At 65.1% G+C, this 55,353-nt stretch carries 57 protein-coding genes (1 of these 57 only partly in view); 28 read left to right on the top strand and 29 right to left on the bottom strand.

The window, feature by feature from the left end; genetic code table 11:
- Positions 1–827, bottom strand: the 5' portion of a protein-coding gene (gene proB / locus AC1DW9_RS07545; protein WP_441505624.1) for a glutamate 5-kinase. It extends 298 nt beyond the left edge of the window; only the first 827 of its 1,125 coding nucleotides appear in the window; it begins with the start codon at positions 825–827; its stop codon lies off the left edge, out of view.
- A 353-nt stretch (positions 828–1,180) separates the two neighbouring features.
- On the opposite strand from proB, the gene rpsU reads away from it, so the two are divergent.
- The 6 genes from rpsU to AC1DW9_RS07515 all read left to right on the top strand — a co-directional run bounded on the left by rpsU (position 1,181) and on the right by AC1DW9_RS07515 (position 6,394).
- Positions 1,181–1,444 carry a 30S ribosomal protein S21 gene (gene rpsU, locus AC1DW9_RS07540; RefSeq protein WP_069882405.1) on the top strand — a complete coding sequence of 88 codons (264 nt, stop codon included), beginning with the start codon at positions 1,181–1,183 and terminating at the stop codon, positions 1,442–1,444.
- Between the two features lie 83 nt (positions 1,445–1,527).
- Positions 1,528–1,905, top strand: a complete 378-nt coding sequence (locus AC1DW9_RS07535; protein WP_441477526.1) for a DUF6481 family protein — start codon at positions 1,528–1,530, stop codon at positions 1,903–1,905.
- 483 nt (positions 1,906–2,388) lie between these two features.
- Positions 2,389–3,504, top strand: coding sequence for a TRAP transporter substrate-binding protein (locus AC1DW9_RS07530; RefSeq protein ID WP_441492180.1), 1,116 nt, complete (start codon positions 2,389–2,391; stop codon positions 3,502–3,504).
- 90 nt (positions 3,505–3,594) lie between these two features.
- Positions 3,595–4,170, top strand: coding sequence for a TRAP transporter small permease subunit (locus AC1DW9_RS07525; protein ID WP_441492181.1), 576 nt, complete (start codon positions 3,595–3,597; stop codon positions 4,168–4,170).
- Positions 4,170–5,498 carry a TRAP transporter large permease gene (locus AC1DW9_RS07520; protein ID WP_476775274.1) on the top strand — a complete coding sequence of 443 codons (1,329 nt, stop codon included), beginning with the start codon at positions 4,170–4,172 and terminating at the stop codon, positions 5,496–5,498. Before AC1DW9_RS07525 ends, AC1DW9_RS07520 begins: the two co-directional genes overlap by 1 nt.
- Before the next feature lie 146 nt (positions 5,499–5,644).
- Positions 5,645–6,394 (top strand): GntR family transcriptional regulator, encoded by a 750-nt coding sequence (locus tag AC1DW9_RS07515; protein WP_441492183.1) that lies wholly within the window; start codon positions 5,645–5,647, stop codon positions 6,392–6,394.
- Positions 6,395–6,403: 9 nt separating this feature from the next.
- Here the strand turns inward: AC1DW9_RS07515 and AC1DW9_RS07510 are convergent, their stop codons facing one another.
- The 4 genes from AC1DW9_RS07510 to AC1DW9_RS07495 form a co-directional block, all read right to left on the bottom strand.
- The gene (locus AC1DW9_RS07510) at positions 6,404–7,183 is read right to left on the bottom strand and encodes an enoyl-CoA hydratase/isomerase family protein (RefSeq protein ID WP_476775273.1); all 780 of its coding nucleotides are present in this window, start codon (positions 7,181–7,183) and stop codon (positions 6,404–6,406) included.
- 15 nt (positions 7,184–7,198) lie between these two features.
- The gene (locus AC1DW9_RS07505) at positions 7,199–8,392 is read right to left on the bottom strand and encodes a CaiB/BaiF CoA transferase family protein (protein ID WP_476775272.1); all 1,194 of its coding nucleotides are present in this window, start codon (positions 8,390–8,392) and stop codon (positions 7,199–7,201) included.
- Positions 8,393–8,576: 184 nt separating this feature from the next.
- Entirely contained in the window at positions 8,577–8,768 is a 192-nt protein-coding gene (locus AC1DW9_RS07500; RefSeq protein WP_441492216.1) for a hypothetical protein, read from the bottom strand.
- 93 nt (positions 8,769–8,861) lie between these two features.
- The gene (locus tag AC1DW9_RS07495) at positions 8,862–9,461 is read right to left on the bottom strand and encodes a TetR/AcrR family transcriptional regulator (protein ID WP_476775271.1); all 600 of its coding nucleotides are present in this window, start codon (positions 9,459–9,461) and stop codon (positions 8,862–8,864) included.
- A gap of 206 nt (positions 9,462–9,667) precedes the next feature.
- Here AC1DW9_RS07495 and AC1DW9_RS07490 point away from each other — a divergent pair, with 206 nt between their 5' ends.
- On the top strand, positions 9,668–10,678 hold the full coding sequence (locus AC1DW9_RS07490) for an LLM class flavin-dependent oxidoreductase (RefSeq protein ID WP_441505628.1): 1,011 nt from the start codon (positions 9,668–9,670) through the stop codon (positions 10,676–10,678).
- A 3-nt stretch (positions 10,679–10,681) separates the two neighbouring features.
- Here the strand turns inward: AC1DW9_RS07490 and AC1DW9_RS07485 are convergent, their stop codons facing one another.
- The 4 genes from AC1DW9_RS07485 to AC1DW9_RS07470 are packed head-to-tail and all read right to left on the bottom strand — an operon-like array spanning position 10,682 to position 14,224.
- Positions 10,682–11,545, bottom strand: coding sequence for a metal ABC transporter permease (locus AC1DW9_RS07485; RefSeq protein ID WP_441505629.1), 864 nt, complete (start codon positions 11,543–11,545; stop codon positions 10,682–10,684).
- Positions 11,542–12,402, bottom strand: coding sequence for a metal ABC transporter permease (locus AC1DW9_RS07480; RefSeq protein ID WP_441505630.1), 861 nt, complete (start codon positions 12,400–12,402; stop codon positions 11,542–11,544). The genes AC1DW9_RS07485 and AC1DW9_RS07480 overlap by 4 nt, the downstream gene beginning before the upstream one ends.
- Positions 12,399–13,307 (bottom strand): manganese/iron ABC transporter ATP-binding protein, encoded by a 909-nt coding sequence (locus AC1DW9_RS07475; protein ID WP_441505631.1) that lies wholly within the window; start codon positions 13,305–13,307, stop codon positions 12,399–12,401. Before AC1DW9_RS07475 ends, AC1DW9_RS07480 begins: the two co-directional genes overlap by 4 nt.
- Positions 13,304–14,224, bottom strand: coding sequence for a metal ABC transporter substrate-binding protein (locus tag AC1DW9_RS07470; protein WP_441505632.1), 921 nt, complete (start codon positions 14,222–14,224; stop codon positions 13,304–13,306). The genes AC1DW9_RS07475 and AC1DW9_RS07470 overlap by 4 nt, the downstream gene beginning before the upstream one ends.
- A 129-nt stretch (positions 14,225–14,353) precedes the next feature.
- Here AC1DW9_RS07470 and AC1DW9_RS07465 point away from each other — a divergent pair, with 129 nt between their 5' ends.
- A complete protein-coding gene (locus AC1DW9_RS07465) occupies positions 14,354–14,815 on the top strand; it encodes a Fur family transcriptional regulator (RefSeq protein ID WP_176733307.1) in 462 nt (153 codons plus the stop codon).
- Positions 14,816–14,992: 177 nt separating this feature from the next.
- On the opposite strand, the gene acs is transcribed toward AC1DW9_RS07465, so the two are convergent.
- From acs to tsaD, 8 genes are all read right to left on the bottom strand, one after another.
- Complete coding sequence (gene acs, locus AC1DW9_RS07460; protein WP_476855061.1) at positions 14,993–16,939, bottom strand: acetate--CoA ligase; 1,947 nt, start codon at positions 16,937–16,939, stop codon at positions 14,993–14,995.
- 234 nt (positions 16,940–17,173) lie between these two features.
- The gene (locus AC1DW9_RS07455) at positions 17,174–18,337 is read right to left on the bottom strand and encodes a DUF418 domain-containing protein (RefSeq protein WP_441505633.1); all 1,164 of its coding nucleotides are present in this window, start codon (positions 18,335–18,337) and stop codon (positions 17,174–17,176) included.
- Positions 18,334–18,861, bottom strand: a complete 528-nt coding sequence (locus AC1DW9_RS07450; protein WP_441505634.1) for a TetR/AcrR family transcriptional regulator — start codon at positions 18,859–18,861, stop codon at positions 18,334–18,336. Before AC1DW9_RS07450 ends, AC1DW9_RS07455 begins: the two co-directional genes overlap by 4 nt.
- Positions 18,862–18,948: 87 nt before the next feature.
- On the bottom strand, positions 18,949–19,356 hold the full coding sequence (locus tag AC1DW9_RS07445) for an EVE domain-containing protein (RefSeq protein ID WP_069878907.1): 408 nt from the start codon (positions 19,354–19,356) through the stop codon (positions 18,949–18,951).
- Positions 19,356–19,685: a hypothetical protein gene (locus AC1DW9_RS07440; RefSeq protein ID WP_069878906.1), complete on the bottom strand. Its 330-nt coding sequence runs from the start codon at positions 19,683–19,685 to the stop codon at positions 19,356–19,358. Before AC1DW9_RS07440 ends, AC1DW9_RS07445 begins: the two co-directional genes overlap by 1 nt.
- A gap of 24 nt (positions 19,686–19,709) precedes the next feature.
- Complete coding sequence (locus AC1DW9_RS07435; protein ID WP_476768846.1) at positions 19,710–20,252, bottom strand: L,D-transpeptidase family protein; 543 nt, start codon at positions 20,250–20,252, stop codon at positions 19,710–19,712.
- Position 20,253: 1 nt separating this feature from the next.
- Entirely contained in the window at positions 20,254–21,246 is a 993-nt protein-coding gene (locus AC1DW9_RS07430) for an NAD(P)H-dependent glycerol-3-phosphate dehydrogenase (protein WP_441492195.1), read from the bottom strand.
- A 26-nt stretch (positions 21,247–21,272) separates the two neighbouring features.
- Entirely contained in the window at positions 21,273–22,316 is a 1,044-nt protein-coding gene (gene tsaD / locus AC1DW9_RS07425) for a tRNA (adenosine(37)-N6)-threonylcarbamoyltransferase complex transferase subunit TsaD (RefSeq protein ID WP_441505637.1), read from the bottom strand.
- Positions 22,317–22,490: 174 nt separating this feature from the next.
- On the opposite strand from tsaD, the gene hemC reads away from it, so the two are divergent.
- The 5 genes from hemC to rpoH all read left to right on the top strand — a co-directional run bounded on the left by hemC (position 22,491) and on the right by rpoH (position 29,399).
- Positions 22,491–23,441: a hydroxymethylbilane synthase gene (hemC, locus tag AC1DW9_RS07420; protein ID WP_476775270.1), complete on the top strand. Its 951-nt coding sequence runs from the start codon at positions 22,491–22,493 to the stop codon at positions 23,439–23,441.
- Between the two features lie 43 nt (positions 23,442–23,484).
- A complete protein-coding gene (locus AC1DW9_RS07415; RefSeq protein ID WP_476775269.1) occupies positions 23,485–25,437 on the top strand; it encodes a uroporphyrinogen-III synthase in 1,953 nt (650 codons plus the stop codon).
- Between the two features lie 16 nt (positions 25,438–25,453).
- A complete protein-coding gene (locus AC1DW9_RS07410; RefSeq protein WP_441505640.1) occupies positions 25,454–27,139 on the top strand; it encodes a heme biosynthesis protein HemY in 1,686 nt (561 codons plus the stop codon).
- A gap of 96 nt (positions 27,140–27,235) precedes the next feature.
- Positions 27,236–28,288, top strand: a complete 1,053-nt coding sequence (locus AC1DW9_RS07405; protein ID WP_476768843.1) for an RluA family pseudouridine synthase — start codon at positions 27,236–27,238, stop codon at positions 28,286–28,288.
- 214 nt (positions 28,289–28,502) lie between these two features.
- The gene (gene rpoH, locus AC1DW9_RS07400) at positions 28,503–29,399 is read left to right on the top strand and encodes an RNA polymerase sigma factor RpoH (protein WP_043233872.1); all 897 of its coding nucleotides are present in this window, start codon (positions 28,503–28,505) and stop codon (positions 29,397–29,399) included.
- A 58-nt stretch (positions 29,400–29,457) separates the two neighbouring features.
- Here the strand turns inward: rpoH and AC1DW9_RS07395 are convergent, their stop codons facing one another.
- Positions 29,458–30,498: a DUF2125 domain-containing protein gene (locus tag AC1DW9_RS07395; RefSeq protein ID WP_476775267.1), complete on the bottom strand. Its 1,041-nt coding sequence runs from the start codon at positions 30,496–30,498 to the stop codon at positions 29,458–29,460.
- A gap of 137 nt (positions 30,499–30,635) precedes the next feature.
- On the opposite strand from AC1DW9_RS07395, the gene AC1DW9_RS07390 reads away from it, so the two are divergent.
- Complete coding sequence (locus tag AC1DW9_RS07390; RefSeq protein WP_441492201.1) at positions 30,636–31,199, top strand: gamma-glutamylcyclotransferase; 564 nt, start codon at positions 30,636–30,638, stop codon at positions 31,197–31,199.
- 3 nt (positions 31,200–31,202) lie between these two features.
- On the opposite strand, the gene AC1DW9_RS07385 is transcribed toward AC1DW9_RS07390, so the two are convergent.
- The 5 genes from AC1DW9_RS07385 to ftsE all read right to left on the bottom strand — a co-directional run bounded on the left by AC1DW9_RS07385 (position 31,203) and on the right by ftsE (position 34,988).
- Positions 31,203–31,589: a hypothetical protein gene (locus AC1DW9_RS07385; RefSeq protein WP_441492202.1), complete on the bottom strand. Its 387-nt coding sequence runs from the start codon at positions 31,587–31,589 to the stop codon at positions 31,203–31,205.
- A gap of 94 nt (positions 31,590–31,683) precedes the next feature.
- Positions 31,684–32,439: a lysophospholipid acyltransferase family protein gene (locus AC1DW9_RS07380; RefSeq protein ID WP_476775376.1), complete on the bottom strand. Its 756-nt coding sequence runs from the start codon at positions 32,437–32,439 to the stop codon at positions 31,684–31,686.
- A gap of 31 nt (positions 32,440–32,470) precedes the next feature.
- Positions 32,471–33,217 (bottom strand): YdcF family protein, encoded by a 747-nt coding sequence (locus tag AC1DW9_RS07375; RefSeq protein WP_441492203.1) that lies wholly within the window; start codon positions 33,215–33,217, stop codon positions 32,471–32,473.
- Between the two features lie 135 nt (positions 33,218–33,352).
- Complete coding sequence (locus AC1DW9_RS07370) at positions 33,353–34,312, bottom strand: cell division protein FtsX (protein WP_441492204.1); 960 nt, start codon at positions 34,310–34,312, stop codon at positions 33,353–33,355.
- Positions 34,299–34,988, bottom strand: a complete 690-nt coding sequence (ftsE, locus tag AC1DW9_RS07365) for a cell division ATP-binding protein FtsE (RefSeq protein ID WP_043234053.1) — start codon at positions 34,986–34,988, stop codon at positions 34,299–34,301. Before ftsE ends, AC1DW9_RS07370 begins: the two co-directional genes overlap by 14 nt.
- Positions 34,989–35,237: 249 nt before the next feature.
- On the opposite strand from ftsE, the gene AC1DW9_RS07360 reads away from it, so the two are divergent.
- The 4 genes from AC1DW9_RS07360 to AC1DW9_RS07345 all read left to right on the top strand — a co-directional run bounded on the left by AC1DW9_RS07360 (position 35,238) and on the right by AC1DW9_RS07345 (position 38,678).
- Complete coding sequence (locus AC1DW9_RS07360) at positions 35,238–36,035, top strand: zinc-ribbon domain-containing protein (protein ID WP_476775266.1); 798 nt, start codon at positions 35,238–35,240, stop codon at positions 36,033–36,035.
- 153 nt (positions 36,036–36,188) lie between these two features.
- Positions 36,189–36,749 (top strand): hypoxanthine phosphoribosyltransferase, encoded by a 561-nt coding sequence (gene hpt / locus AC1DW9_RS07355; RefSeq protein WP_069882402.1) that lies wholly within the window; start codon positions 36,189–36,191, stop codon positions 36,747–36,749.
- Positions 36,750–36,752: 3 nt separating this feature from the next.
- A complete protein-coding gene (locus AC1DW9_RS07350; RefSeq protein ID WP_441505644.1) occupies positions 36,753–37,127 on the top strand; it encodes a response regulator in 375 nt (124 codons plus the stop codon).
- 183 nt (positions 37,128–37,310) lie between these two features.
- On the top strand, positions 37,311–38,678 hold the full coding sequence (locus tag AC1DW9_RS07345; protein ID WP_441492207.1) for an Nramp family divalent metal transporter: 1,368 nt from the start codon (positions 37,311–37,313) through the stop codon (positions 38,676–38,678).
- Positions 38,679–38,691: 13 nt separating this feature from the next.
- Here AC1DW9_RS07345 and AC1DW9_RS07340 read toward each other — a convergent pair whose 3' ends face one another.
- Positions 38,692–39,201, bottom strand: a complete 510-nt coding sequence (locus AC1DW9_RS07340; protein ID WP_476775265.1) for a TspO/MBR family protein — start codon at positions 39,199–39,201, stop codon at positions 38,692–38,694.
- Between the two features lie 115 nt (positions 39,202–39,316).
- Here AC1DW9_RS07340 and AC1DW9_RS07335 point away from each other — a divergent pair, with 115 nt between their 5' ends.
- A complete protein-coding gene (locus tag AC1DW9_RS07335; RefSeq protein ID WP_476775264.1) occupies positions 39,317–40,471 on the top strand; it encodes a trans-sulfuration enzyme family protein in 1,155 nt (384 codons plus the stop codon).
- A gap of 405 nt (positions 40,472–40,876) precedes the next feature.
- Positions 40,877–42,181, top strand: coding sequence for an aminotransferase class V-fold PLP-dependent enzyme (locus tag AC1DW9_RS07330; protein WP_476775263.1), 1,305 nt, complete (start codon positions 40,877–40,879; stop codon positions 42,179–42,181).
- 125 nt (positions 42,182–42,306) lie between these two features.
- Here the strand turns inward: AC1DW9_RS07330 and AC1DW9_RS07325 are convergent, their stop codons facing one another.
- The gene (locus tag AC1DW9_RS07325) at positions 42,307–43,929 is read right to left on the bottom strand and encodes a peptide chain release factor 3 (protein WP_441493229.1); all 1,623 of its coding nucleotides are present in this window, start codon (positions 43,927–43,929) and stop codon (positions 42,307–42,309) included.
- A gap of 174 nt (positions 43,930–44,103) precedes the next feature.
- Here AC1DW9_RS07325 and AC1DW9_RS07320 point away from each other — a divergent pair, with 174 nt between their 5' ends.
- A complete protein-coding gene (locus tag AC1DW9_RS07320; protein WP_476775262.1) occupies positions 44,104–45,786 on the top strand; it encodes a methyl-accepting chemotaxis protein in 1,683 nt (560 codons plus the stop codon).
- 7 nt (positions 45,787–45,793) lie between these two features.
- Here AC1DW9_RS07320 and AC1DW9_RS07315 read toward each other — a convergent pair whose 3' ends face one another.
- From AC1DW9_RS07315 to AC1DW9_RS07305, 3 genes are all read right to left on the bottom strand, one after another.
- The gene (locus AC1DW9_RS07315) at positions 45,794–46,555 is read right to left on the bottom strand and encodes an ABC transporter permease (RefSeq protein ID WP_069882401.1); all 762 of its coding nucleotides are present in this window, start codon (positions 46,553–46,555) and stop codon (positions 45,794–45,796) included.
- An 8-nt stretch (positions 46,556–46,563) separates the two neighbouring features.
- The gene (locus AC1DW9_RS07310) at positions 46,564–47,487 is read right to left on the bottom strand and encodes an ABC transporter ATP-binding protein (protein ID WP_476775375.1); all 924 of its coding nucleotides are present in this window, start codon (positions 47,485–47,487) and stop codon (positions 46,564–46,566) included.
- A gap of 326 nt (positions 47,488–47,813) precedes the next feature.
- A complete protein-coding gene (locus AC1DW9_RS07305; protein ID WP_476775261.1) occupies positions 47,814–48,440 on the bottom strand; it encodes a hypothetical protein in 627 nt (208 codons plus the stop codon).
- Positions 48,441–48,606: 166 nt separating this feature from the next.
- Here AC1DW9_RS07305 and AC1DW9_RS07300 point away from each other — a divergent pair, with 166 nt between their 5' ends.
- The 7 genes from AC1DW9_RS07300 to AC1DW9_RS07270 all read left to right on the top strand — a co-directional run bounded on the left by AC1DW9_RS07300 (position 48,607) and on the right by AC1DW9_RS07270 (position 54,327).
- Positions 48,607–49,896 (top strand): DUF3422 family protein, encoded by a 1,290-nt coding sequence (locus AC1DW9_RS07300; RefSeq protein ID WP_476775260.1) that lies wholly within the window; start codon positions 48,607–48,609, stop codon positions 49,894–49,896.
- 113 nt (positions 49,897–50,009) lie between these two features.
- Entirely contained in the window at positions 50,010–50,627 is a 618-nt protein-coding gene (locus AC1DW9_RS07295) for a glutathione S-transferase family protein (protein WP_441493225.1), read from the top strand.
- A gap of 217 nt (positions 50,628–50,844) precedes the next feature.
- Positions 50,845–51,213 (top strand): DMT family transporter, encoded by a 369-nt coding sequence (locus tag AC1DW9_RS07290; protein ID WP_441505650.1) that lies wholly within the window; start codon positions 50,845–50,847, stop codon positions 51,211–51,213.
- A gap of 3 nt (positions 51,214–51,216) precedes the next feature.
- A complete protein-coding gene (locus tag AC1DW9_RS07285; protein WP_441505651.1) occupies positions 51,217–51,357 on the top strand; it encodes a hypothetical protein in 141 nt (46 codons plus the stop codon).
- Positions 51,358–51,391: 34 nt separating this feature from the next.
- A complete protein-coding gene (locus tag AC1DW9_RS07280; protein WP_476775259.1) occupies positions 51,392–52,384 on the top strand; it encodes an NAD-dependent epimerase/dehydratase family protein in 993 nt (330 codons plus the stop codon).
- Positions 52,381–53,820, top strand: coding sequence for an aspartate aminotransferase family protein (locus AC1DW9_RS07275; RefSeq protein WP_476775258.1), 1,440 nt, complete (start codon positions 52,381–52,383; stop codon positions 53,818–53,820). Before AC1DW9_RS07280 ends, AC1DW9_RS07275 begins: the two co-directional genes overlap by 4 nt.
- A 126-nt stretch (positions 53,821–53,946) precedes the next feature.
- A complete protein-coding gene (locus AC1DW9_RS07270; RefSeq protein ID WP_476775257.1) occupies positions 53,947–54,327 on the top strand; it encodes a VOC family protein in 381 nt (126 codons plus the stop codon).
- Positions 54,328–54,334: 7 nt separating this feature from the next.
- On the opposite strand, the gene AC1DW9_RS07265 is transcribed toward AC1DW9_RS07270, so the two are convergent.
- The coding region (locus tag AC1DW9_RS07265) for an FAD-binding protein (protein WP_476775256.1) at positions 54,335–55,353 on the bottom strand (1,019 nt) is incomplete at its 5' end.

Below are 55,353 nucleotides of genomic sequence, written 5' to 3'. Positions count from 1 at the left end.
CCAGCAATCCAGGTCTTGCGCGCCGTCGCAGGCGTCGAAGCCGAGAGAAACCAGGTGCAGCGCCCGCCAGCCACGATCGCACTGAGCGGGTTCTTCGTCCGCCCATCGGCGATCAGCATATGAGTGCCGCCCGCCGCCGCGATCTTGCCCGCCTCGATCTTGGTGCGCATCCCGCCGCGGGAGAGTTCGGACGCTGCTCCGCCCGCCATGGCCTCGATCTCCGGCGTGATCAGCTCGACCAGCGGGATATGGCGCGCAGCCGGGTCCCGCGCCGGCGGCGCCGTGTAGAGCCCATCGATATCGGAGAACAGCACCAGCAGGTCGGCGCCCGCCATGGTCGCGACACGCGCGGCGAGGCGGTCATTGTCGCCATAGCGGATTTCGGTCGTCGCGACCGTATCATTCTCGTTGATCACCGGAATCGCGCGCAGATCGAGCAGGCGGCCAAGCGTGGCGCGCGCATTGAGATAGCGGCGGCGCTCTTCGGTATCCGCCAGCGTCAGCAGGATCTGTCCGGCGGTCAGCCCGTGATGTCCCAGCGCCTCGGACCATGTCCGCGCCAGCGCGATCTGCCCGACGGCCGCAGCCGCCTGGCTTTCTTCCAGTCGCAGCGGACCGCTCGGAAGTCTGAGCACGGTCCGGCCGAGCGCAATTGCCCCCGACGAGACGACAAGCACATCGGCGCCGCGCAAGTGCAGTTCGGCGAGATCCTCAGCGAGCGCGGCGAGCCAGGCCTGGCGCAGCCGGCCGCGCTCGCGGTCGACCAGCAGGGCCGAACCGACCTTGACCACGATGCGGCGGAACTGACTCAGCGACGGCGTGTTCACGGAGAAGACCAGGATCGAGTAACGGAAGCGAGGATTGCCTGTTGGCGAAAACCCGACACTTGTAAAGCGCGCCGCCGCCCGTTCGGCTATGCATGCCCATGCAAAAGCATGCCTGAACCCCGGCAATTGCATTGACATTCACTGTTCGAGAGGCCATATGGCGGCCGTCGATATTCGGCCGAACGCCGCGGTCCTGCGCATGTCAATGTGCCCGCCGACGACCTTCCCCGCTCAGATCGAACAACCGGCGCGCGGCCTTCTGGTGCGCTTCAACATGACGCTGCGAAGATTTCGCTGGATCTCGGGCCCGGGTTCAGCGCGATGTTTTCGCATTTCGAATGAAGGAAACCAGGATGCAGGTTCTCGTCCGCGACAATAACGTCGACCAGGCGCTGCGAGTGCTTAAGAAGAAATTGCAGCGCGAAGGCGTTTTTCGTGAGATGAAGCGCCGCTCAGCTTATGAGAAGCCATCCGAGCAGCGCGCCCGCGAAAAGGCCGATGCCGTTCGCCGTGCCCGCAAGGCCGCTCGCAAGCAGGCTCAGCGCGAAGGTCTCATCGCCGCGCCGAAGCCCAAGGCGAAGCCGACCCGCGCCGCAGGCGCAGCGCCTGCGCGCTGATTACAATACACATCCGGCCAGTTCTGGATTATTGCCCCCGCGGGCTCGCGAGTTAGAGCCCGTTCAACCCAAGAAGGTAGACCTTGAAGAACCCGAACGACCGCAGCTTCACTGATCGTCAGTCCAACTCCGCCAATGCCAAGAAGGCGCTGCTAGAGCGTTTCCAGGCACGGCCGAAGGCCGATGACCCGATCATGCAGCAGCGCCGCGCGGAGCGCCAGGCCATTGCCGATGCACGCGCTGTCCGCGACGCCGAAAAGGCCGCTGCCCGCGTCGAGGCTGAGCGCCTCGCGGCGATCGAACGCGCCGCCCAGGAGGAAGCCGAGCGTCAGGCCGAACTGGTGCGTGAGGCCGCCCGCAAGGCCGAACAGGCCAAGCGCGATGCCGAGCGCCCCCGCAAGGTTCTGCTCGAGGCCGTCCAGTACATGCAGATGCGCGCTGCCGGCAAAGGCCGCCGCTGAGCGACGCTCCGCCTTCCGGGGTCGAAAGACCTCGATCCCAAGACGACGATACGGGAATGAGCCGCGTGTAACGCGCGCCTCATTCTTTCTGTTTTCGCAATGCTCCTCCTTCGCAGCGACGAGCAATTGCACTTTGCCTCAAGGGCGCAAGCGCCCTCTTCCCGTCGCGCCCAGGCTCTTTCCTGGCCCTGCGCCACGGAGGAAAACTCCGGAAATCCGGCGTTTATCGCCGATTTTCGGCCTTGCTCAGTCGACCTGACATCAGGCTCCACTAACGCAACGGCACTCCCTTGCCTCTGAAGCGGCATAGCCTCTCCCGTTCTTGTGCAGTCGCGAAGGCAATCACGATCGAACTTCTAAGACTTTAGTATTACGCCTATCGCTTGCCACGGCAACTGAATACAGCAACTCTGGGATATCGCGGCCAGCAGGCCGCAATAACGACACGCCAGATACATGGCGGCACACCCAGGGAGGGAATCCATGACTACGGAGACCGCTAAACCTCGTTCGAATCGTCGCAACTTCCTCAAGGTCGCAACACTTGCGGGCGCTGGCGCCATTGCCATGCCCCAGGTCAGCCGCGCCCAAACGGTGACGTGGAAGTTCCAGTCCACCTGGCCGACCAAGGACATCTTCCATGAATTCGCCGGCGACTTCGCCAAGCGGGTCAATGACATGTCCGGCGGCCGGCTGAAGCTGGACGTGCTCGCCGCGGGCGCAGTCGTCCCGGCCTTCCAGATGCAGGATGCGGTCGCGGCCGGCATTCTCGATGGCGGGCATGGCGTCTGCGCCTATTGGTACGGCAAGAACAAAGCCTTCTCGCTCTTTGGCACACCTCCGTCACTCGGCTGGGACGCAACCAGCTTCCTGGGATGGATGAATCATGGCGGCGGCTATGAGCTCTATAACGAGCTGGTCGGCCAGACCCTGAAGCTCAATCTCGTAGGCTTCCTCAGCGGGCCGATGCCCTGCCAGCCGCTTGGCTGGTTCAAGAAAGAGCTCAAGACCCCCGACGACTTCAAGGGCCTGAAATACCGCACAGTCGGCCTCGCGGCCGATTTGATGAAGGAGATGGGAGCCGCAGTCACGATTCTGGCCGGTGGCGAGATCGTGCCGGCGCTCGAACGCGGCGTCATCGACGGCGCCGAGTTCAACAATCCCTCCTCCGACTCGATCCTTGGTTTCCAGGACGTCGCCAAGGTCTACATGCTGCAAAGTTACCATCAGGCAGCCGAGAGCTTCGAGCTCATCTTCAACAAGACGAAATTCGATGCGCTCGCCCCCGAGCAGAAGGCGATCATCAAATATGCGGCGGAAGCAGCCTCCTCCGACATGATCTGGAAGGCGCTCGACCGCTATTCCAAGGATCTCGACATGTTGCGCTCCAAGGGCGTCAACGTCGTCCCGACCCCGGAGGTGATCCTCAAGGCCCAGCTCGTCGCCTGGGACAAGGTGCTCGACAAGCTTTCTGCCGAAAACGCCTTCTTCAAGAGGGTGGTCGAGTCGCAGAAGGCCTGGGTCAAGCGCACCGTCGCCTATGAACGCGTCAACACGCCTTCGCGCGAACTGGCCTTCACCCACTTCTTCAAGGCCTGAGCCTCTGCCCGCATCCGGACGCCCGCCACCCGCAACCGGCCTGGCGGGCGTTTGCGCCGACGAGCTCTGCAACGTGCCGTGGAGACCCTGATGGGCATCGTGCTCGCGATCGACAAGTTCAATACCGCCATCGGGAAACTCGCCGGCTGGACGATTCTGATCCTGACCCTGGCGATCAGCTACGAGGTCTTCTCGCGATACGTCCTGCGTGCACCCACCGAATGGGCTTTCGACGTCAGCTACATTCTCTATGGCACTCTGTTCATGCTGGCCGGCCCTTACGCGCTCGCACGCAATGCCCATGTGCGCGGCGATTTCCTCTATCGCCAATGGGCCCCGCGCACGCAGGCCGGGCTCGATCTGGCGCTGTATTTTCTGTTCTTCTTCCCCGGAGTCATCGCGCTGGCCTGGGCCGGATACAAGTTCGCCGCCTTCTCCTGGATGATCGGGGAGCATTCCTCGAACTCTCCCAACGGGCCGCCGCTCTATCACTTCAAGTCGCTGATCCCGATCGTCGGGGTCCTGATGTTCGTCCAGGGGCTCGCCGAGGTGGCGCGTTGCGTCATCTGCCTGCGCACGGGCGAATGGCCCCCTCGCCTGCATGATGTCGAGGAGACCGAGAAGCTCATCCTCGAGGAAGCCGCAACCCGCGAGGGATCGATTTGATGTTCGGACTGGGCAATCCCGAACTGGGCGTGGTCATGCTCGTCCTGTTCATTCTCTTCATCATGCTCGGCTTCCCCATCGCCTTCACGCTGATGGCACTCGGCGTCGGCTTCGGTTACTGGGCGATGGGCGACAATGTATTCGCGCTGGTCGTGCAGCGAGCCTATTCGGTCATGGCCAGCGACGTGCTGGTCTCGATCCCGCTCTTCATCTTCATGGGCTACATCATCGAGCGGGCGAACATCCTCGACAGGCTGTTCCACTCGATCCAGATCGCGCTCGGCAATGTTCCCGGCTCGCTGGCCATCGCGACGCTCGCGACCTGCGCGATCTTCGCGACCGCAACCGGCATCGTCGGGGCGGTGGTGACGCTGATGGGGCTGCTCGCCTTTCCCGCCATGCTGCGTGCCGGCTACGACGTGAAGCTCTCGGCCGGCGTCGTCTGCGCCGGCGGCTGCCTCGGCATCCTGATACCGCCGAGCGTCATGCTGATCCTCTATGGCGCGACCGCGGGTGTCTCGGTCCCCAAGCTCTATGCGGGCGCGCTCTTCCCCGGGCTGCTGCTGGCGGGCCTCTACATGGTCTATGTCATCGTTCGCTGCACCCTCAACCCGGCGCTGGCGCCGAAACTGCCGAAGGAACAGACGGACGTTCCCTGGAGCAAGGTCCTCTGGGCGCTGATGACCAGCTTCTTCCCGCTGACCATCCTGATCATGTCCGTGCTCGGTGCGATCTTCTTCGGGCTCGCGACGCCGACCGAAGCGGCCGCGATCGGCTCGCTCGGCAGCCTGATCCTGGCCGCAGCCTATCGCTCGCTCTCGTTCGGCAAGGTCAGGGAATCGGTCATCCTGACGGCGCGCACCTCGGCGATGGTCTGCTGGCTCTTCGTCGGCTCCTATATCTTCTCGTCGATCTTCGCGATTCTCGGCGGGCACGAGCCGATCAAGGATCTGGTCACGGCGTTGAACCTGTCGCCGACCATGTTCCTGATCGTCGCGCAGCTGATCATCTTCGTGCTCGGCTGGCCGCTGGAATGGACCGAGATCATCGTGATCTTCGTGCCGATCTTCCTGCCTCTGCTGCAGTTCTTCAATATCGACCCACTGTTCTTCGGCATCCTGATCGCGCTGAATATCCAGACCTCGTTCCTCTCCCCGCCGGTAGCGATGGCACCCTTCTATCTGAAGGGCATCGCGCCACCGCACGTGACCATCAACCAGATCTTCTCCGGCGTGATGCCCTATCTGCTGATCGTGCTGTTCGCGATGGTGCTGATCTATGTCTTCCCCGGCATCGCGCTCTGGCTGCCGAAATACCTTTACGGCTGAACGCCGCCGAGCATCCTGCGAGCAGGACAGGAACCTGCCGCCCTTGCGGCCCCGCTTGTTCGGGGCCGCTGCCTTGCCTACAGATCAAGGGCCCTGCGAGACGTGCTGGGACGGAGGGCGAGGTTCCGCCCGTGACCCGAGGCCTCATGACCACGACGCCGACGCCTGTTCCCGAGACCGGCAGCCCTCAGCCTGGTCGCAAGGGGCGACTGCATGGCGCGACGGTCGCGACGCTGCGCCGGATGATCATCACCGGCGAATTGCCGGCGGGACAGAAGCTGCGGGAGCAGGAGATCTGCGAACAGCTCGGCGTCTCGCGCACGCCCCTGCGGGAGGCCCTGCGCACATTGGCAGCACAGGGATTGGTGAGACTGACGCAGAATCGCGGCGCCGAAGTCGCCTCGCTGACCCTCGACGATATCCTGGGGCTCTACGAAGTCGTCAGCACCCTGGAAGCCCTGGCGGCGCGGCTCGCCTGCAAGAACATCTCGGACGAGACCGTCGCCGAGATCGGCATGCTGCATTACCGGATGATGCGGCACCAGGCGCGCGCCGAGCAGCTGGAGTATTTCGCGCTCAACCAGCAGATTCATCGGGCACTTGTCGAGGCGGCGCGCAACGCGGCCCTGCTCGAAGCCTGGGAGGGATTGTCCGCACGCATCGAGCGCGCGAAATACCTTCCGAACCTTCAGCCCACGCGCTGGAAAGCGGCGATGCAGGAGCACGATGCCATGCTCGCCGCCCTTGTCGCCCGCGATGGCGAGGGCCTGGCGCGGCTCATCCAGATCCATTTTGCCAATAGCCTCGCCGCCATCCTCGCCGCCGCCAACCCGGGCGGGGAGCATGCGGCCGAGACCCCAACGCGGCAGGGCGATGACGAGCATGAGACGCCCTGACGGGCAGCTCTATCGCCCCTGCCAGTTGGGCGCGCGCTTGGCCAGGAAGGCTTCCATGCCCTCGCGGAAGTCAGCGCTCATGTAGCACATCAGGACGAGGTCCTCGTCGTCGGCATGGCCGCGTGCAGCGGCGATCCGGCGCAAGCCTTCCTTGGTGGCGCGCATTGTCAGCGGCGCATGACCCGCGATGGTCTGCGCCAACTCTCCGACCCGAGCGAGCAGAGCCGCATGATCGGCCACCAGCTCGCCGTAGAGGCCGGCGCGGTGGCCTTCCTCCGCCTCGATCAACCGAGCCGTGAAGACCATGTCCTTGACCCGCGCGGGCCCAAGCAGCGAGGCGAGCCGGGCGAGGTTGTTCATCGACAGGCAGTTGCCGAGCGTGCGCGCGATCGGGAAGCCGAAGCGGGCCGACTGCGTCGCGACCCTGAGATCGCAGGCACAGGCGATGGCGGCTCCGCCGCCGGTCACGGCGCCCGAGATCGCCGCGATTGTCGGAAGCGGACAGCTCTCGATCGTGGTGATGATCTCCTCGATCCGCGTCTCGTAGTTGAGGGCGTCCTCTGGCTGGTTGAACGCACGAAACTGCGAGATGTCGGTGCCTGCAGCGAAGGCTTTGTCACCTGCCCCGATCAGGACCAGCACCTTGGGTGAACCATGGCCCTCGATATCGCCGCAGATCGCGGCGATGCGGTCATACATCCCGAAGGTCAGCGCGTTGCGGGCCTGCGGACGGTTGAGGGTGATGGTGCCGACCCCGTCCTTCAGATCGTAAAGAATCTCGTCGTTCATCAGCCCGCTGCTCCTTCAGATCACCCCGGCCTCGCGCAACCGCGCGACCGCTCCAGAGCCATAGCCGAGTTCGGCCAGGATCTCGGCATTGTGCTCCCCTGCCTCCGGCGTCGGCGAGACGACGCCGGCGGGTGTCCGCGACAGGCCGACCGGCTCGCCCACCACCCTGAAATCCCCAAGGATCGGATGGCTGACCGGCTGTGCGATGCCGAGATGCTGCACCTGCGGGTCGTCGAACATCTCGTCGACGGCATAGATCGGTCCGGCCGGAACGGCATGGTCCTCGAAGGCCGCAAGCCAATGCGCCGAATCCCTCTGGGTCAGGATGCTCTCGATGATGACCCGCAGTTCCGAGCGCTTGTCGTAACGCTTTTCCATGCTGTCATAGACCGGGTTGTCGCCGAGTTGGGGATGACCGATCGCCTTGCAGAAGGAGCGCCAATGGCCCTCGGCGCCGACGCCGATATTGATATGGCCGTTCTTCGTCGCGTAGACGCCCATCGGCGTCGAATAGGGGTGATCGTTCCCGGCCTGCGGCGGCACCGTTCCCTCGACCAGGAAGCGCGCAGCCTGGAAATCCATCATCGCGATCTGGGCTTCGAGCAGGGAGGTCTGGACCCATTGACCGAGCCCCGACGTCTCGCGCTCGGTAATCGCCACCAGCGCCCCAAGCGCGCCATAGAGGCCCGCAGCCGAGTCTGCGACGGCGATTCCGGCGCGCACCGGCCCCTGCCCCGGCAGGCCGGTGACCGACATCATTCCACCCATCCCCTGGGCGATCTGGTCAAAGCCGGCGCGGGTCCGGTAGGGACCGCTCTGGCCGAATCCGGAGACCGAGACCAGGATCAGGCGCGGATTGAGCTTGTGCAGCGTGTCGAAATCGAGCCCGAGCCTGTCCTTCACGTCCGGGCGGAAATTCTCGATCAGCAGATCGGCGCTCTCGATCAGCTTGAGCAGGATCGCTTTGCCCTCGGCAGTCTTCAGGTTCAGCGTCAGCGAGCGCTTGTTGCGGTGCAGGTTCTGCATGTCATAGCCATGCCGCGCGCCGCTCATGTTCTCGTTCGGATCGAGCCCCGGCGGGCTTTCGACCTTGATCACGTCCGCACCAAAATCCGCAAAGACGCGTGCGCAGGTCGGCCCGGCCCGCACACGTGACAGATCGAGAACACGCAGTTTCGCAAGGGCGGAGGAAGGCGTCGGGCGGGGCATGGCTCGGCAGGCGTTGGCGACAAGGGCGCCGACTATGGGTGCACCCCGGCGGGGCGTCAACGCCTCTCACATCTTGCATGCAAAATCATGCGGATGCAGGCCCCTTCAGCTAAGGCATTCGAAGACAGCCCCAAATAACCAGGAAATATGTATGCAAACGATAGTCGAAGCTTGAGCCACCGGATCACGTCCGCTTCGCCGCTCCTGTTCTCGTCGGGCTTTCCAAGGCAACAGGATCGCTGGCCGGAAAGGTCGCCCGAAGAGCATCGTTCAGTTCGGCGTCCTTGCCCTTCCCGCGTTGCGCCTTCCTTTGCTCCGCCTGCTCCTTGCGCAGGCTTTGCGTGGCCGGATTGGCCTTCTTGACCGCGCTCGCCATGACATCCCCCGCTTCGGATCACTGATTGTCGCGATATACGCCGCGACATGAAACGAAACGCGAAGCCCGCCTCAGCGTTCCCTGAGCCGGGCGCTAGGCCCGCCTGGGACCATAGGCATGGTGCACGATACGGCTGAATGAGCGATAGAGTTGCTCGAGCCGATCGAAATTCCCGCCATCCTGCGTGATCGGCCCGGCGCTATTGGCGATGGCGACCAGTTGCAGCGCGATATCGCCGCGCGGGATGTCGTTGGAAAGCTCGCCCCGTGCCACGGCCTGATCAATTCCGGCGACCACGAGATTCTCGAGCGTCGCACCGAACTGAGCCAGCGCCTCGCGCGCTTTTGGGCCGATCACATCCTGCTCCAGCCGCATCCGGCCGATCAGGCTCCAGGGATTGGCGGTCGTGGCCGTTGGATTGTAGCGGAGATAGCGCTGACGGTTCGACTCCATCATGCCATGGATCTTCTCTTCAAAGCTCTTGTCGCTGCGCCAGTTCGCCTCCCAGTTGGCCAGCGTCTGCTCGACGTAGTCGACAATTACCTCCTCGGCGAGGTTGAGCTTGTTGCCGTAGTAGTAGTGGATGTTCGCGCGCGTCGTGTTGAGGACGTCTGCGACATCCCGGAAGCGGAAGCCCTGGTAGCCATTGCGGATCAGGAGCTCTGCCGAGATTTGCTTGATCTCCTGCTTCATATCTCACTCCGCCGCATCGATTGCGCCCTTCTGGAGCCGTTTCGAGCCGCCGTCCAGTGTGCCGCGTCGCGGATGGATCGTCTCGCCAGAACGCTTCTGCATTGGCGCCATGCCAGATCGCGAAGGGGCTGGACGCAAGCCGGCAGCACTCCCATCTGCCACCGGCGCGGCATGATGAGCCGGGCGTCGATACGCAGGAGCGCTGCATGGTTGATTTCTCGGTCCTCGACCTCTCCCCGGTGATCGAGGGGCAGGAGCCCGGCGACGCTCTGCGCAATTCGCTCGACCTTGCCCGCCACGCCGAGGCGCTCGGCTATCGCCGCTACTGGGTCGCCGAGCATCACAACATGGTCGGCATCGCCAGCGCCGCAACGGCGGTGGTGATCGGCTATCTTGCGGCTGGAACCAAGACCATCCGCCTTGGTGCCGGCGGCATCATGCTGCCCAACCACGCGCCTCTCGTCATTGCCGAGCAGTTCGGAACGCTGGAATCGCTCTATCCGGGCCGAATCGACCTCGGCCTCGGCCGCGCTCCGGGCACCGACCAGCGCACGGTCCGGGCCCTGCGACGCGACCCGATGGCCTCGGACAGCTTTCCTCAGGATGTGCTCGAGGTGCAGGCTTTCCTCGCGCCCGTGCAGCCCGGGCAGGTGGTGCAGGCCGTGCCAGGGGGAGGCACCGAGGTGCCGCTCTGGATCCTGGGTTCCAGCCTGTTTGGCGCGCAGCTCGCTGCAGAACTCGGCCTGCCCTACGCCTTCGCCTCGCATTTCGCACCGGACGCACTGATTCAGGCGCTTGCGATCTACCGCGAGCGCTTCAAGCCGTCAGAGCAGTTGGATCGGCCCTATGCGATGCCGGGCATCAACGTCATTGCCGCCGATACGGATGAGGAGGCTCGCTATCTCTTCACCTCAGTCCAGCAGCGCTTCATCGACATGATTCGCGGCACGCGCGGCAAGCTGCAGCCACCGATCGACGATATCGAAAGCTACTGGTCCCCGGCCGAGAAGGCGCATGTCTCGCAGATGCTGCGCTACGCCTTCGTCGGCTCGCCGGAAAGCCTGAAGCGCCAGCTCGATGCGTTCCTCGACGCGACGGGGGCCGACGAGGTGATGGTCACCGCACCGATCCACGATCACAGCGCTCGCAAGCGCTCCTACGAGATCCTCTCCGGCATCGTTCCGGGCCTGGCGAGAAACCAGACCAGGGCCGCGTGAGCGTCATTGCACCCATGACGCGCTGACGCTGAGACTGGCGCGTCGCGAGGCGCGCCAGAGATTGAGGGCAAGCGCCGCGAGGAAGAAGCCGGCCTGGACCACGACAATGCATGGGCCGGTCGCGGCATCGAGATGAAAGCTCAGGATCGTGCCGAGCACGCTTGAGACGGTCGCGACGCCGGCCGCCACGATGAGCATTCGGTCGAACTGGCGCGTCATCAGATAGCCGATGGCCCCCGGCGCGATCAGCATCGCAACGACCAGGATGATACCGACTGCCTTGAGTGCCGCGACGATCGTCAGCGCCAGCAGTATCAGCAAGCCGAAATGCAGCGCTGCGACCGGCAGGCCAATGGCACGCGCATGAGCCGGATCGAAGGAGACAAGCAGAAAATCGCGCCGCTTCGCCAGCATGATCGCGATGGTCGGCACCGCGATCAGCGCCGTCTCCCCGATATCGGCCCAACGCACGCCGAGCATGTTGCCGAACAGGATGTGCATCAGGTGCTGGTCGCTATCGACCTTGACGAAGAGCACCAGCCCCAGCGCAAACATGCCGGAGAAGACGATGCCCATCACCGTGTCCTCCTTCACCCGGCTGTTTTGCTTGAGGTAGCCGATACCGACGGAGCAGCCGAGCCCGGCAGCGAAGGCGCCAATCGCCAGCGGCAAGCTCAGGATATGGGCGAGCACGATACCGGGCAGCACCGCATGCGAGACCGCATCACCCATCAGCGACCAGCCCTTGAGCACGAGGAAGCAGGAAAGCACCGCGCAGACGAGGCCGACCAGCACCGCGACGATCAGCCCCCGCTGCATGAACTCATGCGCGAACGGCGAAAGGAACCAGGTTTCGATCAGGCTCATGCGGCTTGCTCCGGAAGGGCCCGGGCCGCCCGGCGCGCCGCAAGACGGCCGTGCTTAGGCGCGAAGATGAAGGCGAGCAGGAACAATACGGTCTGGAAGACCACGATCAGCCCGCCGGTCGAACCGTCGAGAAAGTAGCTGGCATAGGCGCCGATCGCGCTGGTCGTGACACCCATCGCAACCGCGATGATGATCAGGCGACCGAAACGGTCGGTAAGCAGGTAGGCGGTTGCGCCCGGCGTCACCACCATGGCGATCACGAGGCAGGCTCCGACCGTCTGCAGGGCTGCGACCGTGCAGGCGCTGAGGAGCACGAAGAAGAGAATCTTCAGGCGCGTCGGCGAGAGCCCGACGCTGCGTGCCTGGTTCTCGTCGAAGAAGACCAGCATCAGGTCCTTCCAGCGCACTATCAGGATCACCAGAGAGACGAAGGCGATGATCGCGACCTGGACGACGTCCTCGTCGGAGATACCCAGGATGTTGCCGAGCACGATCGATTGGACGTTCACCGAAGTCGGGTTGATCGAGACGATCAGCAGCCCGACAGCAAAGAACGTGGTGAAGACGATGCCGATCACCGCATCTTCCCGCAATTGCGTGCGCACCCGGACCAGGGACATGGCGAGCGCTGCCAGCAGGCCGGAGAGGAAGGCACCGGCGGCATAGGGCAGCTTCAGCAGATAGGCGAGCGCGACGCCCGGCACGATCGCATGCGCCAGTGCGTCGCCCATCAGCGACCAGCCCTTGAGCATCAGATAGCAGGACAGGAAGGCGCAGACGCCGCCAACCAGCGCCGAGACCCAGATGGCCTTGACCATGTACTGGTAGGCGAAGGGTTCGAGCAGGAGGTCGATCACCGGACCGCATCCCTGCTGGCGTCGACGACCACCTCGTGATCGCGCTCGCCATAGAGTACGAGCGGACGTTCGTCGTCGGTCAGGACGGTGACGCGCCGGTCGTCGGCATCGTCGTGGAGTTGCGCGCCCCCGAGCCGGAAATGCCGGAGTACGCCGCCGAAGGCCCGTTGCAGATTGGCTTCCGTGAAGGTGGTCGCGGTCGGGCCGGCCGCCAGCACGGTCTTGTTGAAGATCACGACCTGGTCGCAGAAATCCGGGATCGAGCCGAGATTATGGGTCGAAACCAGCATCAGGCGCCCTTCGGACCGCAATTCCCGCATCAGGCCGACGATCGCATCCTCGGTCTTGACGTCGACACCGGTGAAGGGCTCGTCCAGCAGGATGACCTGCCCGCCCTGCGCCAACGCCCGCGCGAGAAAGACGCGCTTGCGCTGGCCACCGCTGAGTTCCCCGATCTGGCGGCGTCGGAAATCCAGCATATTGACGCGCGCGAGCGCCTCCTCGACGGCCTCCTTGTCGGCGCGCCGGGCCATGCGCATCAGGCCCATATAGCCGTAGCGTCCCATCATCACGACATCGTCGACGAGAACCGGAAAGCTCCAGTCGACCTCCTCGGACTGCGGCACATAGGCGACGAGCCCGCGCTTCAACGCCTGCCGCACCTCCAATCCCGCGATCGCGACGCGGCCCTGAGCCGGCTTAAGAAAGCCCATGAGCGTCTTGAACAGGGTCGACTTGCCCGAGCCATTGATGCCGACCAGCGCGCAGATCGTGCCCGCGCCGAGGGCAAAGGAGGCATCGTTCACCGCTGTCACGCCATTGCTGTAGCGCACCGTCACGCCCTCGACCGTGATCGAGGGTGTCAGGCCAAGCGCGCCCGGTCGGCCAGTCACATGAATGTTCACTGCCCGAACCCCTTCGCGATCGTGTCGACGGTCACCTCCAGCAGCTTCAGATAGGTCGGTACCGGCCCGTTCTCGGCGGAAAGCGAGTCGACATAGAGGACGCCGCCATAGGCCGCTCCGGTTTCGCGGGCGACCTGCCTGGCAGCCTTGTCGGAGATCGTGCTCTCGCTGAAGACGGCGGGAATCGTGTTCTTGCGCACGAGATCGATCAGGCGACGCACCTGCTGCGGTGTGCCCTGTTCATCGGCATTGATCGGCCAGAGATAGGCCTCCCGCCAGCCGAAATCGCGCGTGAGATAGCTGAAGGCGCCTTCGCTGGAAACGAGCCAGCGGCGGCCTTCCGGCACCTTGTCGAGCCGGGCACGCAACGGCGCGTCGATCGCCCTGATCTGCTCGGAATAGGACTTCGCGTTCCTGGAATACGTCTCGGCATTCGCAGGGTCCGCAGCCGCCAGCGCCTTTCGAATGTTCTCGACATAGATCAGCGCGCTCGCCGTCGACATCCAGGCATGCGGATTGGGCTTGCCCTCATAGGGGCCCTCCTTGATGCCCATCGGCACGATGCCTTCGGTCACGACCGCGCTCTTCACATCCTTGACGTTCTCGAAGAAGCGCTCGAACCAGCGCTCGAGATTCAAGCCGTTCCAGAGCACGAGATCGGCCGATTGCGCCTTCACCACATCGAGCGGCGTCGGCTGGTAGTCATGGATCTCGGCACCGGGCTTGGTGATCGATTCCACGATCGCTGCAGTGCCAGCGACGTTCTGCGCGATGTCCTGGATCACCGTGAAGGTCGTGACGACGCGCAACGGCTTGGCCTGCCCCGCCTGAGCCAACACTCCCTGGCTCGTTGCTGCAAAACCGGCCGCGAAGGCGATGGCGGCGGCCAGAATCGTGAAGCGTCGACGCGAAGGCATGATCTCTCCTGCTACAGGCTCGATCCATTTACGCTAATGCAAATCACTTGCATCTGTCAACGCAATTGCAAATGATTTGCGATAAGCCTCAATTTTTGCGAATGCGTCTCAACATGCTATCCCGGTGGCATGAAGGGAATCGACAAACGGGTAGCCCTCTTCGAGGAGGAACTCAGGCGGGCGGGACTGCGGATGACGCAGCAGCGCCGGCTGATTCTGCGCGTGCTGGCCGAGGCCGACGACCACCCCGACGCCAAGGGCATCTTCACGCGCGCCTTCGCGCACGACCCGACCCTGTCGCTGTCGACGGTCTATCGGACGATGAAGCTGCTGGAGACTCAAGGCGCGATCGAACGCCACGCGTTCGAGGACGGCGTCTCGCGCTACGAGCACGCAGACCAGCATCACCATGATCATCTGATCGATGTCGAGACCGGTCAAGTCGTCGAATTCTCGTCGCCGGAGATCGAGGCGCTACAGGCCAAGATCGCTGCCGAACTCGGCTATGAGATCGTCCGTCACAGGCTCGAATTGTACGGACGGAAGATGCCCGGCACCAGCAAGCGCAAGAGTGCAGGGAAGACTGACTGAGCCGCCATGGTCGGGCAAAATCCCGACCATCACCGTCTCCCCGCAAATGCATCCTGAGACATCATGCGCGCCACAAGGTCGGGCACGATGTCGGAGCGATCAGATCATCTGACCTTCTTGTGTTTGCATCGGTGCGATAACCACTTTCCGCTCTTCGCACCGATGCTGTGGCCGGCCTCAGCCCGCCTTGCGCTTGTTCTGACGGTTTGAAATCAGATCGTCGACSACGGCSGGATCGGCCAGCGTCGACGTRTCGCCGAGSGCGCCRAAKTCGTCCTCGGCGATCTTGCGCAGGATRCGGCGCATGATCTTGCCCGACCGSGTCTTCGGCAGGCCGGGCGCGAACTGGATCAGATCCGGCGAGGCGATCGGGCCGATCTCCTTGCGCACATGGGCGACCAGTTCCTTGCGCAGCGCCTCGCTCGACGCCTCTCCCTGCATCAGCGTGACATAGGCGTAGATGCCCTGCCCCTTGATGTCATGGGGATAGCCGACCACCGCGGCCTCCGAGACCTTCGGATGCGCCACCAGTGCCGACTCGACCTCCGCCGTGCCCATGCGGTGGCCGGACACGTTGATCACGTCGTCGACGCGGCCGGTGATCCAGTAATAGCCGTCTGCGTCGCGCCGGCAGCCGTCACCGGTAAAGTACTTGTTTGGGTAGGTGGCGAAATAGGTTTCCTCGAAGCGCTTGTGGTCGCCATAGACCGTGCGCATCTGGCCGGGCCAGCTCTCGGCAATCACCAGATTGCCTTCGGTCGCCCCCTCCAGCACCTTGCCTTCGGCATCGACGATCTCCGGCTTGACGCCGAAGAAGGGCCTTGTTGCCGAGCCGGGCTTGAGCTTGGTCGCACCGGGCAGCGGCGTGATCAGGATTCCGCCCGTCTCGGTCTGCCACCAGGTATCGACGATCGGGCAGCGATCATCCCCGACGACGCGGTGATACCACTCCCAGGCCTCCGGRTTGATCGGCTCGCCGACCGAGCCGAGCAGGCGCAGCGACTTACGCTTGGTCTTCTTCACGGGCTCCTCGCCGGCGCCCATCAGCGAACGGATGGCAGTCGGCGCGGTGTAGAAGATGTTGACCTTGTGCTTGTCGACGACCTCCCAGAAGCGCGAGATCGTCGGATAGGTTGGAATGCCCTCGAACATCAGGGTCGTCGCGCCGTTCGCCAGCGGGCCGTACACGATATAGCTGTGCCCGGTGACCCAGCCGACATCGGCCGTGCACCAGTAGATGTCGCCGTCATGGTAGTCGAAGACGTATTGATGCGTCATCGAGGCATAGACGAGATAGCCGGCGGTGGTGTGCAGGACGCCCTTGGGCTTACCAGTCGAACCCGAGGTGTAGAGAATGAAGAGCGGGTCCTCCGCCTTCATCTCGACCGGCGGACAATGCCCGGAGACCTTCGCCGCCTCCTCGTGATACCAGACGTCACGGCCCTCCTGCATCGCGACATCGCCGCCGGTCCGCTTGACCACGATCACGGTCTTGACCGGGGCCTTTTCGGCCGCCGCGTCGACATTGACCTTGAGCGGCACCTTGCGCCCGCCGCGCAGGCCTTCATCGGCCGTGATCACCACGTCCGAGGTCGCATCGGCGATGCGCCCGGCCAGCGAATCCGGAGAGAAGCCGCCGAAGACGATCGAGTGCACCGCACCGAGCCGCGCGCAGGCGAGCATCGCATAGGTCGCCTCGGGGATCATCGGCATGTAGATCGTGACGCGGTCGCCCTTCTTGACGCCCTGCGCCTTCAGCACATTCGCGAACTTGCAGACCTCGGTATAGAGCTGGCCGTAGCTGATCTTCTTGGATTCCGACGGATCGTCGCCTTCCCAGATGATGGCCGTCTGCTTGGCGCGCGTCGCCAGATGCCGGTCGACGCAGTTGTAGGAAACGTTCGTGGTGCCGTCTTCATACCATTTGATCGAGACCTTGCCCGGCTTGTAGCTGACGTTCCGCACCTTGCTGAAGGGCTTGAACCAGTCGATCCGCTTTCCGTGCTCGGCCCAGAACTTGTCGGGGTCCTTGATCGAGGCCGCATACATCTTCTTGTATTTGGCGTCGTTCAGATACGCCTTTTTGGCCCATGCGGCCGGCACGTCATAGATCTTGTCGGACATAGAAGACTTCTCCCCGGACTTGCACCGCAATCAGCCCATCTTCGTCGCGGCTCATGGCATGAGTGCCGGATTCCTCGGCAAATAACGACCGCTTCTTTCGAATTGCGCGCATCATAAAGCGCGAAAGAGCGGCGGCAAGCCACGCGCCCTCGCACTTTGGTTTCAAAGACTTTTGGCGAGGGTCGGATCGGTTCGCCACGCGCCGGATTGCCCGTTATCGCGCAAAATTGGCCGTCATTGCCGCAACCGACGCGGCCCTGCCATGCGCTCGACGAACCACTCGAACGGCCCCTTGCTGAAACTCCGCGACCATAGTGACGCCAGCACCAGCAGGTACGCGTAGATGACGGCTGCCGCGAGCATGCAGGCGGCGGGCCCGAGGCGCCCGTAAAGGCCAAGGCCATAACCGAGAAAGATCAGCACGCAGACGATCGACTCGGACATGTAGAGCGAAAGGGACAGGCGGCCATCCGCCTGAAAGATCCGGCCAATGCGCATGCCGAGCGGCCGGTTGAAGAAACTCAGGCCGGCGCCGATCATCACGAGGCTCATCAGCGGCGGGAAGACGCCGCGCAGGATGAGTTCCGCTGCAGCAAAGGCCGGTTTCGCCGGGCCGGGAGGCGCCATCGCCGCCGCGGCATAGGCGAAATTGCCGACGAGGGCGGGCAGCCAGAGAAAGCGCGCCAACGCCGCGCCCGGTGCGGCGAGGCTGCTCAGCGAGGCGGTGCCGAGATGGCGGAAGGCGGCCATGCCGAGGAAGAACATGCCCGCGACATGCGGCAAGGTGATCAAGGGCGCCAGCCCATAGAAGATCGCCCATTCCATCAGCCGATAGCGCGCGATCGCCAGGAAATCGCCGGAACGATGCACCGCAACGACGGCTGCATCCGCACCGGTGGCCGGATCGGGCTCGATGATGCCGATGATTGCAAGCAGGGCATGGGTCAGGATCGCCAGCAGCCACATCAGGGCAGCCGCCTTGAGCAGGCGTCCCAGCGACCAGCGGGCCGCGAGCGGCAGGATCATTCCGAGAAGCGCGTAAGCCAGTAGGATATCGCCTGCGAAGAGCAGCAGGCCATGGGCAACGCCGAGCAATCCGAGCGCGAGCAGGCGACGCCGATAGCGCCCTTCGCCGTTGGTTGCGATCTGCCGCGCCGCGCCATAGCCGAACAGAAACGAGAAGATCAGAACGAATTTCGCTTCGAACAGGGCCTGGATCAGGAACACTGCAAGATGATCCAGAGCGCCGGGAAAGGCGGAGCGCCACCAATCGCCGCCAAAGCCGAACGGCATGGCGAAGAAGGGCAGGTTGACGACGAGGATGCCGAACAGGGCGATGCCCCTGATCGCATCGACGGCCGGGTCGCGCCCCGGCACCGCACCACGTGCAGGCGTCATTGCGCGGCCTTGGTCAGCTTAAGGAGCGCCTCGCGCGCAGCCGCCGTATCGGCGGGGTCGAGCTTGGTGACGAAGGCGCCGTCGACGGCAAGGCGGATGGCAATCGCCAGCCCGCGCGGCAGGCCATCCGAACAGGCGGCCTCGAGCCAGCGACGGTCGGCGCTGAGCAAGGGCACCAGCGCCGGCGACTCCGGAGGCAATCCCGCCAGCAGGATCCCGAGCAGCCGGTCGACATCGCCTCCGTCGGTGAAGGCCATGCGGATATAGGCGCGCAGCCAGCGGCCCGGCCCATCGGGCTCGGCAGCGCTCGCGCGTTCTTCGGCGATCGCAAGATCGACAAGGCTGATGATGCCCTCGACCAGAGCGATCAGCAGGCGCTCCTTGTCGGGGAAATGGTAGAGAATGCCGCCCTTGCTCACGCCGGTTTCGGCTGCGAGCCTGTCGAAAGTCAGGGCGTCGATACCGCCCCCGACGATGATCGCGCCCGCTGCCTCGAGCAACGCCGCCTTCTTGCTGCTACGCACGTCCATTCTCCATAACTATACCGTCTGGACGGTATAGTTATGGCTTGACCCCTGCGACCGCAAGAGGTCGCAGAGCTCGTCAATCCTTCAGAGCCCGCCCATCTTGCAGACCAGTGCCCATTCATCGTCGGTCACCGGCTGCACGGACAGGCGGAAGGACGTGACCAGCGCCATCTTGGCGAGTTCCGGCGTTGCCTTCACCTGAGCAAGGGTCACAGGCTTCGGCAGCGGCTTCACCGCCTTGAAGTCGACATAGACCCAGGGCTCGCCTGGGTTCGCGATATAGTGCTCCTTGATGACCTCGACGATGCCCACGACCTCGAGCCCCTCGTTCGAGTGGTAGAAGAAGACCTGGTCGCCGAGCTTCATCGCCATCAGGTTGAGCTTGGCCGTATGATTCTTCACGCCATCCCAATGCGTGCCCTTGGCGCCCGCCTTGACCTGGTCATCCCAGGACCAGACCGATGGTTCGGATTTGACCAGCCAGTGAGCCATCAGACGTCATCCTCTTTCGTCGGAGCAGGCGGACGCAGCGCGGCCTCGCCCTGTTCGTTCCAGAATCGCACCATCTCGCGTGTCAGCGCGGCATAATCCTGCGGGCCGAGTTCGACCCTGACCTCGCCCTCGCCGAAGGGCAGAATCAGCACGAAGCGGTGGGTGTCGTCGCCGCGCCGCCGTCGATGCTGGATCACCGGTCCGGCCGGCACACGCCCGGCCAACGCCACCGGCATGCTCTCGGCAACCAGCTCCGAGCCGGTGGTCTTCCGTACCTCAGCGACGCCGCGCGCCACCCGCTTGCTCAGATCCGACCAGTCGCCTGCCATTGCTGCCTCTGCTACGTCACTGCGTTACGGCCGGATCTCGACCCGGGTCCCTTGCGCAACGCGAGCCCAGATCCCGCGAATCTCGGCATTGGTGACCGCAATGCAGCCATCCGTCCAGTCGCGGCTGAGGTGCAGCCGGCCCAGCCAGCCAAGCCCGTTGCGAATGCCGTGGATCATGATGTCGCCACCCGGGGCAAAACCTGCGCGCTCGGCGTCCTCACGATCCAGGCGATCAGGATAGGAGATGCGAAGCGCGAGGTGATAGCGGCTGCGCGGGTGCTTGAAATCAATGTCGTAGACGCCTTCCGGAGTCCGGCCGTCGCCCTCCTTCACCTTATCACCGACCGGACTCGAACCCAGCGCCACCGAATAGCGGGCCAGGACGCGGCCATCCCGTTCCAAGGTCAGCTGACGTGCGGCCTTCTCGATGAGGACGCGGGTCGCCTGTTCGTCGGGAGCCGCGAGTTCAGGAACCGTTCGGGCGATCTGCAGGAACTCCAGCCCCAGGGCAAGCACGAGACCTGCACTCACCGCCATGGCCGCGCGTCGCAGAGGCTTTCGCGCCAACTCAGTTCTCCGCCCGGACCGGTCGCGCCAGCAATCCCGTGACCGCTTCGCGAACGCCGATGCGTTCGGCGATAATGGCCGCAACGGCCTCGGCGATGGGCGTCTCGATGCCGCGTGCCTGCGCCATCTCTGCCAGGACCGACGTCGTGAAGGCGCCCTCGGCCAGTTTGCCTCCAGCGGCCTCGGCCGGTGTCTTGCCCTGGCCGAGCGCCAACCCATAGGCGAAATTGCGTGACTGTGCGGACGCGCAGGAGAGCACGACATCGCCCAACCCCGAAAGCCCCATCAACGTTTCCGGCTGCGCACCAAAAGCCTCGCCGAAGCGCCTGAGTTCGGCAAAGCCACGCGCCACCAGCGCGGCACGGGCGCTCTCGCCATAGCCGAGCCCGATCGCGATCCCCGCTGCGATCGCCAGCACGTTCTTCGCGGCTCCGCCGATCTCGACGCCACGGATGTCGACGCCGTGATAGATGCGAAAGGAGGCAGAACTCAGCGCCTCGGCCAGATCCTGCGCCAGATCCGCCTCGCGCGCTGCCAGTGTCAGAGCCGTCGGTAACCCGCGTGCGATATCGGCGGCAAAGCTCGGACCGGACAGGATGGCCGGGACCGCACCGGGCCAAAGCTCGGCGATGATTTGCGTCGTGAACAAGCCGCTCTTCTGCTCGATGCCCTTGGCCGCCGAGATCGTCGGCACGCCATCCGGCAAGGCTTGCGCGAGCGCGGTGCAGACCTGTCGCAGCGCCTGGGTCGGAACCGCGAGGATCAGCGCCTGTGCATCGGCAAGCGCGGCAAGCTCGGCAACCGGCGATACGGCGGCAGGCAACGTCGCGCCGGGCAGGCGCGGCACCTCTCGACGCTCCCGCATGGCCGCGATGGCCTCGGGATCACGGGCCCAGAGCAGCACGTTTCGCCCGGCCCGCGCCGCGGCCAGAGCCAGTGCGGCACCGAAGGAGCCGCCGCCTACGACGCCGATTGTCTCGAAGGCCTTGCTCATCTCGGCGCGCTCACGTCGCTCACGGATCACGCTTTGGCCTTGAACTCGTCCAGCGGCCAGCGTGGCCGGGCAACCGCGCTCATGTCGTCGACAAGCCCGAGCCTCAGCCTCTCAAGCCCAGCCCAAGCGATCATCGCGCCATTGTCGCCGCAAAGCGCGACCGGCGGCGCGACCATCGGCAGGCCGGCCTCGGTCGCAAAGCGGGTCAGTCCGCGCCGGATCGGCTGGTTGGCGGCAACGCCACCGGCGACCACCAAGGCCGTGGGCATGATCCCGGCCCCACGGCAGGCGCGCAGGCCCGCTCGCGTGCGGTCGACCAGCACGTCGACGACCGCTGCCTGGAAGGAGGCGCAGAGATCGGCGACGTCGCGGTCGGAGAGCGGCGCAATGCGTTCGGCCACCAGCCTGACCGCGGTCTTGAGGCCGGAAAGCGAGAAATCGGGATTGGGGCGCCCAGCCATCGGCCGCGGAAACTCGAAGCGTTCGGGATCGCCCTTCTCGGCTTCCCGCTCGACCGAGGGGCCGCCCGGATAGGCCAGACCGAGCATCTTTGCGATCTTGTCAAAAGCCTCGCCGACCGCGTCGTCGATGGTTCCGCCCAGGCGCAGATAATCGCCGACGCCGCGCACCGCCAGGAGCTGCGTATGCCCGCCCGAGACCAGCAGCAGCAGATAGGGAAAGGCAACGTCGTCGGTCAGCCGCGCCGTCAGCGCATGCGCTTCGAGATGGTTCACCGCAATGAAGGGGCGGCCGGTTACCAGCGCGATCGCCTTCGCCGTGGTCAGCCCGACCATGACGCCGCCAACCAGACCCGGCCCGGCAGCAGCAGCGACCGCGTCGATCTCGGAGGGCTTGAGTCCGGCATTCGCGAAGGCGCGAGCGACGATGCGGTCGATGGCCTCGACATGCGCGCGCGCCGCGATCTCCGGCACCACGCCACCATAAGCCGCATGTGCGGCGATCTGACTCAGGATCTCGTTGGACAGGATTTTGGCCTCGCCGGCGCGATCGACGCCAACGATTGCAGCCGCGGTCTCGTCACAAGTCGTCTCTATCCCCAGAACGCGCATGATCGATCGACAAATCTCGGACAGGTTTCGGCCGGAACAGGCCACAAGGAGAGGCGGGCGGAGCTCCGACGGTTTCGCGCCGGGGATTCCCTCGTATAGTGCGCCACGGAGCATAAGGCCAAGAGGCCGTGGAGTTCGCCGGCCAGCGGCCGGCATCAGGAAGACGCAAAGAGAATGAATGAGATCGCAGCTTCGGTTCGCGGACGCCAGGTCGGCCGCTTTGTCATCGGCACGCGCGGCAGCCCCCTGGCGTTGGCGCAGGCCAATGAGTTCGCGCGCCGCCTCGCCGAGGCTCATGGCTGGGCAAAGGACGAGCTGCCGCTCGAAATCATCGTCACGACGGGTGACTCCATTCGCGATCGCCCCCTCTCGGAGGCCGGCGGAAAGGGTCTGTTCACCAAGGAGATCGACCAGGCTCAGATCGAGGGCCGGATCGACTACGCTGTCCACTCCGCCAAGGATCTTCCCACCAAATTGCCCGACGGCCTCACCATCGCTGGCTATCTCCCCCGCGAGGATGTGCGCGACGCGTTGATCGCACGCGGCATTTCCCGCGTTGCGGACCTGCCGCAGGGCGCGGTCGTTGGTTCGGCCTCGCTGCGCCGCCAGGCCATGCTGAGGCGCGCCCGGCCCGATCTCGAGATCGTCCTGCTGCGCGGCAATGTCGCAAGGCGGCTGGAGAAGGTGGCGAGTGGAGAGATCGACGCGACCCTGCTCGCCATCGCCGGGCTGAAGCGGCTCGGGCTCGCCGACAAGGCAAGCGGCATCCTTTCCATCGAGGAATCGCTTCCGGCCGTCGGCCAGGGTGCGATCGCTGTTGCGGTTCGCATCGGTGACACCGCAAGCACGGAAGCTGTCCAGCCGATCCTTTGCCGTGACACCGGCATCGCACTCGCCGCCGAACGTGCCTTCCTGACCGAGCTCGACGGTTCCTGCCGGACACCGATCGCCGGTCATGCCACCGTCGAGGGCGACCGCTTCCATTTGCGCGGGCTGCTGCTCTCGCCCGACGGCACGGCGATGGCCGAAGATAGCTGCAGCGGTCCCGTCAGCGAGGCCGCGGAACGTGGCGCCGAACTCGGACGCGCCTTGCGCGCCAGGGCTCCGGCGGGGATCTACTCATGAGGCCGGGTGTTCCATGAACGCCAACGACGCGACAGGAGGGCGCATGCGCGTATTCGTGTTCAGACCGCAGGCGGATGCCGAACGCAGCGCTCGCGCGCTCGCCGCCCATGGACATGAGCCGATCGTGGCGCCGCTTTTCGATGTGGTCCGCCTCGCCGAACCGGTACCCAAGGGCACATTCGCGGCGTTGATCCTGACCAGCGGCAATGCTGTGACGGCCCTCGCCGATGCCCCATCCGCCTGGCGGGACCTGCCGGTCTTCACCGTCGGGGCGCGGACGGCCGCGAAGATGCGCGACGCCGGTTTCGAGGATGCCCGCAGTGCCGATGGCGACCGCAACGACCTGATCGCTCTGGTCCAGCGCAACATCCCCACGCCGGCACGCCTGCTTCTGGTCGCTGGCCGGGACCGCCATGACGATATCGCGGAGCGCCTGGGCAAGGCTGGCTACGAGATCGCGAACTGGACGGCCTATGCGGCCGAGGCCAAGCCCAGCCTGCCCGAAGTGGCGGCCGCCAGCCTGCGGGATGGGCGCGCCGAAGCCGCACTTCACTATTCACCACGAGGCGCCCAGACCTTCCTCGCCCTGACACGCGCCTCCGCTCTCAGTGAACAGGCGCTGGAACTGACGCATGTCACGCTTTCGGCGGAGGTTGCGGCCCCCTTGATCGCAGCAGGCGCCAGCACGGTTCTGGTTGCGGAATACCCCGAAGAGGCGGCCCTGCTGGCCGCGCTGGATCAAGTGACCGCTCGCAATCGTCGCGCAGGGGATGTTAGACAGGCCGTGGCCGCGCCGGCCGGCGTCGAGACGGACAAGGATGCGATGAGCGAGCCGCAGACAGCCACGCCGCGCGGACGCCAGCGGCGAACTCCCCCGACCATCGACGGTAGGGTAGAGGCGGCAGTGACCACGACACCAGAAGCTGCTTCGGCAGAGACGGACCAGCCTCCCCCCGCAGCCACGCAACCCAGTGAATTCACACCCGGAATCACATCTCCGGCGCCTGAGCCCGTTGGCTTGGCTCCATCTGTGCCTGCGCCGCCCGTTTCAGGCGAGCCGTCTCCCCCTCCGCGGCTGCCATGGGCTGCTCTGGCCGCCACCGGCCTGATCGGCGGCATCCTTGGGGCGGGTCTCATGACACTGGTCGGTTCCCGCTCGACGCCCGATACCAGCGAACAGCAGATCGCCGAACTGAAGGGGCGCATAGAGACCCTGCAGCGCACGACGACCAATCTGCAAAGTGCTGTCACAAGCCTGCCCCAGCGCGCAGCGCTGGAGGCGCTCGATCGCCGGGTCAGCGCGACATCGGAAGCTGCCGCCACTGCCGCCGCGGAAGCAAAGACCGCCGCAGCACGGCTGGCGGAACTCGCAAACGCTCCCGCCCCGGCCACGGCCGAGAACAGCTCCGCCATCGCCGGGCTGACGCAACGCCTCGGCACCGTCGAGACGCTGGCCAAGTCCGCGGCCTCGCCGAGCCCGCAGGCATTTGCCGCCGCGCGCATCGTGCTCGCCGAACGCATCCAGGGCGCGCTTTCTGCCGGCAGGCCCTTCGCGGCCGATATCGCGGCTCTCGGCAAGGGCGGCGGCTCGGCCGAACAACTGGCCGCGCTCTCCGCCGTCGCCACAACCGGCGCACCGACGCAGGATGCGCTGCTGGCGCAATTCCGGGTTCATCGCGCCATGTTCGATCGCGAAATGACGCCGGCCGCCAAGGATTGGCAGGATCGCCTGCTTGGGCTCGCCAGCAAGGTCGTCACCATTCGCCCGGTCGGAGATACCGGCGCAAACGACCCTGCAACGCTGGTGATCCGCCTGGAGAATGCGCTTGCGCATAACGAATTCGGCAAGGCCGCCGGCCTCTGGGCTCAATTGCCCGAGCCGGCGCGGCGGGACAGTGCCGAGTTCGGCACCAGTTTGCAGAGGCGCGCTGCCGCTGACGCCGCGATCGGCAGGATTGCACAGGATGCGGTTGCCGCGCTCGGCGCGGGTGGCTGACGGAGGATAGCGTTCAATGGTTCGCGTGCTGCTCTATCTCTTTGTCATTGCCTGCCTCGCGGCTGGTGCCGTCTGGCTGGCCGACCGCCCCGGCGAGGTCTCGGTCCTCTGGCAGGGCTACCGCATCGAGACGAGCGTCGCGATCGCGGCAATCGGCGTCATCATCCTGGCCTTCCTCGCCATGCTCGGATGGGCCGCGGTGCGCTTCGTTCTGGGCCTGCCCTCGGCCTTCAGCTTCGCCTCGCGAGCGCGACGTCGGGCCCGCGGCTTCGAGGCCGTCTCCCGTGGCATGGTCGCAATCGGTGCGGGTGATCCAGTGGCTGCCGGCCGCTACGCCGTCGACGCCCGCAAGTTTTCCGGCAACGAGCCGCTGACCCTGCTGCTCGAAGCACAGACGGCCCAGCTCTCGGGTGACAGGGGCCGGGCGGAAGCCGCCTTCAAGGCCATGCTCGACAAGCCGGAAACTCGCGTGCTCGGCCTGCGCGGTCTCTTCGTCGAGGCCCGTCGCCGTGGCGACATGACGGCTGCGCGCGCCTTCGCGGACGACGCCGTGCGGCGCTCCCCCTCGCTTGCCTGGGCCAATGACGCCCTGCTCGATTTCCACACCAGCGCCGGAGACTGGCAAGCAGCGCGCACAGCCGTCGAACGCCGCGCCGCCCTGCGTCTCGCCGAAAAGGCGGATGCCAAGCGCCAGCGCGCTGTGCTGCTGGCGGCGGAAGCCCTCGACGCGAAGGGCAGCGAACCGGAGAAGGCCTTGGCCGCCGCCCTGGAAGCGACAAAACTCGCCCCAGGCCTCACGCCGGCAGCTGCCCTTGCAGGGCGCATGCTCGCCGAGCGCGGCGATATCCGAAAGGCCGCCAAGCTGCTCGAAGCCGCCTGGCGCGAGGTCCCGCATCCCGACATCGCCGCCGCTTATCTCGATGTGCGCCCCGGTGACAGCGCGCAGGACCGGCTCGCACGGGCCGAAACGCTCGTAAGGCTGCGTCCGGCCGATCCGGAAGGCGTGCTGGCTCTGGCCGGCGCGGCGATCCATGCCCGTGATTTCGCCAAGGCCCGCCAGGCGCTGAAGCCGCTGCTGGCCGGCGGTGCGTCCGTCCGCGTCTGCCTGCTCATGGCCGAACTCGAAGAGGCCGAACATGGTTCGGCCGGCCGGGTTCGCGAATGGCTCTCGCGCGCCACGCGCGCGCCGCGTGACGCAGCCTGGGTCGCGGACGGGCTGGTCTCTGACCATTGGCTGCCCGTCTCGCCGATTTCCGGGCGCCTCGATGCCTTCGTCTGGACGGTTCCTCCGGCGACACTCGTCAGCCAGGCGCCGGCGATCGACGATGTGCTGGCCGATCTCGACGATTCCGCACCGCTGCTGGAAGGGCGTGCCGAGACGATGGCACCCGTCGAGACCGCCAAACCGGTGATCGAGCAGGCAACGCTCGTCGCACCCGAGCCGGCGAAAATCGAACCCGCGAAGCCTGCAGGGGACGAGAAGCCTGCGACCGAGCCTGTCGCCAAGGGTGAACCGGCCGTCGCGGCCAAGCTCCCAACTCCGGTCGCCGAGGCGACAGTGGCTCCTGCGACCTCAGCCTCGGTCCGCGATCATCGCCCCTCCCCGGTGATCTTCCCGGTATCGCACGCACCGGACGACCCGGGCCCCGAAGACGTTCAACCGGCCACGGCCGCCAAGGCAAAGTTCCGCCTCTTCGGCTGACCGGCGAGCGCGCCGGCCAGCGCGCTCGCCTCGTCTGCACGGGCGATCGCGCGAAAAGGGGTGCGGGTCTCCCTCCCGCCCCTTATAGCGGTCTGCATGAACACCGAACCTACTGCCCCACTATCGACCTCCCCGGACAACGCAGAGGGCGTCAGCCTGCATGTCGCTCCGGAGCAGGCAGGAATGCGCCTCGACAAGGCGCTCGCCATGCTTGCCGGCGAAATCTCACGCGCCCGCCTGCAGCAGGTCATCCGGGAGGGTGGTGTGAGCCTCAACGGCGCGATCGCAGGCGATCCGAGCCGGAAGGTCGCCGCCGGCGACGTCCTGACCCTGGTCATGCCTGCGGCCAGGCCGCCCGCGCCCCTGGGCCAATCGATCCCGCTCGAGGTCGTCTATGAGGACGATGCTCTGATCGTGATCAACAAGCCGGCCGGCCTCGTCGTTCATCCCGCGGGGGGACATGAGGACGGTACTTTGGTCAATGCGCTGATCGCTCATTGCGGAGACAGCCTCTCCGGCATTGGTGGCGTCAGGCGACCCGGCATCGTGCATCGGCTCGACAAGGATACCAGCGGGCTTCTCGTCGTGGCCAAGACCGACAAGGCCCATCAGGGGCTTGCCAAGCAGTTTGCCGACCATGGCCGCACCGGGCCGCTGGAGCGCGCCTATCTCGCGCTGGTCTGGGGTACGCCGCGCAGGCCGCATGGCACGATCGAGGCCGCCCTCGAGCGTTCACACCGCAATCGCGAGAAGATGGCGGTCGTTGCCGAAGGCCGCGGCCGCGAGGCAATCACCCACTTCACCGTTCTGGAGCGCTATCCGCCGCTGCTTCGCGGGCAGGAGGAAACCGAAGCCCTGGCCAGCCTGATCGAGTGCAGGCTGGAAACTGGTCGCACGCATCAGATCCGCGTCCATATGAGCCATCTCGGTCATCCCTTGCTGGGCGACCAGCTCTATGGCTCCGGCTACATGACCAAGGCAAGCCGCCTTCCTGACGGCGCACGCGATGCACTGGCCGCCCTCGGCCGGCAGGCACTGCATGCAACGGTACTCGGCTTTGCCCATCCGGTGACGGAGGCGGAAATGTATTTCGAAGCGCCTCCGCCTGCCGATTTTGCAAATCTGCAAGCGGAACTCGCGGCCCTGTGAGCTAATCTGGCCACTTCGCCCACTTTCCGCCAAGCTCCATTGGCATATAATGAGGCTTGGATGCGGATGGCTTAAGGGGCGCCGCATGGGGCCGGGCTCGACGAACCCTCACAGGGTTCGCGCGTTGGTTCAGGCACATCATCCAAAACCTGCGCGAGGGTCGTTCGCGCGGTTGGCTTGCCGCGAAGCGGGAGCCAGGAAAGGAGAAACGAGCATGGCGATTGCATCGCTGCCCGTCATGTCCGCGGAGGGCGGACTTTCACGTTATCTCGAAGAAATTCGCAAGTTCCCGATGCTGGAGCCGAGCGAGGAATACATGCTCGCCAAGAGCTGGCGCGAGCATGGCGACCGCGATGCGGCGCATAAGCTCGTCACCTCGCATCTGCGGCTGGTGGCCAAGATCGCCATGGGCTATCGCGGCTACGGCCTGCCAATCGGCGAAGTCGTGTCCGAAGGCAATGTCGGCCTGATGCAGGCGGTCAAGCGCTTCGAGCCCGACAAGGGCTTCCGTCTTGCAACCTATGCGATGTGGTGGATCAAGGCCTCGATCCAGGAATATATCCTGCGCTCCTGGTCGCTGGTGAAGATGGGCACCACCGCCAACCAGAAGAAGCTGTTCTTCAACCTGCGCAAGGCGAAGAGCAAGATTTCGGCACTTGGCGAGGGCGATCTCAAGCCGGATCAGGTCAAGACGATCGCGACCAAGCTCGGCGTCAACGAGCAGGACGTCATCGACATGAACCGCCGCCTCGGCGGCGATGCGTCGCTGAACACGCCGTTGCGCGAGGATGGCGAGGGCGAATGGCAGGACTGGCTCGTCGACGACAGCGAAAGCCAGGAACGTCGCCTGGCCGACTCCGAGGAAAGCGACAACCGCCACCAGGCGCTGCGCGAAGCACTGACGGTGCTCAATCCGCGCGAACGCCGGATCTTCGAGGCTCGGCGCCTGGCCGATGACCCGATCACGCTAGAGCAACTCTCCGAGGAATTCGGGGTCTCGCGCGAACGCGTCCGGCAGATCGAGGTTCGCGCGTTTGAGAAGGTGCAGGAAGCGGTCAAGAAGGCCTTGACCAGGATCGAAGCACCGCGCGCCGCCCTGCCCGCGAACTGAGACCTGAATTCATCGGCAGCACGATACGAAAAGGGGGCGGTGACGCCCCCTTTTCTGTTCAGTAGAGCGGCGCCAGGGGCTGCAGGGGCAGCCGGAACGGCCCGAGATAGACCCGACCCTCGCGCAGGACGACCGGCGGCAGAGGCGTAAGCCCAGGTGTGCCGCCGCTCGGCTTGCCACCAAGCAGTCCGCCAAGACCAGCGGCAAGACCACCGAGCTTTATGCCGCCAATCCGGTCGATGCCGGCGACACCGGCATCGATCTGACCGGACAGGCGATGCGTCTGGTCGAGCAGCAGACGCCCGCTCGCCTCGAGCCGGGCAGCCCCCTTTGTCATCAGCAGTCGCATCAGTTCGATCTGCCCGCCGGTGGTACGCCAGGCTTCGAGCGCATCGGGATTGAACCCGGCCTTGAACGCCAGCGATTGCGTCAGACTCGCCTGCATCTCGACATCACCAGGTTCAGTGGTTCCGAGCAGCGCATCGAGCGCGGGCAGCACCGAGCCTTTCGCTGTCAGCGCAAGATCCGCCACCTGCTCGGTCGCAAAACGCGCCGGGTTTCGGCGCAGATGCACGTCCAGCTGATTGGCGCGCCAGGTTTCGTCGCTCGCGCCGGGCGCGGTCAATGTCGCATTCGGCTCGACCAGCACCATGGAGAAACGCTCGGGCTCGCGCTCTTTCAACGCCAGGCTGGCCTCGAGCTGACTCCAGCCGAGATCAAGTTTGCGGCCTTCAGGCAGGGCAGCCTGCAGCGGCCCCTTCACCTCCAGGATGACGAGGCCGGGCGTATAGATCTGTCCGACCGCCACACTCGGGCCAGTCTCGACCTTGACCGTATCGCCCCAGCGCGACGAGGTCAGCGTCAACCCCGCGCAGCGGACGTCGATCCGAAAGGGAAAGCCTGCGACGGAGCGATCGCTGCATGTCCACGTTCGGCCCATCTGCGCCTCGCGGGCAACAACGAGGTCAAGCCCCTCGACCACCCGCCCTTTGACGACGAACCAGAAGCCGGACCAGGCCAAGGCCAGCAGCACGAGCAGAGCGAAGGGCGCATAAAGCCAGAAGCGGCCTCGGCGGCGCTCGGAAGGGAGGTCGGTCATGCAGCAGCGATCCATTGCGCGAAAGCGGCCGGATTGTTAGCTCCCGGTCGCAGGAAGCGCCAGACCCGCCATTCTCTCGGCCGATTCGAACGCTTCCTTCGTCAAGCAGCTTCTGACGGCGAAACTGTGGGATAACGATGACAGCGAATGCAGCTTCTGACGATCTGTGGGTCTTCGGCTACGGTTCGTTGATCTGGCGCCCCGGCTTCGCCTTCGAGGAAAGCGTGGCGGCCCGACTCAACGGCTATCATCGCTCGCTCTGCGTCTTCTCGCATGTCCATCGCGGCACCCCGGAACGGCCGGGCCTCGTGCTTGGGCTCGATCGTGGCGGCATTTGCCGAGGGCTCGCCTTCAGGGTGGCGCCCCCCCATGCCGCCGGGACCATCGCGTATCTGCGCGAGCGCGAGCAGGCGACCTCCGTCTATCTCGAACGCCATCTGCCCGTCAGGCTCGAGGACGGCCGCCGTATCCGGGCGCTGGTCTATGTGGCCGACCGCAAACACCTGCAATATGCTGGCCGCCTGCCGGCCGAGGAATTACTCAAACTGGTGCGCCAGGGCCGCGGAAGCTCCGGAGAGAACCCCGACTATGTCCTGCGCACGCATGATCACCTGCGCAAGATGGGCATCTTCGACCCGGTCCTGAGCCATCTGGCTCATGTGCTGGCACCCGGTCTGCCCGAGCCACGCCCGCCGCTCTAAGCCTCACACCTGCGGCATCAGGTCGAGCAATGCAGCCCGGCGACTCAAGCCGTCCTCGGCGAGCAGATGGATATGGATCTCGCTCGCCCCGGCAAGCACGACGGACCGGCGCCAGCGCGTCAGCGCAGCTTCAATCCCGAAGGGACCGCTCTCGCGCGCCGCGATAATCTGCCGGTCCTCGGATACCGCGAGCAGCACGGCATCGCTGAAGCCGAGAGCATGATCGTCCGTGACCGAAAAGACCGAGGCGACATAGCGGCGCCCTGATCGACCACGCCAGGCGGTGAAGCGACGCTCGCCCAACCCTGCGGTGCTGCGCAGCGGCATTTCGCGCGCATCCGCACCGGGTTCGATGCTCCATTCGTCTAGCTTAAGGGCGAGAACAGGCATTTGTTCCTCCTTTGTTCCGAACAAAAAGAGAACAAATTTGAACGCCTGTCAAGCATGGCCCGCCTTGCGGGCGGAATGCGCCACCGGGGCTCGTCTAAGCGAGGGGGTCCTGCCCGATCCTGGCGAGTTCGCCGCGCCCCGTGGCGAGCAGCTTGTCGCTGGCAGTCTCGATGCGATCCTGCAACTGCGCCTGGAAAGCTTCCTTCGACATGCCGGGCAGGAGCGGCGGCAGGATCTCGACGCGAATCGTTCCAGGGCGGCGCAGGAATTTGCGGCGCGGCCAGTAGAGCCCCGAGTTGAGCGCGACCGGCACGCAGGGCACGCCGAGCTCGGCATAGAGATGTGCGACGCCGAACTTGTAGGCCGGCGGCGCCCCGGCCGGACGGCGCGTTCCTTCCGGGAAGATCAGGAGCTGGCGGCCGTTCTGGCCAAGCTCGACCTTGGCGCGGCGGGTCACATGCGAGAGAGCCCGTGCCCGCGCGCCACGATTGACCGGAATCATGCGCATCTTCCACAGGCACCAGCCGAAGAACGGGATCCAGGTCAGTTCACGCTTCAGGATGAAGACCGGGTCCTGGAAGATAGTGACGAGCGCAAAGGTCTCCCAGAACGACTGGTGTTTCGCGGCCACCATCATGCCGCCCTGCGGAATATTCTCGAGACCGCTAATCTCATAGCGGGTTCCAGCCGTCACCCGCATGAGCCACAACGCACTGCGCGCCCAGGTCAGGGCGACCCACAGCATATAGCGCCGCGGCAGGACAAGCGCGGGCAACGCCGCGAAAATCAGCCACAGGATCAGGTTCAGATAGAACAGGACGTTGAAAAGGAGCGAGCGCAGCACGAGCATGGCGCGCAAAGAGCGCGCCGGCTCGCCGACGTCAAGCGCCGCGCTCCTCCGCCCCCAGGCGCGTGCGCTTTTCGTTCTCGGGGCCGAGCACGCTGGCAGGCTTGGAGGAGACCGGCTTTCGCCCGCCGATGATCACCGACAGGCGCGATGTTTCCGGATCGTCCTCCAGCATGCTGCGTAGCCGCGCCACCAAGTATTTCACATATTCCGGGACGAGCACCCTGGCGACGCGCCATTCGTTCCACCAGCTCGATGCATCGATATGCTCGGTCACCACCGGGTGCGGCACGACGCGAACGCCTGGCATGGCGTGGCTGAACTCGGCCAGCGCCCGCGGCATATGATAATTGGAGGTCACCAGCAGCAGTGACTTGAAGTCGTGCCTGCGGACCCAGCGGCGTGCCTCGATGGCATTGCCGATGGTGTTGCGGGCGCGATAGTCGAGATCGACGCAACAGCCGAGCAGCTCGCGCGCGGAGGGATTGAGCTTTGCAAGCTCCTCACGGCCGGTGCGCTCGTTGACACCGCTGATCAGCAAGCGCGACCCACGTTCGGCCCCGAGCAGGCCGATGGCATCGCCGACGCGCTGGGCCCCGCCGGTCACGACGACGATCGCATCCGTACGCGGCGCGACCGTCGGCTCGCGCTGTTCGATCCTGGCAATGAAACCGGCATAACCGCCGGCGAGCGCGAGCGCGAGCAGGGCAGCAACGGCAAGGGTCAGGCGCCATGCCCAGACTCCTGCAGAGCTCCTCCTGCTCGTCGCGGTCGGCGACATCGCGTTGTCCCCCCCCCTCACCGGCAGCTGTCCGTGTCTGATTCCCATCATCACCATGTCTTGCCAGGCTAAACCGGCAATCGGGCATAAGGGCGACGTGAAAAGTCGTCCTCCGCCCCAGAGATTAAGACTTCACTACCCCAGCACCCGCAAATAATGGCGCACGGTAAACCGCGAAACGAGACCGGATATCGCCGCCACCACCATCGCCACCAGAAGCACAGCGGCATAACCCGACCAGCCGATCTCGAAAGCACCAAACATGGCCTGAATCTGCTCTGACCCCGGCGACGAACTCCAGCTGGAAGCGAGCCAGCCCAGAATGGCGATGGCCACGATTGCAGCAAGCCCTCCAGCCGCGCCCCCCTTGAGCCCGAGCCTGACGAACCGCGCCTGGAATTCCCGCGCGATGAAGTCATCATCAGCTCCGACAAGATGCAAGACCTCGACGCTGTCGCGGCTGCCGGCCATTGCTCCGCGCGTCGCAAAGGCCACGGCCAGCGCCGCGGCGGTCAGGACCAGCAGAACGACGACGACACCGGCAAGGATGATGGTGTTGGCCATGGTCGAGAGGCGGCGCAGCCAGAGGCGGTGATCGTCCAGGCTCGCGGTCGGGACGTCGCGCCGCAGCGTTTCCTTGAAAGCCGCGATTTCCGCCGAATTGCCGCTGCGCAGCTTCAACACGATCAGCCGCGGCACGGGCAGTTCGACGAGATCGAGCCCCGCGCCCAGCCAGGGCTCGAGCAGCTTGTCCGACTCCGCCTTCGGTACGGCGCGCACCTCGTCGACGCCGGCAACGGCACGTGCCATCTCGACCGCGCGCGCAACGTCGCTCTCGATATTGCGGCGTGTGTCCGGCCGAATCTGGATCGTCATCTCATTGGCGACGGCACCGCGCCACTGCTCGGAGGCGTGTGCGGCGAGCAGCGCCGCGCCGGCACTGAGGGCCGCGAGAAAGGTCAGGATCGCGATCACCGCGACCAGCGCCCGGCCGGCAGCCGAATCGACCGGAACCAGCGGCTGGTCCCGTCGGAGATTGAGTGGGAGCGCGCGTTCACGCGGTTCCCCATCCTGCTCGAAGTCAGCTGTCGACATGAAGATGGCCGTCGGCAATGACAAGGCGCGGAGCATCATAGAGCTCCATCAGCGCGAGATCGTGGGTTGCGATCACGACGGCGGTCCCGAGCGACTGCAATTCCATGAACAGGCGCAGCAATCGCCGGCCGAGCGCCGGGTCGACATTCCCGGTGGGCTCGTCCGCCAGCAACAACTCCGGCCGCCCGATCAAGGCCCGCGCGATCGCGGCGCGCTGCTTCTCGCCGCCCGAGAGAATGGTCGGTACGGCATGCATGCGCTCGCCGAGACCGACCCAGCGCAGCAGTTCGACGACCTCCGCGCGGTAGCTCGTCTCTTCCTTGCCGAGCACGCGCAGCGGCAACGCGACATTCTCGTAGACCGTGAGGTGATCGAGCAGGCGAAAATCCTGGAACACCACCCCCATGCGGCGACGGAAGGCCGTGAGCGTCGTCGCATCCAGCCGCGACACATCCTGGCCGAACAGGTTCACCAGCCCGCGCGTCGGCTTCAGAGCCATTAGCACGAGCCGGATCAGGGTCGTCTTGCCGGCGCCGGACGGGCCGGTCAGATACTGGAACGAGCGCGGCGCGATGCTGAAGTTGATGTCCTTCAGCACCTCGGGCCCCATGCCGTAACGCAGACCGACATTCTCGAACCGAACCAAGCCCTCGTCCCTTCGGAGCAAGCCCGGCAGTCGCGGGCATCCCTTGCGAATCTCGACCGCGATCCTACACCGCAAGCCGGTGCCGGCGGAAAGCCGGCCGATCTTCAAACCATGCAGTACAGGTTCTTCACGGGGCGTTAACCATAAATCCCTCCAATGGGTCGAGACCTCCACGAGCCGCACGCGAGAGCTTGAATCGCGCTGCGCCAGGGAAGAAATCTGCAGCGGCACCTGAGCCGCGCGTACCGGTGCCATTGCGAAAGAGTCATTCGCCAAACCATGCTGATCGTCTGCCCGTCCTGCTCCAGCCAATATGAACTCGATGCGGCCAAACTTGGCCCGTCCGGGCGCAAGGTGCGTTGCGCCAAATGCGAGACGCGCTGGCATGTCGAGGCGGAGCCCCAGCCGGTCACATTTCCCGATGCGCCGAGCAGCGAGGAAACGACCGCGCTGCTCGACGAAGAGCTGCGCCGCGCTGCCGAGATCGAGGAACAGGTGTCCTCACTCACAGCCGAGCGCGCGGCCCTGGCCGAAGGCGATGAACCAAGCCGCCCTGGAGCCAGGCCGCGCGGTCGCCGTTCTGCGCGCACAGGTCGAAAGGCCGCCCCCGTGCCGCTGGGCACCCGGATGCGAGCCATGGCTGTGCCGGCGCTCGCGATCGGCGGTCTCGCCGTGCTCGGGCTGCTTGTCTGGAAGCGGGACGTGGCGGTCCGTGGCGCTCCCCAGCTCGCTGTCGTCTTCGAGAAGATCGGCCTGCCGGTGAACGTGCGCGGCCTCAGCCTGACGGGCATCGAGAGCGGGGTCGTGCAGGACGCACAAGGCCGCTTCCTGGTGGTCGAGGGCGATGTCACCAACATCACCAAGACCGTCGCCAAAGTGCCGCAAATCGAGGTCGCCGTGCGTGATTCGGCTGGCCAGACCCTCTATACCTGGGCAACGGAGCCGCCGCGCCCGACCCTGGAACCCTCCGAGCTCATCCGTTTCCGAGCCCGGCTCGCGGCCCCCCCGGAGGCCGGGCAATCCGTGCTGGTGCGCTTTACCGCCGCCAAGTCGGCCGGGATCGCCAGCGCACGCTGATCAGACAACGGTCGAGGTTGCCCGCGCCTTCACCTCGCCGCACTATCCCGCTGCAAGCGATCGTATAAACCTGCGATTGGAACCAGACTGCGCAGCGTGCTGCGCCAAACGGGCGGCCGGCATCCGGCGAGACCCGAAAGGACACTGACGACGATGACTCAGCCCCTACGCATCCGGGTGCTCTACGAAGAGGCCGCGATCGCCAAGCGGAACGAGGAAATGGCACGCGAGATCGCTGCCGCCTACCCGCCCGACCTGCTGGTCGTCGCAGTGCTCAAAGGCAGTTTCATGTTCGTCGCCGACCTCATCCGGGCCATGCATCGCGCCGGCATGACGCCGCAGGTCGAATTCGTCCATCTCTCGAGCTATCGCGCTGCGACCATTTCCTCCGGGCAGGTCGAAATCCTGCGCGACGTGCAGAGCGACGTTCGTGGCCGTCAGGTGCTGCTGGTCGACGACATCCTCGAATCCGGCCGAACCCTCGCCTTCGCCAAGGACCTGCTGGCCGCCCGTGGCGCATCGCGCGTTTCCACAGCGGTGCTCCTGGAAAAGCCGGCCAAGCGCGCCGTCAACATCCAGGCCGATTATGTCGGCTTCGACTGTCCCGATTACTTCGTTGTCGGCTACGGCATGGATGTCGCACATTCCTATCGACAGCTGCCCTATGTCGGCGTCATCGAGACTGCCGATCAGGCCGGCCTTCCAGGTATCTGAACGATGTCACGTATTCTGGTCGTCGACGATGAGGAAAGCCTGCGCGCCCTGGTGGCGCGCGGTCTCACGCTTGACGGACATGTCTGCATGATGGCGGGCGACGGCGCCGAAGCGCTGGAGATTCTCATGGCCGAGAAGGGGCGTTTCGACCTCCTGCTCACCGATATCCGCATGCCGCTGATGGACGGGATCGCGCTCGCGCTCGCCGCCAAACAGGAGTTTCCGGACCTGCCCATCATGCTGATGACGGGCTATGCCGAGCAGCGTGAGCGCGCCAAGAGCCTGGAGGCAATCGTCTCGGAAGTGATGACGAAGCCCTTCACCATCGCCGAATTGCGCACCACGGTCATGCGCGTGATCGAACGCTCGATCGGCTGAACATCGCGCTTATACCGGTATCACGCTCTCCAGGCGATTCATCGGGTCGGAGAATGCCGACCTTTGGCGACAGCCGCAGACTTTCGTCGCGGCATTTATTGCAACCGAGTTGCAGCTGCATTGACGGGTTTTGCTCGACCTGTCATCCTGCTCTTGCAAATGAATTGCAGGTCGGGGTCGAGCATGACGATCGATGTCGTGAGCACGTCGAAGGATGTCGCGGACGCGGCACACCCCGCCGGGTGGCAACGGCCTCGGGGTGATCCGTCGCTGTTGGACGTCTTTCGATCGATCCCGGTTTCGGCCAAGGCCACTCCCTGGCGCAAGTTCCTCACATTTCTCGGGCCGGGCTATCTGGTGGCCGTCGGCTACATGGACCCTGGCAACTGGGCGACCTCGCTCGCGGGCGGCGCGCAGTTCGGTTACGCGCTGCTGGTCGTCGCACTCGTCTCCAATATCATGGCGATCATCCTGCAGTCGCTTTGCGCGCGGCTGGCGGTCGCGACAGGCAGGGACCTTGCGCAGGCCTGCCGTGATGCCTATCCGCGCTGGGTTTCGTGGCCGCTCTGGATCTTTGCGGAACTGGCGATCTGCGCGACCGACCTCGCCGAGGTCATCGGCACGGCAATCGGCCTCAATCTGCTCTTCGGAATTCCGCTCGAAATCGGCGTATTGATCACCGCGCTCGATGTCTTCGTCATCCTTTGGCTGCAGACCAAGGGTTTTCGCTGGATCGAAGCCTTCATCATCACGCTGCTCGGCGTCATCGCCGTCTGTTTCGCCGTCCAGATCGCACTCGCCGATCCGGACTGGGGCCAGGTCATTCGCGGCTTTGCCCCGACGACCGACATCGTCACCAATCCCAACATGCTCTACCTCGCGCTCGGCATCATCGGCGCGACGGTGATGCCGCATAACCTCTATCTGCATTCCGGCATCGTGCAGACCCGCGCCTATGGCGGCAGCCTGCCGGAGAAGCGCGAGGCGCTGAAATACGCGACACTGGATTCGACCGTCGCCTTGATGTTCGCACTGACTATCAACGCAGCGATCCTGATCCTCGCCGCCGCGACCTTCTACAAGACCGGTCAGAACACCGTCTCCGAACTCGGGCGCGCGCATGAACTGCTCGCCCCGCTGCTCGGCGCCTCGATCGCGCCATCGCTTTTCGCCATCGCGCTGCTCTGCTGCGGCCTGAACTCGACGGTGACCGCGACCATGGCGGGACAGATCGTCATGGAAGGCTTCATCGACATCAAGCTGCCGGCATGGCTGCGCCGCCTGGTCACGCGCCTGGTCGCCATCATCCCTGCCATCGTCGTGACGATCGTCTATGGCGAAGCGCAGACCGGCAAGCTGCTCATCCTCTCGCAGGTGATCCTGAGCTTCCAGCTGCCCTTCGCCATCGTGCCGCTCGTCATGTTCACGGCGTCGCGCAAGAAGATGGGCGAACTGGTCTCGCCGCGCTGGCTGACGGCGAGCGCCTTCGTCATCGCAGCGATCATCATCGCCCTGAACGTCAAGCTGATCTTCGACGTCGCCTTCGGCTGAACCGAGCGGACATCTACCGGTTCAGCCACCAGATCGAGATTGTCAGCACGGTCGCGAAGGACACCCAGGCGGCATAGGGCCAGAACAGGTTCGCCGCGAGACGATCGAGCGGGGCGAAGCGCTTGATCGTGATCAGGATCATCGCCAGCAGCGGCAGGATCACCAGGATCCCGGCGAGCGGACTCTGCATTCCGAAGAATGCGAATGACCACAGCACGTTCAGCAGAAGCTGGACATGATAGGCGATCAGCGCCCCGGACTTGCCGGGCGTCTCTGTCGGCAGTCGGAGGATGCGGTAGACGCTCAACGCCATGATCGCAAACAGCGCCGTCCAGACCGGCGCGAACAGCCAGTTCGGCGGGTTGAATGGCGGCTTGGCAAGCGTCGCATACCAGCCTGGGATTTGCGGAACGGTGGCCGCGCTGCCCAGCAGCGAGGCGGCGACCACCGGGACGATCGCAATCAGCAGATCGACCCAGATCGGCCTCGGCGAAGATCCGGCCTTGCTCGACAAAGTGCTCATGCCCCCAGCATGGGGTGCGTCTGCGGCATCGGCAAGCCGAGACCCTTGCGCCAACCCCCACGCCTGCGCCAGATGGACATTCCCGTTCCTCATGGAACCTTTCCGGAATCGCTCCATGACCAAGCGCCCGCTTCATCCCCGTTCGCTGGCCGCCCAGGCCATGGGCAAGATCGATCCGCTCACCAAGGGCGTCGTGACGCCGATCCATATCGCCACGACCTATATCCGCGACGAGGACAACGGCTACTCCTCCGGCTTCGTCTATGGACGCCCGGACAACGAGACGGTGCGCGAGGCGGAAGCCGTGCTCGCGATGCTGGAAGAGGCGAAGGCGGGGGCATTGCTCTTCAGCTCGGGCATGGCGGCCGCCACCGCTGTCTTCCAGGCGCTCTCGCCGGGCGATCATGTCGTCGCCTCGAAGGTGATGTACTGGGCGCTTCGCTCCTGGCTGCTGACCGAGGCCACGCGCTGGGGCCTGAAGGTCGAATTCGTCGAGACAGATGATTTCAACGCGCTGAAGGCCGCCGTAAAGCCAGGCGTCACCAAGCTGGTCTGGGCCGAGACGCCCTCGAACCCCCTCTGGACCATCACCGACATCGCCGGCGCCGCCGAGATCGCCCATGCGGCCGGTGCGAAGCTTGCGGTCGATTCGACCTGCGCGTCCCCGGTCCATACCCGGCCGCTTACGCTCGGCGCCGACATCGTCATGCACGCTGCCACCAAGGTGCTGAACGGCCATTCCGACGTCGTCGCCGGCGTCCTCTGCGCCCGCGAGGATGACGCCTTCTGGAACCGCGTGAAAACAGTCCGCAAGATGCAGGGCGGCATTCTCGGCCCCTTCGAGGCCTATCTGCTGATGCGCGGCATGCGCACCCTTCACGTCCGCCAGGAACGCCAGACGGCCTCCGCCATGACGCTCGCCCAGAAGCTCTCCGCCCACCCGCTGGTGGCCCGCGTGCTCTATCCCGGTCTGCCACAGCATCCGGGCCATGACATCGCGGCGCGCCAGATGCAGAACGGCTTTGGCTATATGCTGTCGATCCAGGTCACCGGCGGCGAGAGGGCGGCGATCAAGGCGGCGGCGCATGTCGAGCTCTACAAGCGCGCCACCTCGCTGGGCGGCGTCGAGAGCCTGATCGAGCATCGCGCCTCGATCGAGGGTGCAGGCTCGCCCTGCCCGATCGATCTGCTGCGCCTCTCGACCGGCATCGAAGATGTCGAGGACCTCTACAACGACCTCGACCAGGCGCTGAAGGCCGGACACACCTAGGGCCGGGTCGCCCGTGCCATAGCCAGCAGGCGCACGTGCCCCCCTTTCCACCGCCTTTGACCGGCGGCGGAAAGGGTCCCGAATTGCCGGTCGTTCGAGCAGCTTCAGGGCTGGAACAGGCCGCAGCCGTGGGAACGCATGCCGTCGCCCTGAATGGTGTCGTGGCTGCGCGCGCTTGCAGCGCACGAAGGGCATGGCCCGCCTCTTCCTCGGGCCTCCTGAAGCCATGGGAGCCAATCTCTGGGCCGTGTTCGGGTGCGGCCGCGAAACCTGAGCGCGCTGGCAGCCCGACCCGGTGCTTCCGAGCCCCTGGGGGACAAGGCCCACGATCAATCCGGTTGATCGTCACAGGTCTGCAACAGCCCATCGTTAGCTCTGCGCGGCATCAGCGAGGAGACGACGCTCATGACCGGCCAAGCCTTCGAAACGAATCGCCGCACGCTTCTGCTCGGCCTTGGCGCCGCAGCGCTGATACCGCAGGCGATGCCTGCCGCCGCGCGCAGCCTGCCGGCATTTCCGACCGTCAATCCCGGCACCGACACGAGCTACTGGAACACCGTGCGCGGCCTCTACAGCGTCACGCCCGACATGGTGAATCTCGAGAACGGCTATTGGGGCATCATGGCCGAGCCGGTGAAGGCCGAGTACAAGCGCCTGACCGACTTCGTGAACTTCGAGAACACGGTCTATGCCCGCAGCAGGATCGGCGCCGATCTCGACAATGTCCGCACCCCACTCGCAGCATTCCTCGGCGTTGCGCGCGAGGAGATCGCGCTGACGCGCGGCGCAACCGAGGCGCTCCAGGCGCTGATCTCCGGCTACAACAAGCTCAAGCCCGGCGACACCGTGCTCTATGCCGATCTCGACTACGATTCGATGCAGTATGCGATGAACTGGCTGAAGGCTCGGCGCGGTGTCGATGTCGTCAGGTTCGACATCCCGGAGCCCGCCACGCGCCAGGCCGTGCTCGACGCCTATGACGCAGCGCTCAAGGCCAATCCCAGGACGAAGCTTCTCCTGCTGACCCATATCAGCCATCGCACCGGGCTGATGATGCCGGTCAAGGAACTGGCCGCGATGGCCAAGGCGCGCGGTGCCGATGTCATCCTCGACGCGGCCCATAGCTGGGGCCAGGTTGCCTTTCAGGCCCGGGATCTCGGCGTCGATTTCATCGGCTTCAACCTGCACAAATGGATCGGCGCGCCGCTCGGTGTCGGCCTGCTCTACATTGCTAAGGACCGGCTCGGCGATATCGACCCCTATATGGCCGACGAGGATTTCAAGGCCGACGATGTCCGCTCGCGGATCCATACCGGCACGCCGAACTTCGCAGCGCAGCTCGCGGTCCCTGCCGCACTCGCCCTGCATCAGGAGATCGGCCCGGAGGCCAAGGAGGCGCGCTACCGCCACCTGCGCAATCACTGGGTCGCCAAGGCACGCGAACTCAAGGGCGTCGAGATCCAGACCCCGGACGATCCCGGCATGGTGGCCGGCATCACCTCGTTCGCCCTGGCCGGCAAGCGCAGCCCTGCGGAGACCAATGCGATCGTTGCGGAGCTGCGCGACAAGCACAAGGTGATGACCGTTCGCCGCGGCGGCGTCGCCAAGGGCAACACGATCCGGATCTCGCCGGCCCCCTACATCATGGAGGCGGATCTCGATCGCTTCGTCGAGGCCCTGGCGATCGTCTCCGGCAATCGCGCGGGATAAGCCAGCTCGTCGGCCCGCGCGAGCGCAGAGCTCGGCCGCGCCACATCCTCAAGAGGCAACAACGGGGATGAGGCGCGTCGCCGATCCCCGTCCTGTCTTCTCCCTCTCCTCGGAGAGGGAGAATCTCAGGCCTTCGCGACCTTCTGATAGTCCTTGACGTCGGAGAAGGTGATCTCCGGGACGCGCTCCGCATCGTATTTCAGCGTGAACTGGGACGAGGCCATGAAGACCGGGTCGCCGTCGAGATCGTCCGCCATCGAAGACGGCTTCAGCGCGACGAATTTTGCGAGCGCCGCCTGATCGTCCGAGGAGACCCAGCGCGCGATCGCGAACTGGCACGGCTCGAAATCGACGGGCAGCGAATACTCGACATCCATGCGCTCCTTCAGCACGTCGAGCTGCAATGCGCCGACCACGCCGACGATCGCCGGAGCGCCGTCATGCGGCAGGAAGAGCTGGACGACCCCCTCCTCCGCCATTTGCTGCAGGGCCTCGCGCAGCTTCTTCGCCTTCATCGCGTCCTTGAGCTTGACGCGGCGCAGGATTTCCGGCGCGAAGCTCGGCACGCCCTTGAAGACGATGTCCTCGCCCTCGGTGAGCGTATCGCCGATGCGCAAGGTACCGTGGTTCGGCAAGCCGACGATGTCGCCGGCAAAGGCCTCTTCGGCAATCGAGCGGTCTCGCGCAAAGAAGAACTGCGGCGCGTTCAGCGGCATCGGCTTGCCCGTGCGAACCAGCTTCGCCTTCATGCCGCGCGAAAGCTTGCCCGAGCAGACCCGCATGAAGGCGATGCGGTCGCGATGGTTCGGATCCATGTTCGCCTGGATCTTGAAGACGAAGCCGGTCATCTTCGGCTCTTCCGCCTCCACCGCGCGTTTGTCCGCGACCTGGGCGCGTGGGCTCGGAGCATGCCGGCCGAGCGCGTCGATCAGGTCGCGCACACCATAGTCACGCAGCGCCGCGCCGAAATAGACCGGCGTCAGATGGCCCTCGCGAAAGGACTCCAGGTCGAACGGCTTCAGGCCCTCGCGCGCCAGGAAAACCTCCTCGCGCCAGGTCTCGGCAAGGCCGTTCGGCAGGAGCTCGTCGAAGAGCGGATCGTCCTCGCCCGCAACGGGGGTTCCCGCGTCGCTCTCGTCGCCCTTCTGGTTGCGACGGAAGGTATTCGAGGCGAAATCGAGTGTCCCGACGAAGTCGCGCCCGCGCCCGACCGGCCAGGTCATCGGCGCGACGTCGAGCGCCAGCGTCGTCTCGATCTCGTTGATCAGGTCGAAGGGATCGCGCGTCTCGCGATCGACCTTGTTGATGAAGGTCACGATCGGGATGTCGCGCAGCCGGCAGACCTCGAACAGCTTCTTGGTCCGCGCCTCGATACCCTTGGCGGCGTCGATCACCATCACCGCGGAGTCGACCGCCGTCAGCGTGCGATAGGTGTCTTCCGAGAAGTCCTCGTGGCCCGGCGTGTCGAGCAGATTGAAGACGTGCCCGCCATACTCGAAGGTCATCACCGAGGTGACGACCGAGATGCCGCGCTGACGCTCGATCTTCATCCAGTCGGATGATGTCTGGCGGCGGCCCGCCTTGGCGCGCACTTCGCCCGCGAGCTGAATCGCGCCGCCGAAATAGAGCAGCTTCTCGGTCAGCGTCGTCTTGCCGGCGTCCGGGTGCGAGATGATGGCGAAGGTACGCCGGCGCGCATGCGGCGCGACGGCGGTCGCCGGGGCATCAAGGATGGAAATATCGGTCATGTCGGTGTGAAGACAGGAAGGGCGCCCGCTGTCAATGATCCGCAACGCGACTTCGACGCCAGCCGCGCCACCTGATGGGCCCGCAGATCACCATGGATTAACCATTCGCAGCCATCATCCGGCGCCGCGATCACATCTGCGCCAGCTGCGGCCGGCGCTTCAACCCACGAGCGGATGGCGTCCCTGCGCAAGATTTCCAGCCAGATCTTCGGAGCCGTCCTGCTTCTCGCCGTCACTGCCGCCCTGGCAACCATCCTCGGGGTCCAGGCGCTTGGCCGCTACGCGGCGATGACGGACGAGATGCAGCTCGCATCGCGCCGCGTGTTGATGGCCGAACGGATCAACGGGTTGGTCAACGCCGTCGTGATGGAAACGCGCGGGCTCTATATGAGCCGCGATTCTGCCGATGCCGAGCGCTTCGCCCAGCCACTCCTGGATGATCTTGCCCAGATCCATGAGGTCATGGACGATTGGCGCCCTCTCGTTCAGGCAGAGGACGGCGCAGCCTTCGCCGCTGTCTCCGACCAGATCGAGCAATTCATCCGCTTCCGGCGGGAGACGGTTCGGCTCGCACGCATCGAGGGCCCCTCCTCAGCAAACAGACACGGCAACAACGAGGTCAACCGGGCGAACCGCAAGGCACTGAACGAAGCGTTGAAACACATCGCGGTTCTCAACGACGTCAACAGCCGCATCATCGATTCCCGCCTCGACGCGCTGCAGGACAGCAGCGCGAGGCGGCAGACGCTGATCGGCGCTCTGATGATCGCGGCCGGTCTCGCTCTCGCGCTCTGGATCGTGCACCGGCGCGTTTCACAGCCGCTCAGGCGGTTGGCGGCAACGATGCGCCGCTTGGCACAGTCGGAACCGGTCGCCGAAATTCCTCTGGCGGCACGCCCGGACGAGATCGGCGATATGGCCCGCTCGGTCGTCGTCTTTCGCGACAACGCCATGGCGCGCGCCGAGCTCGAAGGCGCCGCCCGGGTGACCGAGGCCGCCCGTGCCGAGCGTCAGATCAGGATTGACGAACTCATCCGCAGCTTCGATGCCAGGATCGACGCCGTGCTGAAGACGGTGAGATCCGGTTCGAGCCAGATGGAGAGCACGGCCCGGACCTTGAACGATGCAGCGACGGCCGCAACCTCGCAGGCCGAAGACGCTCGCACTGCCTGCCTTGATGCCGCCGACAGCGTTCGCAATGTTGCCGCGGCTTCGGAACAGCTCTCCGGCTCGATCGCAGAGATCACGGGGCGGGTCGCCAAGGCCAATGGCGTCGTCGGCAATGCTGCGCGCGATGCCACCAGCGCGAGCGTGAATGTCGCCAACCTGACCTATGCCGCCGAAGAGATCGGCAAGATCGTCTCGATGATCCGCGACATCGCTGCCCAGACCAATCTCCTCGCCCTCAACGCCTCGATCGAGGCGGCACGTGCCGGCGAGGCCGGGCGCGGCTTCAGCATCGTCGCCGGCGAGGTGAAGACCCTGGCGAGCCGGACGTCCCAAGCGACGGATGAGATCGCCGCCCAGATCGCGGCCTTCGAAACCGAGACACGCGGCGCAGTCGCCGCAATCGAAGCGATCGCGGCGGTGATGGCCGAAGTGGCCCAGCACACCGTCGCGATTGCAGGGGCGACTGAGCAGCAGATGCAGGCAACGGCGCAGATCGCCCGCAATGCGCAGGCAACGTCGGATGGCACCATCCGCGTCTCGCGCAAGATGGAGGGGGTCACCGCCGCATCAGAGGAGACCATGCTTTCGGCAAGTCAGGTTCTGAAGACAGCCGAAAGCCTGAGTCGTGAGGCGGAGACGCTGCGGGGTGCCGTCGAGACCTTCTTCTCTGACGTCAAGGCGGCCTGAGGCCGGCTCAGGTCTTCAGGCGATATCCGGTCCGGAAGATCCAGCCGACCGTCGCAATGCAGGCGGCGAGGAAGACCAGCGTCATTCCCAGGCTGACGACGATGCCGACCTCGGAAACGCCGAAGAAGCTCCAGCGGAAACCGCTGATCAGGTAGACGACCGGGTTGAACAGCGCCACCGTCCGCCAGAATCCCGGCAGCATGTCGATCGAGTAGAACGACCCGCCGAGGAAGGTCAGTGGCGTCACCACGAGCAGCGGGATCACCTGCAGCTTCTCGAAACCGTCGGCCCAGATGCCGATGATGAAACCGAACAGGCTGAAGGTCATCGCGGTCAGAAACAGAAAAAGCAGCATCCAGAGCGGATGCTCGACCCTGAGCGGCACGAAGGCCGTCGCCGTCAGCAGGATGATCAGGCCGAGAAAGATCGATTTCGTGGCCGCCGCGCCGACATAGGCGATGACCGCCTCCCACCACGCCACGGGCGCCGAGAGCAGTTCGTAGATCGTGCCGGTGAATTTCGGGAAATAGATCGCGAAGGAGGCGTTGGCGATGCTCTGCGTCAGCAGCGAAAGCATGATCAGGCCGGGCACGATGAAGGAGCCATAGGCGACGCCGTCGATCGCCTGCATGCGCGAACCGATCGCGGCACCGAAGACGATGAAATAGAGCGAGGTCGAGATCACCGGCGAGACGATGCTCTGCAGTGGCGTACGCCAGGTGCGCGCCATCTCGAAGCGATAGATCGCGCGCATCGCGTGGAGATTGATAGCCATGATCAGTGCCGCTCCCTCACCAGGCTCACGAAGATGTCTTCCAGCGAGCTCTGGCTGGTGCGCAGATCCCTGAAGCGGATGCCTGCGGTCGCGAGATCCTGCAGGAGCGCGGTGATGCCGGTCCGCTCCGCCTTGGTGTCATAGGTATAGACCAGTTCCTCCCCCTCGGCCGCGAGCGCCAGATCATAGGCTGCAAGCCCCACCGGCAACGCGGCAAGCGGCTCCTGCAGGGAGAGCGAAAGCTGCTTCTTGCCGAGCTTGCGCATCAGCTCGGCCTTGTCCTCGACCAGGATGATCTCGCCCTTGCTGATCACGCCGATCCGGTCGGCCATCTCCTCGGCCTCCTCGATGTAATGCGTGGTCAGGATGATGGTGACGCCGTCGTCCCTGAGGCGCCGGACGAGCTTCCACATGTCCTGGCGGAGCTCGACATCGACGCCGGCCGTCGGCTCGTCGAGGAACAGGATCTGGGGTTCATGCGCCAGCGCCTTGGCGATCAGCACACGCCGCTTCATACCGCCCGAGAGCGTCATGATCCGGTTGTCGCGCTTGTCCCAGAGGGAGAGATCCTTGAGCACGCGCTCGACATGGGCCGGGTTCCGCGGCTGGCCGAACAGCCCCCGGCTGAAGCTGACCGTCGCCGAGACGGTCTCAAAGGCGTCCGTGGTCAGCTCCTGCGGCACCAGCCCGATGCGCGCGCGCGCGGCCCGATAGTCCTTGATGATGTCATGACCATCGGCGAGCACGCTGCCGGAGGTCGGGTTCACCAGTCCGCAGATGATGCTGATCAACGTCGTCTTGCCGGCACCGTTGGGTCCGAGCAGGGCGAAGATCTCGCCGCGGCGGATTTCCAGATCGACCGATTTCAGTGCGCTGAAGCCGGACGCGTAGGTCTTGGACAGGTTGGAAACGCGGATGATGGACATGGCCACGATATAGGGGAAGCGACGGAGGGATGCGACCGCGCCGCCATGCGCCGCGAGCACGTCAGCAGATCATATGACGACTGACTGATTTCGTCAGCAGTAAAATGCCAATGGCCGGGACAAGCCCGGCCATCCCCAATCCTCGCTAGCCCTTCGTCTCAGCGCATGAAGAACCAGAGCAGGATGATGACGGGAATCGGCACGCCAAGCAGCCAAAGTGCAATCGAACGCATTGGGACAGCCCCTTATGAATGATCGTGCTGGAGCAACGTCCTGAGGCTGCCCAAGGTTCCGGCCGCTCCCTCCTCGCTTCCTCGGGCGCAGCCTCACGAAAACAGCGTCGCGCTTCCATGCCAGAGCGGACGATAGCCATGCGCGAGGGCCGCGATGGTCGCAGGCGGCGTCAGTACCAGGACGGTCCCGGGCGCCCGCCGCCGTCGCTCGATATATCCGTTGGGAGACCAGAGCAGCGCGGCCTCACCGCGCAAGGCCAGCCACTCGCCGGCCCCAGCCTCGATCATGGTTCCGTCCGGCAATCGATCGGCCTGAAGCCGGTGCTTCTGCTTGGCTCGTCCGATCCGGCGCTCGCCATCCAGAATCCGGTCGATCTCGGGAAAGAGCGGCTCGGACATGAGGCCGAGGCCTCGGACCAGCGCCGCACGGTAGCCGAGCGCATCCGCCCGCCGGCACTCCATGCAGGGCCGGTGCCCGGCCGCAAGCGCCGTCACCTCGTCGCAAAAGAACAGCTCGGTGTAACCGTTGCCCCAGACCTGTCGCCGTCGCCCCTTGAAGGAGAGCACGCAACAGATCCACTGCCGCGTGGCGTGCGACCGGATCGGCGCGGCCTGCGTCTGCGGATCGTGAAACCGGCCGCCGCGATTGCCGAACAGCAGGCCATGCGCAGGGTCGCGGGCGAGCGAGCCGTCGGGCCTTACACGGTTGGGCAGGGGCATGGCTGGCTCCTGGGATCTCTCTTCAGAACTTGGCACATCATGCTGCCGGATCCTGTCGGCAGCATTCTTCCCTCCCTGCTTGCGGCACCATGCCCATCTGGCCGGCCACGCGACTTTGCGGCAGTCTTGCCTCTATCGGGAGCGTTCGAACGGGCGTCGGGGCGACATGATCGAGCACCAGAAGGGCGGCCTCGTACCGCACCCCGACCGCGAGGTCATTCTCGCCGAGGTCCACGCCCGCCCCTTCGCGCCGATCGAGACCCCGCGCCGCCTGCTGCATTTCGCCTTCCTGACCGATGCGGCTCAAGCGGCGGCAGACCGCGACGCCTTGGCTCGATTTTGTTCCGAGCGCGGTGTGACGCCCCTGGCCGAAGGCGCCAAGCATCACCGCGCCCGCCTCGCGGAGATTGGCCTGCGCTGGGAACAGCATAGCGAGTTCACGACCTATAGCTGGGAATTGCCATCGCCCGAACGTTCCGCCTTCGTTCCGACGGCAATCGATCTGCAGCATCCCATGCACGAGTTGCCGCAGCCCGGCCCTCACCTCGTCTCGATCGACCTCCATCTCCTGCCCGCGATCGGGGCCGTGGAGCTGGATGCGATCTTCGATCCTGCGAGCCTCGCCGCATCGCTCGTCGATAATGCAAGCGCCATTGCGGCAACCGATTTCCGGGTCAGTGCCGGCGGGTTCGTCCGCATCCTCCTGCTTGACCGCGAACTGACATCGTCCCGTTCGGGGGCCCTGACCCAGAGGCTTCTGGAGATCGAAACCTATCGGACATTGGCTCTGCTCGGCCTGCCGGAGGCGCAGCGCATCGGCCCATCGGTGCGTGCCACGGAGGAAACGCTGGTGCGCATTGCCTCGACGATGACGGCGACGGAGGGCCTTGTCTCCGACAATGCGCTGCTCGACGAGATGACCGCGCTCGCCGCGCGTCTCGAATCCGAGGCGGCGTCCACGAACTATCGTTTCGGTGCGAGCCGCGCCTATGACAACATCGTCCAGCAGCGCCTGATCGCGATCGGCGAAACGCCGCATGCCGGCTGGCCGACGCTCGCAGCCTTCCTGTCCCGGCGGATGGCGCCAGCGATGCGCACCTGCCAGATGCTGCAGGAGCGCCAGACCGACCTGTCGCGCAAACTCGCGCGCGCCGCCAATCTGCTACGCACCCGCGTCGATGTCGCACTCGAGCAGCAGAACCGCGACCTGCTGGCGGCCATGAACGAGCGCACCCGCCTCCAGCTGCGGCTGCAGCAGACGGTCGAGGGCCTCTCGGTCGCGGCGATCGGCTATTACGTCGTCAGCCTCTTCGGTTACCTCGCCAAGGGCGCGAAGGATGCCGGCTTCCTGCCCATCGACGTCGGCATGGCGACAGCGCTCTTCGTACCCATCGCCCTCATCGGGGTCTGGGCGGCGGTCCGACGCATCCGGCGCGGGCATAGCGAAGAGAGCTGAGCACGGGCCGGTGCCGCTCCTGACATCTACTGACATCAAGTACCGTCACAACTCCCGCCATCGCCGCGACGACGCACCCTCTCGGGAGCGCCGTCCTCATGATGGAGAGAGCCATGCTGACCTTCTACCACGCCCCGCAATCGCGTTCCTTCGGCGTGCTCTGGCTCCTGGAAGAACTCGGGCAGCCCTACCGGATGGAGATGATCGATATTCGCGCCAAGAGCGGTGCCCCCGAGGACTACCGCGCCATCCAGCCGCACAAGAAGGTACCCGCCGTCATCCATGACGGTATCATCGTCACCGAGCGTGCCGCGATCTGCATCTACCTCGCCGACGCCTTCCCCCAGGCGGGTCTCGCGCCTGCGCTGAGTGATCCCGCGCGAGCCCCCTATCTGACGGCCCTCGTCTATACCGACGCAGTACTCGACCCGATCATCGCGACCAGGGCGACCAATATCGATTACGTCCCGCAGCATTTCTCCTTCGGGTCGCACGAGGACACCGTTGCCTATCTGGAGAAGCGCCTCGGCAATCAAGATTTCGCGGCCGGCGACCGCTTCACCGCCGCCGACACCCAGCTCGGCAGCGGCATCCATTTCGGCATGAACATTATCGGCGCGCTGCCGCGCCTGCCTGTCTTCGAGGCCTATCTCGCTCGCGTATTCTCGCGGCCGGCGTTGCAGCGCACCCTCGACAAGGATGGTGTCCTTGAAGAAGGGCAGGTCGCCTGAGCGCAGGTCTCGAGGATCGGTCGATCTTGCATGCCCCGGCGACCGCCATGCCCGCCAGAACCGGCGGGGAACAGGGCATGCGAGATCCGCGAGACTTGTCCCCAAGGCCTCAGCATCTTTTTAAGGTTACGGTTAGGTAAGGTCGCTGACGTAAGGCATTTGAAGTATTTTCAGCCGCATTCAGGGCCCGTCAAGAACGCGGACAAATGCTGCCCCGATGAATTCCTACATACCCCTGATTCTGTTTACCGTGCTGACCAACGCAGCCGCGCAACTGATGCTGAAACGGGGCATGACCGGCATCGGTAACCTCGATATCGCGAATGACGGACTGATCTGGACCGTATTTCGGGTCGTCTTCAACCCCTTCGTCTTCGCCGGCCTCTGCACCTTCGTGGTCAGCATGGCCTCGCATCTGATCGTATTGTCCAAGGTACAGATCAGTTACGCCTACCCGTTCCTGAGCCTCGCTTACGTCGTGGTCGCGGTCTACGCCTACTTCGTCTTCCAGGAAGACCTGAGCCCTGCCCGCATCGCCGGCATTGGCTTCATCGTCGTTGGCACCATCTTCATCGCACAGAGCTGAGTCATGATGGACCTGATCGCACGCTTCATTCTCCGCCTCGGCATCCTGTTCGAACCGCCCGAGAACAGACCCGCCTTGCGCCCGGTGCCCGTGCCCGTGCCGGTCCGTGACCGGCGCCCTCGCCTTCCCGACACGTCGCGCTAACGCATCTCATCATCGAACCAGCGGCAAACTCAGCATGAAACACATCATTATCGGCGGAGACGGCTTCGTCGGCTCGCATCTCGCGGCGGACCTCGCCGCCATGGGCGAGGAGGTGCTGGTCGCGGATATCCAGAAGAGCGGTCACGCCCATTACGCGGCGGTCCCCTTCCAGACGATCGACGTAACCAGAGCCGAGAGCGTGGAGAGCATCCCGCTCGGCCAGGATGATCTCGTCTACAATCTCTCGGCCAAGATGCTCTCGCCGATCGTGACCCGTCGGGAACGCCACGATTTCTTCTGGCCGGTGAACTATCACGGCACCGCCAACATCCTGAACTGGATGGAGAAGCGCGGCGCCAACAAGCTCGTCCACTTCACCACGGACATGATCTACGGCCACTCCATCACCGTGCCGCAGGACGAGACCCATCCGGCAAGACCCCTCGGCGAATATGGCGAGAGCAAGCTCGCCACGGAGACCCTGGCGCAGACCTATCGCGACAAGGGTTTTCGGATCCCGATCTTCCGGCCGCGCCTGATCATCGGCCCGGGCCGCCTCGGCATCCTCGTCAAGCTCTTCCGCCTGATCGACATGAACCTGCCGGTACCGATGATCGGCGGCGGCGGCAATCCCTACCAGTTCATCTCGGTGTTCGACTGCGCCAGCGCCTGCACCGCAGCCTGGAAGGCCGACTTCCCCAACAGCGCCTATAATCTCGGCTCGGACGATCCGCCGCCGGTGAAGAAGCTGCTGGGCGACCTGATCAGGCACGCCGGCTCGAGATCGATCCTGCTGCCGACGCCTGCACCATTGGTCAAGTTCGCCTTGAACACGCTTGACGCGATCAATCTGCCGATCATGGACCCGGAACAGTACATGATCGCCGACGAGATCTGCATTCTCGACACCAGCAAGGCCAAGCGCGAGCTCGGCTGGACCCCGAAATACCGCGACGAGGACATGCTGCTCGCCGCCTATACCGAATATCGCAAGAGCAAGGGCGAGCAGAGGAGCAAGGCCGCATGAGCATGCCAGCTTTCAGGAACGACGATTCCCCAGCCCGCCCGAAGCTGATGAGCGTCGAGGAGGCCAAACAGCTCGACGCCGCACAGGTGAAGGAGCTCTTTGCCAACCACATCAACCCCGGACAGCTGCATTTCCTCAAGCTGCTCGGCTTCGACAAGATCATCGTCGATCGTGCCGAGGGCATGCATTACATCACCCGGGACGGACGCAAGATCCTCGATTTCTTCGGCGGGTTCTGCTCAGTCGCCTTCGGCCATAACCACCCGCGCATCATCGCCGCCCGGCAGAAGTTCCAGGACGAGAACCGCCACGAGATCTGCATGGCGTTCATGTCGCAATATGCGGCCGCCCTGGCCCGGAATCTCGCCACGATCTCGCCCGGCGATCTCGACATGGTCTTTCTCGGCTCGACGGGCTCGGAAGCCATGGAAGCTGCGCTGAAGGTCGCCGAGCAGGTTCAGGGCCCGGGCAAGTCGAAGATCCTGCATGCCGCGAATTCGTTCCACGGCAAGACCAAGGGCGTGCTCTCGGTCACGGATTCGACGCTCTACCAGTCCCACTTCAAGCTCGTCGAAAACCGGGTCAAGGTGCCGTTCGGCAATATCGAGGCCGTGCGCCTGGCGCTCGAATCCGATCCGGCGATCGGCATCGTCGTGATGGAGACGATCCAGGGTGGCGGCGGCATCGTCGAAGCCCCCGAAGGCTTYTGGCGCGACTTGCGCGCGCTCTGCGACAAGCACGGCGTGCTCTGGATTGCCGACGAAGTGCAGTGCGGGCTCGGCCGCACCGGCCAGTTCTTCGCCTTCGAGCGTGACGGGGTCGTGCCCGACGTCACCGCACTCGCCAAGGCTCTCGGCGGCTCCAAGGCTGCGATGGGTGCGATGATCGCCCGGCGCGAACTCTACATGAAGGCCTATGGCAAGCCGAAAACCGCATTGATCCATGCCCAGGCCACCTTTGGCGGCATGGGCGAGGCCTGCGTCAGCGCGATCGAGGCCCTCAACGTGCTCTATGAGGAAGACCTCATGGGCAACGCCAAGCGCCAGGGCGACTACCTGATCGAGCGGCTGAACACCCTTCGCGCCAAGCACCCGACGCTGCTCAAGGAGATCCGCGGCCGCGGCCTGATGATCGGCGTCGAGTTCCAGGACATCAGCGAGGCCATGCCTTTCGGCGTCAAGCACATGGTCGCGCTGCTCGACGACAAGCTGAAGGGGTCGCTCTGCGGCTTTGTCGGCGCGCTGCTCCTGAAGGATTACGACGTGCTCGTCGCCTTCACCGAATACAACCGCAACGTCATCCGCCTCGAACCGCCGCTGATCGTGACGCGAGAGCAATGCGACCAGTTCATCGAAGCACTCGACGACCTGCTCTCGCGCGGCATCACGCGGATCGTCACCGATTATCTGCGCAAGGTTGCGACCGCGAAGAACTGAGCTCCCTGCCCAGCCGCTTCCCCAGGGCCGGCATGCGCCGGCCCTTTTGCATCGCAGCGCCTGCTGACAGAAATCCGTGGCCGCTCGTGCAGAACTCTCCCTTCCGCAGCATCGGTCCGGTGAACCATGTTGAGCCATCTCTCCTTCGGCGTGTCCGATCTCCCACGGGCGATTGCCTTCTATGATGCTGCACTGGCGCCGCTCGGCCTCGTGCGGGTCTGGACGGTTGCCGATGGAGCAGGCTACGGGCCGCCGAATGGCGGCGATCTCCTGGCGCTGAAGCTGCAGGCTGGCCCGGTCACTCCGCCCGGACCGGGGTTCCACCTCGCTTTCGCGGCGGGGACGCGTCAGGCTGCCGATGAGTTTCATCGGGCCGCGCTTGCGGCAGGCGGACGGGACAACGGCGCGCCCGGGTTGCGACTGCGCTATGCACCTGACTATTACGCCGCCTTCGTCATCGATCCGGAAGGCTATCGGCTTGAAGCCGTCACCCGGGCGACCGCCTGAACGACGTTCAGCCAGCGGTCACGCGGCGCCAGAAGCCGGATGAGAAGCCCGGATCGACATGCCGGGCAAAATCCCGCCACTGCGGAAAGGATGCCTGGAAGGTTGCAGGCGACATGCGGGCATCCTTGTAAGGGTTCACCCGGCCGCCCGCCGCGATTGCCACGCGATCAAGCTCGTCCAGCAGCTTGAGCGTCCGCTCGCCGCGATGCGGGAAATCGAGCGTCAGCGTCGCGCCCGCAACCGGAAACGACATGATGCCTGGCGACGGCACGGCCCCAAACAGCTTCAGCACCGTCAGAAAGGATGCCTCGCCAGCCGCGAGCGTCCGCCTCAGCATCTCCTCGACCGCCCTATGCGCCTGCGCCATCGGCACCGCGCATTGAAACTGGCGCAGGCCCCGCGGGCCATAGGCGCGGTTCCAGTTGCTCACCCGGTCGAGCGGGTAGAAGAACGGCCGATAGGGAATGCGCCTCGGCTCCGGCGAACGCGGCTGCGCGGCCCGATAGAGCATGTTGAAGGCACGCAGCGTCAGGCGGTTGATCAGCGGAAAGGGAGGATTGATCGGGAATGGCAGCGGGCGCGCTGCGCGCGACTGCGGCAGTTCCGACGCCGGAGCATGATTGGCACGGAAAAAGACGCCGCGTCCGAAGCCGGTCCCGCCAGCAAGCGAGTCGATCCAGGCCACGGTGTAGTCATGGGTTGCATCGGATTCCGCCGCGACTTCGAAGAAGCGCTCGAGGCTCGGGAAATGGATCGCCTCCTGACGCATCTCGGCGGATGGGATCGGCATCAGCTGCAATGTCACCTGGGTGATCAACCCGGTCAGCCCATAGCCGCCGATCGTGGCGGCGAAGAGCTCTCTGTTCATGTCAGGCGCGCAGGTGAGCCGGGCCCCGTCCGAACGCGCCAGCTCGAAGGCACGCACATGCCGCCCGAACGTGCCGGCGCGATGGTGGTTCTTGCCGTGCACGTCGTTGGCGAGCGCCCCGCCAACGGTGACGAAGGCGGTGCCCGGCGTGACCGGCA

It is taken from the genome of Allobosea sp. P4_E12 (genome assembly GCF_056401655.1).
This window is presented reverse-complemented; position numbering and strand designations above follow the sequence as displayed.

What these genes read in the sequence shown, in the direction of transcription:
- rpsU (WP_069882405.1), top strand. Translation starts at nt 1,181, where the DNA reads ATGCAGGTTCTCGTCCGCGACAATAACGTCGACCAGGCGCTGCGAGTG.
- AC1DW9_RS07530 (WP_441492180.1), top strand. Translation starts at nt 2,389, where the DNA reads ATGACTACGGAGACCGCTAAACCTCGTTCGAATCGTCGCAACTTCCTC.
- AC1DW9_RS07525 (WP_441492181.1), top strand. Translation starts at nt 3,595, where the DNA reads ATGGGCATCGTGCTCGCGATCGACAAGTTCAATACCGCCATCGGGAAA.
- AC1DW9_RS07520 (WP_476775274.1), top strand. Translation starts at nt 4,170, where the DNA reads ATGTTCGGACTGGGCAATCCCGAACTGGGCGTGGTCATGCTCGTCCTG.
- AC1DW9_RS07515 (WP_441492183.1), top strand. Translation starts at nt 5,645, where the DNA reads ATGACCACGACGCCGACGCCTGTTCCCGAGACCGGCAGCCCTCAGCCT.
- AC1DW9_RS07510 (WP_476775273.1), bottom strand. Translation starts at nt 7,183, where the DNA reads ATGAACGACGAGATTCTTTACGATCTGAAGGACGGGGTCGGCACCATC.
- AC1DW9_RS07505 (WP_476775272.1), bottom strand. Translation starts at nt 8,392, where the DNA reads ATGCCCCGCCCGACGCCTTCCTCCGCCCTTGCGAAACTGCGTGTTCTC.
- AC1DW9_RS07500 (WP_441492216.1), bottom strand. Translation starts at nt 8,768, where the DNA reads ATGGCGAGCGCGGTCAAGAAGGCCAATCCGGCCACGCAAAGCCTGCGC.
- AC1DW9_RS07495 (WP_476775271.1), bottom strand. Translation starts at nt 9,461, where the DNA reads ATGAAGCAGGAGATCAAGCAAATCTCGGCAGAGCTCCTGATCCGCAAT.
- AC1DW9_RS07490 (WP_441505628.1), top strand. Translation starts at nt 9,668, where the DNA reads ATGGTTGATTTCTCGGTCCTCGACCTCTCCCCGGTGATCGAGGGGCAG.
- AC1DW9_RS07485 (WP_441505629.1), bottom strand. Translation starts at nt 11,545, where the DNA reads ATGAGCCTGATCGAAACCTGGTTCCTTTCGCCGTTCGCGCATGAGTTC.
- AC1DW9_RS07470 (WP_441505632.1), bottom strand. Translation starts at nt 14,224, where the DNA reads ATGCCTTCGCGTCGACGCTTCACGATTCTGGCCGCCGCCATCGCCTTC.
- AC1DW9_RS07465 (WP_176733307.1), top strand. Translation starts at nt 14,354, where the DNA reads ATGAAGGGAATCGACAAACGGGTAGCCCTCTTCGAGGAGGAACTCAGG.
- AC1DW9_RS07455 (WP_441505633.1), bottom strand. Translation starts at nt 18,337, where the DNA reads ATGACGCCTGCACGTGGTGCGGTGCCGGGGCGCGACCCGGCCGTCGAT.
- AC1DW9_RS07445 (WP_069878907.1), bottom strand. Translation starts at nt 19,356, where the DNA reads ATGGCTCACTGGCTGGTCAAATCCGAACCATCGGTCTGGTCCTGGGAT.
- AC1DW9_RS07440 (WP_069878906.1), bottom strand. Translation starts at nt 19,685, where the DNA reads ATGGCAGGCGACTGGTCGGATCTGAGCAAGCGGGTGGCGCGCGGCGTC.
- AC1DW9_RS07430 (WP_441492195.1), bottom strand. Translation starts at nt 21,246, where the DNA reads ATGAGCAAGGCCTTCGAGACAATCGGCGTCGTAGGCGGCGGCTCCTTC.
- tsaD (WP_441505637.1), bottom strand. Translation starts at nt 22,316, where the DNA reads ATGCGCGTTCTGGGGATAGAGACGACTTGTGACGAGACCGCGGCTGCA.
- hemC (WP_476775270.1), top strand. Translation starts at nt 22,491, where the DNA reads ATGAATGAGATCGCAGCTTCGGTTCGCGGACGCCAGGTCGGCCGCTTT.
- AC1DW9_RS07415 (WP_476775269.1), top strand. Translation starts at nt 23,485, where the DNA reads ATGCGCGTATTCGTGTTCAGACCGCAGGCGGATGCCGAACGCAGCGCT.
- AC1DW9_RS07410 (WP_441505640.1), top strand. Translation starts at nt 25,454, where the DNA reads ATGGTTCGCGTGCTGCTCTATCTCTTTGTCATTGCCTGCCTCGCGGCT.
- AC1DW9_RS07405 (WP_476768843.1), top strand. Translation starts at nt 27,236, where the DNA reads ATGAACACCGAACCTACTGCCCCACTATCGACCTCCCCGGACAACGCA.
- rpoH (WP_043233872.1), top strand. Translation starts at nt 28,503, where the DNA reads ATGGCGATTGCATCGCTGCCCGTCATGTCCGCGGAGGGCGGACTTTCA.
- AC1DW9_RS07395 (WP_476775267.1), bottom strand. Translation starts at nt 30,498, where the DNA reads ATGACCGACCTCCCTTCCGAGCGCCGCCGAGGCCGCTTCTGGCTTTAT.
- AC1DW9_RS07390 (WP_441492201.1), top strand. Translation starts at nt 30,636, where the DNA reads ATGACAGCGAATGCAGCTTCTGACGATCTGTGGGTCTTCGGCTACGGT.
- AC1DW9_RS07385 (WP_441492202.1), bottom strand. Translation starts at nt 31,589, where the DNA reads ATGCCTGTTCTCGCCCTTAAGCTAGACGAATGGAGCATCGAACCCGGT.
- AC1DW9_RS07380 (WP_476775376.1), bottom strand. Translation starts at nt 32,439, where the DNA reads ATGCTCGTGCTGCGCTCGCTCCTTTTCAACGTCCTGTTCTATCTGAAC.
- AC1DW9_RS07375 (WP_441492203.1), bottom strand. Translation starts at nt 33,217, where the DNA reads ATGTCGCCGACCGCGACGAGCAGGAGGAGCTCTGCAGGAGTCTGGGCA.
- AC1DW9_RS07370 (WP_441492204.1), bottom strand. Translation starts at nt 34,312, where the DNA reads ATGTCGACAGCTGACTTCGAGCAGGATGGGGAACCGCGTGAACGCGCG.
- AC1DW9_RS07360 (WP_476775266.1), top strand. Translation starts at nt 35,238, where the DNA reads ATGCTGATCGTCTGCCCGTCCTGCTCCAGCCAATATGAACTCGATGCG.
- hpt (WP_069882402.1), top strand. Translation starts at nt 36,189, where the DNA reads ATGACTCAGCCCCTACGCATCCGGGTGCTCTACGAAGAGGCCGCGATC.
- AC1DW9_RS07350 (WP_441505644.1), top strand. Translation starts at nt 36,753, where the DNA reads ATGTCACGTATTCTGGTCGTCGACGATGAGGAAAGCCTGCGCGCCCTG.
- AC1DW9_RS07345 (WP_441492207.1), top strand. Translation starts at nt 37,311, where the DNA reads ATGACGATCGATGTCGTGAGCACGTCGAAGGATGTCGCGGACGCGGCA.
- AC1DW9_RS07340 (WP_476775265.1), bottom strand. Translation starts at nt 39,201, where the DNA reads ATGAGCACTTTGTCGAGCAAGGCCGGATCTTCGCCGAGGCCGATCTGG.
- AC1DW9_RS07335 (WP_476775264.1), top strand. Translation starts at nt 39,317, where the DNA reads ATGACCAAGCGCCCGCTTCATCCCCGTTCGCTGGCCGCCCAGGCCATG.
- AC1DW9_RS07330 (WP_476775263.1), top strand. Translation starts at nt 40,877, where the DNA reads ATGACCGGCCAAGCCTTCGAAACGAATCGCCGCACGCTTCTGCTCGGC.
- AC1DW9_RS07325 (WP_441493229.1), bottom strand. Translation starts at nt 43,929, where the DNA reads ATGACCGATATTTCCATCCTTGATGCCCCGGCGACCGCCGTCGCGCCG.
- AC1DW9_RS07320 (WP_476775262.1), top strand. Translation starts at nt 44,104, where the DNA reads ATGGCGTCCCTGCGCAAGATTTCCAGCCAGATCTTCGGAGCCGTCCTG.
- AC1DW9_RS07310 (WP_476775375.1), bottom strand. Translation starts at nt 47,487, where the DNA reads ATGTCCATCATCCGCGTTTCCAACCTGTCCAAGACCTACGCGTCCGGC.
- AC1DW9_RS07305 (WP_476775261.1), bottom strand. Translation starts at nt 48,440, where the DNA reads ATGCCCCTGCCCAACCGTGTAAGGCCCGACGGCTCGCTCGCCCGCGAC.
- AC1DW9_RS07300 (WP_476775260.1), top strand. Translation starts at nt 48,607, where the DNA reads ATGATCGAGCACCAGAAGGGCGGCCTCGTACCGCACCCCGACCGCGAG.
- AC1DW9_RS07295 (WP_441493225.1), top strand. Translation starts at nt 50,010, where the DNA reads ATGCTGACCTTCTACCACGCCCCGCAATCGCGTTCCTTCGGCGTGCTC.
- AC1DW9_RS07290 (WP_441505650.1), top strand. Translation starts at nt 50,845, where the DNA reads ATGAATTCCTACATACCCCTGATTCTGTTTACCGTGCTGACCAACGCA.
- AC1DW9_RS07285 (WP_441505651.1), top strand. Translation starts at nt 51,217, where the DNA reads ATGATGGACCTGATCGCACGCTTCATTCTCCGCCTCGGCATCCTGTTC.
- AC1DW9_RS07280 (WP_476775259.1), top strand. Translation starts at nt 51,392, where the DNA reads ATGAAACACATCATTATCGGCGGAGACGGCTTCGTCGGCTCGCATCTC.
- AC1DW9_RS07270 (WP_476775257.1), top strand. Translation starts at nt 53,947, where the DNA reads ATGTTGAGCCATCTCTCCTTCGGCGTGTCCGATCTCCCACGGGCGATT.